A 54,926-nucleotide genomic window follows, 5' to 3' on the forward strand; every position below is an offset into this window, starting at 1 on the left:
CGACCATTCGACCTTCTCCAAGCACCGGCACGGGCGCTTCCGCGACAGCGACGCGTTGCGCCACGTCTTCGAGAACGTGCTGCGGCGCTGCATGAGCGAAGGCCTTGTACGCGGTGAAGGATTTGCGGTGGAGGGGAGCATCATCAAGGCGGACGCCAAGCGCGCTCGCGGTGGCGTGGGGGCCGACACCACCGAGTGGAGCAAGGGCGATGGGCCAAGCCGCGCTGTTCGCGAATACCTTGCAGCCCTGGAAGAGAGCAATCCGCCAGTCGATGATGCGGATGACCCACCGGGACCCCCGACCCCCGAAAAGAACATCTCGTTGACCGACCCTGCAGCGCAATGGACGGCCGCTCCAGGCCGCCCTGCCTTCTACACCTACTCAACCAACTACCTGATCGACTTGCAGGCAGGAATCATCGTGGACGTCGAGGCGACGCCTGCGCACCGTACGTCCGAAGTGGAGTCGACCAAGACGATGATCGATCGCGTTGAGGAACGCTTCGGCATGAAGCCCCAGCGCCTGGTTGGGATACAGCCTATGAACAGGCCCGATGCTCGGGTGGATGGTCGAGGACAAGGGCATCACGCCGCATGTGCCCGTGTTTGGACAAGAGCGAGCGCAAAGACGGCACGCTGTCGAGCAGTGAGTTCGCCAACGAATACCGCTGCCCACAAGGCCACGCGCTACTCAGCGATCGTCGCAAGTTCACCAGGCCACGCGATCGCATCACCAAGGCCGGAACGATCCTCTACAGCGCGAGTGAGCATAACTGCATCGGATGCCCAATCAAGCAACAGTGTTATCCCAATATGCCGAACCGAAGGATCGCGCGCAGCGCGCCCGAGCGATCTCGGGATGTCGCTCGCCGGCTCGCCGCCACGCCTGCGTACAAGCAGTCTCGGCGGGATCGAAAGAAAGTCAAGATCCTCTTTGCGCACCTGGAGCGCATCCTCAAACTGGATCGCCTGCGATTGCGCGGGCCGCCGGTTACGCAAGATGAGTTCCTGTTGGCGGCAACCGCACAGAGCCTGACGCGCACGTCAAAGCAACTGATGCCAGGCGTACAAGCAATGCACTTCAAGACGACGTGAAAACGCCCGCAGAAGCTTCGCGAACGATTCGATCCTGCTGACGAACTCGAAGCCCGAAAAGCCAGTGCCGCGTATCGCGGGCGGCCCAGTGTTCGAGACGAGTTTTTCAACAGAATTGGCCCGGGTGAGGTCAGTCGGACGCAGCGGGTGCTTCTACCCAAACGACCTCATCGGGGTGACGCACGTTGGTGGTATCGGATGATCGCCGCCACGCACGTCTCCGTTTTACGCTTCCCACGCGATCGTGTTGTCTGAAAACGGGTCACTTCACCATGCCGGCCACTTCGCGCAGCAACCCGTAGAGGTCGAACAGCGAGCGCGGTGCGACCCGTAGCCCGGATCGGTCCACGTCCTCGACGATGGACCGCGCACCGCTATGCAGCGGCCCGGCGGCAGGCCATGCCGTCGTCCTGGGTCCGGGCGACATTGCCGAGCAACTCTCGGATATCCCGCGCTGCGCCACGGCCACCGGGTCGCTTCTCCCACGTTCGACCAGATGCACGAGGCTGACGCCGCCCCCGTGCAGCCCAATCATCGCGTCGATCACCTCCGCGAGCAACGGCTGCAAGCCCCTGATAGTGAGCCGCCGTGTCGAGCACTCGTGCAGGCGGCGCAAGCCCGTCGCCTCGCTGGACGAATCCCGCAGCGCCTCCTCACGCTCCATGGCCTCGCGGTCCAGGCGTGCCGCTAGGCAGGGCCTCAGCATTCGGAACAGCCTGTTCAGGCTGGACCCTAGTTCTGTGCAGCTGCCTAAACACGCCGTTCGGGCGGTCGTCGCGCAGCGCTCAGGCCGTCACCGTGCCAGCCTCCGTCCCCGCTTCCGCCTCTGCTTGCACTTTCGTCTTTGTCGCGTCGGCGCGCCGCTTCGGGGCCGTCCCGTCGGACACCTTGTCGATGCGGAGCGCCTTCTGAACCGGGTCGTAGCCGAGCTTCACGCTCTGGCCCGCAGACACTTCGCCCTTGAGCATGGCAGTTGCCAGCCGCGATTCGACCTCCGAGCGCAGCTTGCGCTTGAGCATGCGGGCGCCGAACTCCGGGTCGTAGCCGATCTCCGCGAGGTGGTCGACCAGCGAGTCGTCGAACTCCAGCTGCACGTTCTGCGCGGCCGCCGTGCGCGCCACGCGCTGCAGCTGGAGCCCGACGATGGCATGAATCTCCGGCCTGCCCAGCGCGTGGAAGACCACGACCTCGTCGACTCGGTTCAGGAACTCGGGCCGGAAGTGGTGGCGCAGCAGTTCCATCAACCGGTCGCGCAGCGCCGGGTACTCGAGAACTTCGCGATCTTCGGCCTTGAGGTTGCGCTGGATCACGTCCGACCCGAGGTTGCTGGTGGCGATAACAATGGTGTTGGTGAAGTCGATCACCCGCCCCTTGCCGTCGGTGAGGCGCCCCTCGTCGAACAGCTGCAGCAGGATGTTGTGCACCTCGGAATGCGCCTTCTCGATCTCGTCGAGCAGCACGACGCTGTAGGGCCGGCGCCGCACGCGCTCGGTGAGCTGGCCGCCCTCCTCGTAGCCCACGTAGCCCGGCGGCGCGCCGACCAGCCGGGCGACCGTGTGCCGCTCGGAATACTCGCTCATGTCGATGCGCACCAGCGACTCCTCGCTGCCGAAGACCGTCGCCGCCAGGGCCTTGGCCAGCTCGGTCTTGCCGACGCCGGTGGGCCCGAGGAACAGAAAGGTCGCGGTCGGCTTGCCTGCTTCGCCCAGGCCGGCTCGCGCCAGGCGCACGGCCTCACTGACGGCGTGTACCGCCTCCTCCTGGCCGACCACGCGTTCTCGCAGCCGGTCTTCGAGCTGGAGCAGCTTCTCGCGGTCCTCGGTGGTCAGCTCGGACACCGGCACGCCGGTCAGCGCCGAGACGATTTGCGCCACATCCTCCACGCTCACTTCGGAAGAGCTGGTGCCACGCCGCTTCTTCCAGGCCGCAGTCGCGTCGGCGAGCTTCTTCTCGTCGCCCTTGATGCGGTCGCCCAGGTCCTTGGCCTTGTCGTACTGCTTGGCCGCACCGGCGGCGTCCTGCTCCTGACGCAGCTTGCGGACGTTCGCTTCGATATGCTGCAGCTCGTGCGGCCGGGAGCTGGCATGGATGCGCACCCGTGCCGCACCCTGGTCGATCAGGTCGATCGCCTTGTCAGGCAGGAAGCGCGCGGCAATGTAGCGTGCCGAGAGCTTGGCGGCGGCCTCGATCGCGCCTTCGCTGATCTTCACCTTGTGGTGCGCCTCCAGGCGGTCGCGCAGGCCGCGCAGGATCTCGATCGTGTCCTCGATGCTGGGCTCGGGCACCATCACCGGCTGGAAGCGCCGCTCCAGCGCTGCATCCTTCTCAATGTACTTCTGGTACTCATTGAGCGTGGTCGCGCCGATCAGGTGAAGCTCGCCGCGCGCCAGCGCGGGCTTGAACACGTTGGCGATGTCCAGCCCGCCTTCGCCGCCGCCGGCACCCGCGCCGACGATGGTGTGCAGCTCGTCGATGAAGATGATCAGCTCGTCCTGCCTGTCGATGATCTCGTCGAGCACCTGCTTGACGCGCTCCTCGAATTCGCCGCGGTACTTGGCGCCCGCGACCATGCTGTTGACGTTGAGCTCCATCACGCGCTTGCCGCGCAGCACGTCGGGCACCTGGTCCTGCACGATGCGCTGCGCCAGGCCCTCGACGATCGCGGTCTTCCCGACGCCGGGTTCTCCGATCAGCACCGGGTTGTTTTTCTTGCGGCGCGCCAGCACCTCGATCGTCGTTTCGATCTCCTGGGCGCGGCCGATCACCGGGTCGAGCTTGCCCTGTCGGGCCAGTTCGCTCAGGTCGCGGCCGTACTTGTCGAGCGTCGGCGTGCCGCTGCGCTGCTTGAGCTTGCCTTCCTCGGCACCCTTACCGACGACCTTGACGACCTTCTGGCGCAGCGACTGCGAATTGAGGCCGAGTTTGCGCAGCAGTTCGCCGGCAAAGCCGTCTTCTTCTTCCACGAGGCCGATCAGGATGTGCTCCGGCCCGACATAGCTGTGGCCAAGTTCGCGCGACACGATCATGGCCTGCTCAAGGGCGCTCTTGGCGCGCGGCGACACGCCGATCTGCGGCGTCTCGCCCTTCTCGACCTTGCGCTCGCCGCGGGGCGCGTTCTCTTCGATGTTCGACCGAAAATCCGACTCCGACAGTTTGTAGTCGCGCAGGATCTCCTGAACGATTTCGTTGTCGAGCAGCGCCAGCAGCAGGTGCTCGGTGTCGACCTCGTCCTTGCCGTACTCCAGCGCCTTCTCGGCTGCGACCTGGAGCCGATCCATCGCCGCTTCGTTCAGGAAGCTGCGCAGGTCCACCGCCTCGCGCGAGCGCTGGCGCCGCGGCGCGCCGGCATGTGGCCGCGCCTTGTCGCCGCTTGCGCCGCCGGCGCCTGGCGACTCGCGGAACAGCGAGCCGCGATCGCCGAAGAAGCTCTGGAACTCGTCGAACAGACCGCCGCCGAACAACGACTCGAGCGGCGAGCGCCCGAAGGCGTTGCCCATCGCCTCGGCATAGTGTTCGTCGCAAAGTGCGACCTGGCGGGTCTTGCCGCCTTCGCGCAGGGTCAGTTGGGTGGAGGCGGGGCGTCCGCACACGTCGCACTTGGCCATGACTGCTCCTTCATCAGGCGGTGTATTCGAACTTCGGCAGAGCCTTCAGCTCGTCCTTGCTCGCCTTGGGCAGCACGGCCTTCGGCGCGATGTGCGTGAACTGACGCACCGGAATCGCAACCAGGTGCTTACCCATGCCGAGAAAGCCGCCGACGTTCACGATCGCGGTCGAGAGGTTGCCGTCGGTCGAGACCACGAGGTCGTCAACCTTGCCGATCTTTTCGCCCTTTTCGTTGTAGACATCCTGGTGAAGCAGCTTCGAGGCGCGGTAGCCGGTGGCGACCAGCTGCGTTTCGGCGATGGTCACGCCGATCGTGGCCTTCGCGGCCACAGGTGCCGGGGCCGCCTTGGTGGCCGCTTCCTTCGGCGCTGCGGGGTCAGGGGCCGCTTGGCCGCCGGCGAGTTGCGTCAGGCCGAGGCCGAGCATTGCACAAGCGACGCCGGTGCGAAGATGTTTCGTGTCCATGATGTATTACTCCTTAGGGGTTGAAGAGAATCACTTGATCTCGAGCTTGCGCGAAGCCTTGGTTTTGCCGGCCTTCTTTGGTAGACGCAGCGTCAGCACGCCCTGGTCGAACCGTGCCTCGGCGTGCTCCAGGTCCACGCCATCGTGCAGCGGCAGCACGCGCTGGAAGCTGCCGAAGGCCCGCTCGAGCGGATAGCAGGCGGCCTTCCCGACCTGCTTGGCATCCACGCGCTTCTCGCCGCGCAACACCAGGACGTCGTCTTCGACGTCGATCTCCAGGTCCTTCTTTTCCATGCCGGGCAGCTCCGCGGTGAGACGCAATGCGTCGCCGTCGTCGACGATGTCGATGCGCGGCTCGAACAGGCACGGGCCGAAGTCGCCGAACCAACCGCTTGTGCCGCCGAAGGGGCCGCGCAACGGGCCTGGCAGCATGTTGAAGGGATCCAGCGCCTGCAGCAGCTGCGTCGGTGCGGGCCACTCGGTGGACGAGCGCGCCTGCGACGATGCCTCGGGGGTGGTGCCGCTGTCGGCAGGCCGCGCGGCCGCGCTGCCTCGGTTGAACTTGAAAGGAAACCACTTCTGTGGACCGAGTGTCATGTTCATGCTCCTGGTAGAAACTGAAGACGCTCAATGGCTGCCGGCGGGCAGCGGTGCGTGCGTCGCGGGTTCTTTTGCTGCCCGTCTGATGTGCAAGCCCATGCCGAGCAGCAGCACGCCGGTGAGCACCGCATGCAGGCTGATCAGCCACACGAGGGTCAGCGCGCCAGCCCCGGGCACCGCGATGACCAGCGCGCCGAACACCAGCGAAACGACGCCGCACAGCACCAGTAGCCACTGCCTGCGCAGCACGCGGCGCAGGCGGATCGCAAGCACGATGTCGAGTGCACCAGTCAATACCGCGTTGACGCCCATGACCAGCACGAGCACGAGGGCGGTCAGCGTGGGATAGACCAACGTATAGACGCCGGCCCCAACGCTCACGATGCCCAGCAGCAGAAGCAGCCACCATTGCCGATCGCTGCGCCGCCTCACGAAGGCGGCCGCCACCGAGGCGAAACCGCCCACCAGCGTGTAGGCCGCGAACATCGCCAGGAGCAGGATCAGCGTGAGGCCCGGCCACGCGATCGCGAGCACGCCGAACAGGATCGCGAATGCCCCGCGCAGAATCAGCATCCAGGACGCCGCGCCGTCGGCTTGCGTCTTCGATGACTCGTCATGCGCCCCGGGATCTGCCTTGGTCGACATCTGAATGCTCCTTCGTATAAGTCGGTGGGAGGATCGAGGCTAGGCCGCCGGCGACGACCTGTCTTGCCCGATCCTGCCGTTCGTACCGCAAAGGTGCGCAGCCGGACTCAGAGACCGATCGTGATGCGGTTCTCGACCGCGCTGACGCCGGGCGCCTTCCAGGCCGCGCGCTCCGCCTCCTCGCGCTCGGCCCAGGCGCGCACCCTGCCCTTGAGGGTCACCTTGCCGCCGTCCACCTCGACCGTGATCCGCTCGGCGTCGGTTTGCGCGCTGCGTAGCAGCGCCTCCTCGACCTTCTTCTTGATGTCCGAAGGTTGCGCCTTGGGCTTCACCTCGATCAGGTTGCTGACGCCCTTCACGCCGGCGAGATTGCGCACTACGCGCTCGGCCTGCTGCTTCTTGTATTGCCAGTCGACCGTGCCCTTCAGGGTGACCCAGCCCTTGGAGACGGTGACGTCGATCTTTTCCCGCTCCAGCAGAATGTCCCATTGCAGGGCGCGCGCTGCGGAGGCGGCGATGTCGGAGTCGTTGCGCTCGTAGCTGGTACCCAGCCGGACCTCGATGTCGTTGGCCACGGCCTTCACTCCGCGCACGCGATGCGAAGCCTCTTCCGCCGCCCAGCGCTTGGTGTAGGAATCGACATAGCCGGTCAGCGTGACGACGCCTTCCTTCACGGCCACGCCGATCTCGTTGGATTGCACGCGTGGTTCCCATTTCAGTTCGGCCAGCACCTCGTTCTGAATATCGAGGTCGGTGCGGGCAGCGGTAGCAACAGTCATGGTTGATCCTCTATCTGTTCATCCAGCGCCCGCAGGGGAGAAGCGACTTCCATCCGACAACCACACGCGGGCGCAATGGCGCGAAAGTCGGTTGCTTGAAGAATAGGTCGGCAGACCGGCCCGGTCTTGCTCAGACCTGCGCAGCTATTTCGCGGGGCTGCGCGCAACGAATCAAGCGTCTTCCGCGCTTTCATCCGGAAGCTGCGCGAGCGGCTAAACACGCCGCAGTGATGCCCCTGCGGACTGAAGCCCGCCGGCCGCGACGTCGATCTGCGCCATCTCGCTGTCGCGCGGCAGCGGCCTCGCACGCTCCACGCGTTGCATCACTACCAGGTAGAGACGCGCTCGGTGACCTGCTATGCGGCCTTCGCTCGCGGTGCCATGTGCTTGAAATGCGACGCGCTGTCCTTCGCCAGTATGCGCAGGAATGCGGAAGACGGCTGCGGCCGCTGCGCCTACGCTGACCTGTCGAGAGTCAGTCATTGGAGATCAGGAGCAGGCATGCCGAGCCGACGATTCTCGAATCTGACGAAACCCCCGCTTCGCAGTACTGAATGCGCCGAACCCCACTCAAGGAGAAGCCCGATGAAGCGCCTGTTCCTCTTCCTCGCCACCAACCTCGCGGTGATGCTGGTGATGTCGGTCACGCTGCGGCTGCTGGGCGTGGACCGCTTCCTGACTGCCAATGGGCTGGACGTCGGCGCACTGATGATCTTCTCGCTGGTGATCGGCTTCGGCGGTTCTTTGGTGTCGCTGCTGATGTCCAAGCAGATCGCAAAATGGTCCACCGGCGCGCGGGTCATCGAGCAGCCGCAGAGCACCGACGAGGTCTGGCTGCGCGACACCGTGCACGCGCTGGCGCGGCGCGCGGGCATCGGCGAACCGGAGGTCGCGATCTACCCGGGTGCACCCAACGCCTTCGCGACCGGTGCCTTTCGCAACGCATCGCTCGTGGCCGTGTCGACCGGCCTGATGCAAAGCATGAACCGCGCGGAGATCGAGGCGGTGCTCGGCCACGAGGTGTCACACGTCGCCAACGGTGACATGGTGACCATGAACCTGGTCCAGGGCGTGGTCAACACCTTCGTGGTGTTCTTCGCGCGCATGGTCGGGTACCTGGTCGACAGGCTAGTGTTTCGCCGCGACGATGACGAACACGCCGGCGGCGGGATCGGCTATTACGCAACCGTGTTCGCCTGCGAGATCGTGTTCGGCATCGCCGCTTCGCTGATCGTGGCGTGGTTCTCGCGCCACCGCGAGTTCCGCGCCGACGCGGGGTCGGCACACCTCTTGGGAACACCGGAGCCGATGATCCGCGCGCTCGGCCGCCTGGGCGGCATCGAAGCCGGTGAGCTGCCGCAACCGCTTCGGACGCTTGGCTTCGCCGGCCTGCCGTCGTGGATGCATCTGTTCGCGAGCCATCCGCCGCTGGAGCGACGCATCGCGGCGCTGCAGGTGGGACATGAAAGCCCCGTGCCGTGGGCGAACTGAGGCTCCGATCATGGCCTTCAACGATTTGAGAGCCCCGCCGTCGCCGGCGGGGCCGGCGCTGGTGAAGATCTACGGACGGCTGGGCAATGCCGCCGCCTGGGTTATACGCGACTTCCTGCACCGCAGCGACGTGCCCTTCGAATGGGTCCCTCTGCCGAGCGACGAAAGCGCACGCAGCAAAGCGCAAGTCGACCACCTGCACGATGCGCGCCTGCCGGTCTGCCTCTTCCCCGACGGCACACGCATGGAATGCCCGACGATCCGGCAGATCACCGAGAAGCTCGGCTGGTTCAGGAATCCGTCGCGCTCGGAATACGACCTGGCCATCTACGGCGCCGGGCCGGCCGGCCTGAGCGCCGCGGTGTACGCCGGGGCCGACGGCCTGTCGACCGTTCTGGTCGAGCGCCTGGCGGTCGGCGGCCAGGCCGGCAGCAGTTCGAAGATCGAGAACTACCTGGGATTTCCGCAGGGCATCAGCGGCATGGACCTCGCGGAGCGCGCCCGCGACCAGGCGTGCAAGTTCGGCGTCGAGATCCTGCTCGCCCGCGAAGGCGTGCGCGCAGAACTGGAGCCCGGACGCGGCGTGGGCGTGCTCGAGGACGGCACTCGAATCGTCGCGCGCGCCGCGATCTGTGCCACCGGCGTGGCCTACCGGCGGCTCGGACTGCCCAACGAGGATCAGTTGATGGGCTCCGGCCTCTACTACGGCGCCGGCGCCAGCGAGGCACCGCTGGCGCGCGGTCAGCATGTGTTCATCGTCGGCGGCGGCAACTCGGCCGGCCAGGCGGCGATGCACTTCGCGCCGCACGCGAGTCGCGTCAGCATGGTGATACGGGACGCATCGCTGAAGGGCACCCTGTCGCGCTACCTGATCGACCGCATTGCCACCAGTGCCAACATCGAGGTCCTTGCGCGCACGGAGGTGAGTGCGCTGCACGGCGATGCCGCGCTGCGCGAGATCACGTTGCGCGACCTCGCCACCGGTGCCGAACGCCGCGTCGCGACGCAATGGCTCTTCGTGTGCATCGGCGGCGAGCCGCAAACCCATTGGGCGGAATCGATCGGCATGGAGCGTGACGAGGCAGGCTACGTCCTCACCGGCCCTGATCTGCTGCAAGGTGGCCGGCGCCCGCCGCAGTGGCCGCTGGACCGCGAGCCGTACTTTCTCGAGACGAGCACCCCAGGCGTCTTCGCGGCCGGCGACGTGCGGCACAACGCGGTGCGCCGCGTCGCGTCGGCGGTGGGCGAAGGCGCGATGGCGGTGGCCTTTGTGCACCGCCATCTCGACGCCAGCTGAATGTCGCCTTCTTCACACGTCATCAACTGCCAATAGGCCCGCCGCAGCCGTCACCCCCGCAATTGGACACGAATCGCAGGCCCCAGGAAGACGCGGCGCAGGTGCGATTCCTATGCTCGACCCATCACATCTTTGACCTGCAATCTCAAGGAGACCCGATGAAGACACTTTCCCTCGTCGTCGCGCTGGCTCTCGCCCCGTGCGCACAGCCAGATTCCAGGACCTCATCCATGGATACGGACGATGTGCCCGTCGCGGCAGCGCACCGGGAGCAATGACATGGACGGCTACCAATCCATCCTGGTTCACCTGGATGCCTCGCCGCGCTGCGCGGAGCGGCTCGCGATGGCGCGCAAGATCGCGCCGGCCCACGGCGCGGCGACCCTGATCGCGCTGCTGGCCATCGAGCCGCGCTTGTTGCCCTTGCCGCTGCGCGTCGATGTCGAGGCCCTGGCCGTGCCGATCGTGCCCCAGATCGACCCCGAGCATCGCGACTTCGCCCGCACCCTGTTCAACGGGGCCCTGGCCTCCGGCGATCCGGCCATGACCTGGGCGGAGGTGCCGGGCGATCCGCCCGTATGGGGCACGGCGCAGGCCTCGCTCTATGTCGATCTGATGGTGCTGGGCCAGCATGATCCCGAAGAGCCGCGAACGCGGGACGTTCCGAGGGACTTCGTCGAATCGGTCGTGATGGAAAGCGGTAAGCCGGCCCTGGTGCTTCCGTATGTCGGGCGTTATCCGGCCGTCGGCCAGAACGTGCTCATCGCATGGAAGCCCACGCGCGAATGTGCCCGCGCCGTTGCCGGCGCGCTGCCGCTGATACGGCGCGCCAAGCGCGTGCACGTGGTGTCCTGGGGACCGGACAACTACGGCCCGGCGGAGACCACCTTCGGCATCGTGCGCGCGCTGCGCTGGCATGGCGTCGAGGCGTCCGCGAACCGCTACCCCGACGAGCCGAGTGAGCTGGGCGAGCTGCTGCTGTCCCACGCCGCGGATCAGGCCAGTGACCTGCTGGTGATGGGCTGCTACGGTCACCATCGCATCCACGAACTGCTGCTCGGCGGCGTGACGCGGACCGTGCTGCGCTCGATGACGCTGCCCGTGCTGATGGCGCATTGAAAGAGGGAGGCCACATGTCAGCAGTAATCCATGCAGGCGAACGCGATTTCGAATCGACGCTCGCCGCGCAGCAGAATCCGGTGCTGGTCGATTTTTCGGCCTCCTGGTGCGGACCGTGCCAGGCCATGGCGCCGGCGCTGGAGTCCTTCGCGGAGCGCCGGCGTCAGGAACTGGCCGTCGTCAAGGTCGACATCGACGAGGCGCCGTCCATCGCGGCGAAATATGCGATCCGTTCGGTGCCCACGCTGATGCTGTTCCACCAGAGCCAGAAGCTGGCCATGCAGCCGGGGATGATGAGCGAGTCCCAGCTCGCCGCCTTCGTGGACCGGCACCTGCCGCGCAGACCTGCCGCGGTGCAACAGGATCCGGGGCGCCCGCAGATCGACCTGGACTGGTAACGAGCCTGCTGCGCCGGAAGGCGGGCCGTCAGGACGCTTCCTTGCGCGCACGAAGTTCGGTGATGAATTGGTCCGCAGGTGTGAAGAAGGGGTTCTCGTGCAGCACGCCACCGAGAATAGTGACGGGGTGCGTGCGCAGGACGTCTGCCATCAGCGCCGCACTGGTCTTCGAAAGGTCGTACATGCACACCACGGTATCGCGCCCTTCCGGCACTACGTCGTTGAGGCGGGCTTCGTACTCGAGGAAGTCTTCCACGCCCGGCCAGTCTTCGCCAGCCCATTCGGCGTGACCGGTGATCCGTGAGATCGGGGTCTGCGCACCGCCCGAGATATGCTGCTGGATGAAGCTGAGCATGCGGGAAACGTCGAAGTGCCCGTCCCGCAGGTACATGTCGAACACCGAGTGGACCTCGAGCATCCCTTCGCGCTCCTCCTGCGCGACGTCGATGCCGGCCGCATAGAGCTGCCGCAGATGTTCATCGCGAAGCGACGCGTCAACGATCTGGAAGGCCCGATCGCCTCGCTCGAGCCCATCCTTGATGAAGGGCATCATGATGCGGTTTTCCTCCTCGGCGGTGCGGAAGAAGGCGCAGATGTGGCGGTACTTGCCCAGTGTCGAGCCTGCGATTTCCATGGCGACCTGTTCGCCCTGACCGGACGACAAAGCCACGAGGCCGGTGAAACTCGAATTCATGATATTTCCTCCAGGTTTTCTGCCAACGTACGCCAAACCGCGCGCGGCGCGAGCGGTCGCACGCGGATCCTCAGAATCTTTTAGCACCTTTCTGAAAAAGAAAGTGCACTTTCCGAGGGCGATCCGTGCCACGCTTGCTGGTTGCCCTTGAATCGCAGACCATGGATGAAACCGCCATTGAAATCCGCCGCCTTCAGGACTGCATCAGCGGACTGATGAGTTTGCTCGCTCTGCCGTCCCTGTGGGACAGCCGCGACCCAATGTCCATCCTGCGAACGTTGCTTGAGATGCTGGCGCGCATGCTGGCCCTGGACTTGGCATACGCGCGGCTGGACGGCGAGGCGGCGCCGATGCTCGAGCTGGCACGCAGCGAGCATCTGCCCGACATCGCCCGACGTGCGGACGAGATCGGCGCAGTCATCGAGCCGTGGCTACTGGCACAGCACCCCGGCGTGCCCTATGTGGTGCCGAATCCGTTCCAGCAAGGCGATCTCCGCGTCACGCACCTATGGCTCGGCGTCAAGAAAGAGGTCGGAGTGATGCTGGCTGCCTCCCGGCGCCCCGGATTTCCGAGCGCCACCGAAACGCTGCTGCTGCGGGTGGCCGCGAACCAGGCGGCCGTCGAACTCCAGCGGGCACAGCTGGCCGCCACCCGACAGCGCGCCGAGGCCGCGGAACGGCTCAACGACGAGATCAAGGCGCACAACGCCTACCTGCGCCAGGAAACCGAACAGCCTTGGGGCGAGATCATCGGTCGCAGCAAGTCGCTCGCACAGGCACTGGCGCTGGTGGAGCGCGTTGCGCCGACCAATGCATGCGTCCTCGTCCAGGGCGAGACGGGGACCGGCAAGGAGCTGATCGCGCATGCCATACACCGGCTCAGCCGCCGCCGGCAATACCCCTTTGTCCGGCTCAACTGCGCAGCCATCCCCACCGGGCTGATCGAAGCCGAGTTGTTCGGACACGAGAAAGGCGCCTTCACCGGAGCCGTCGGCAAGCGCATCGGGCGCTTCGAACTGGCCGACAAGGGCACCATCTTCCTCGACGAGGTCGGCGAGATTCCGCTTGAACTGCAGGCCAAGCTGTTGCGCGTGCTGCAGGAGCACGAGTTCGAACGCCTGGGAAGCACCCACACGCAGAAGACCGACGTGCGTCTGATCGCGGCGTCCAATCGCGATCTGGCGCGGATGGTCGCCGCCCGCACCTTTCGCGACGATCTCTACTACCGCCTGAAGGTATTCCCGATCGAGACGCCGCCCTTGCGCCATCGCGCGGACGACATCCCCGTGCTGGCCCAGCACTTTCTGCAGGTTCACGCGCGCGCCAACAACCGGTCAATCACGACCATTGCCCCCGAAAGCCTGGCGGCGCTCTGCCGGTATTCCTGGCCGGGCAACGTGCGTGAACTGTCGAACTTCATTGAGCGCTGCGTAATCCTCACGCAAGGCGCCACGCTGGAAGTCCCGGCCGGCGAATTGAAGCTTCGCCCCAATGCGGAAGATGCCTCGGACGAAAGTCTCGAACGCATGGAGCGCCAGCATATCCTGCGGGCCCTGGAAGAATGCAACTGGGTCATCGCCGGCCCTGCCGGTGCGGCCGCCAAGCTGGGCATGAAGCGCACGTCGCTGCAATCCAAGATGCAGAAGCTCGGCATCACGCGCAATTGACCGCGCTGCCGAAATGCCGGCAGCGGTGACGGAGGGCCGGCAGCCCCGTGCCTCATCAAGCGAGTCGCGAGCGCGGTCCTGCTGGCCCAAACCCTTGTCACGCCTCGTGATTTTGCAAGGCAGCGCGTCATTCGCCCGCGCTCGCGACATCGGCACGTCCCTTGCGAGATGAACAGCATGCCTGTCGTCGGCAGCGCAGGAAACAGTTGAAGAAGGGGGCCCCATGCTTGCAGAAAACCATGCCGCAAACGACGGCTTGTTGAGTGTCCATTTTCCAAAGCGGCCGTCTCCTCCGCCTCCAGGAACTGTGTGCGATCCGGTCATGCGCATTGCGCATCTGGGTGCAGCGGATCTCGGCAGCGTGCGCACACGCAATTCTGTCGACATCCTCGTGCCGAAGGAAACCGCGAATCTGTTCACCACCCATCGCATGGAGGCCGCGCGAGACCGAACCGCTTACGTCCGCGCGCCGCTGGTCGCTGTTGTTCCGCCGGCGCTCCCTCATTCGCTTGCAGACAGACCCGGCTCCAACACGCTCATCCTCAGCATCGCAGAGCCCTTCTTCAGCGAGACGGCCCGTGCCGCGCTGGGCAGCGACGAGTTCAGCTTTGTCCAACCCCATGCGGCGACCGATTCGCTGATCCGCGAAGTCGCCGACGCTGTCGACCGGGAATTCCCGAGCCACCGACTGGCGGCCAGTTTCCTGAACGCATTGGCCGCCCTGCTGGCTGCCCACGTCGCCAGGAACTACGTGGCCGCGGGACCTGCGAAGGCCATGCCCACCGGCGGATTGGCGGCCCACAAGATGCGCTGCGTCCGCACCTTCGTTGCCGAGCATCTCGGCGAGACGATCCGCGTCGAACAGCTGGCCGCCGAAGTGAATCTGAGCCCCTTTCATTTCGCGCGGATGTTCAAGCAATCGACGGAACAGTCGCCGCACCTGTACATCCTTCTGCAGCGCATCCAACGCGCCAAGGAGCTCCTGGCCGGCACCGACTCGCCGATCATCGAAGTGGCCGCTGATGTGGGCTTTCGCACGCAAGGCCACTTCACCGGCGTCTTTCATCGATACACCGGGTTCACGCCGAAGGTATTCCGGACGAGCGCGCGCGAGGCCTCGAGCCGGCCCATTGATCCATCAGGAGGCCACCATGACCGATGAGACATCCATGCACAACGCCGTCGCGTTCGAGCTGCGGTTCCAGTCGCTGTACCAACTGGGCCGGGCGCTCTCGTTTCCCTGTGATTGCCATGGCCATGTCGACCTCGATCATTGCAGCGAACGCGCGAGGAACAACTACCTGTTCGCAAGGGCGATGATGGGGCGAGAGTACGAGTGGCCGCGGGTCACCCCCTGCCCGGGTACGTATGGCGCAGGCGATGACGACAGTGGCAAGGGCAGCGTGCCCTCGCCCTGACCGCCGGAGTTCGTCGAGTCGGCCGAAAGCTCGTGACGGCCTCGTTCGCAGTGTCCCGGCGGGGCTCATCGCGCGATGGGAGAGTACGGCCGACCTTCGCACTGGCAGTCGCGCAGGGCCTCCTTGGCGTGCAGGGCGACTAGCCCGTAGAAGGTCAAGTCGGGCCGAAGCGTCACTGGTACGAGCATGGGAACATCAATGTGAGCCCGATCGGGCGCTCCACCAAGGGTCAGTTTCATCAACGTATTCCAGGTCAGGTAGAGGCATTGCCCGCGCACGCGGCGCGCCTCACGGAGCCGAGCAGGTCGAAATCCAATTGGCCATTAGCAGGCCGAGTCCACAGTGGCCACGTCCTGCGCCCATGCCAACGCCGACAGGTGCGCGGCGTTCACCTTCTCCGCGCTCATGAAGAGCGACTCGGACAAATGCGCCGCCTCGCTGCCGTCGACCTCGCAGGCTTCAGCCAATGCAACGAGGGGGCCGTACACGCCCTCGCGCTTCAAAATCGCGAGCTGAACCGATTCGGAAAGCTGGACCTTTTCCAGGACCTCTTCCAGGGAGACGCCGAGCAAGCGATCGATGAGTGAAAACATGCCGGCTACGAAGAGGTTGTCGGCCTCGTCCCGCGGCACTATCCCCTGGCCCATCAGCTCGACAAACCGGCCGCGGATGATCGCTTTCTTCGTCATGAACGCCGCGCAGCCCTTGTTGCTCGTCGCCAGCAGCACCGAAAGCCATCTAAACAGCGGCGAATAGCCGAGCATGGCCACCGCGTGGCGCAGCGACTGGATCTGGACGCCGATTCCGATACCGGGCGAATTGATGTGGCGCAGCAGGCGGTAGGTCAGCGCGGCGTCATGCTTGAGGGCGGCTTCGATGGTGCGCAAGTCTTCATTGCGTCGGATCGTCTGCATCAGGCGGACGATCAGCATGGATTCCGGCTGCAGGCTAGCCCCCGCTTCCATTGTCGGGACGATCGCTTCCCTGCCCTGCACGAGAACATCCAGGCGGCGCGCGGCGCAAGCGTCGAAGTCCTGCCAGGTTGCCATGTGCGTGGCGATAGGCTGAATGATCGGCGTCCGTAGCGGCTGTTCGCGCCGGATGTTCGTGACGAGTTCGGGATGGCCGTCACCCACGTCCACGTAGGTGATGATGGAGCACAGCTCGAGGTCTTCAGGCAGCACCTCGGCGCCGCACAGCATGAAGCCATAACCCTGCGTGCGAAGGTGCAGCAGCGTCGACCGGATGTCCGCATCCATCAGGTCGTCGAGACCCATGCACAGGACGACGTTCTCCGGTGGCAAGGCCTGCAGCTCGTTCAGGAGCAGGCCCTCGACCGTCATGTCGAAGAAGAGGACAAGCCTGCCCAGGCGCCACCCGGTCTTGGGAGGATTGAGGTTCGTCGCGACGCAGGACAGGAGCGCTCGCAAGCGCTCGCAAGCGTGCGGCTCGTCGTGGGGCAATGCCGAGCGCCATGCCAGCTTGTAGCCCTTGACGCGCTTGTGCGCGTCCAGCAACAGGGCGTACGTCACGAAGCCGCCTGGTTCGACGTGCATGGCCTCGCTGACGGCCGGCTCGTTCGCCTCGACATCGCATGCTGCGGCCGCGCGCGGGCGGCTGAAAAAATTGAATCGCATTGTCTTGGTGTAAAGAACCCGTTCGATCTCCGGCGTTCCGATTGTTTGCAACCCGGCCTGCGCCGAACAGGGTCAGTCGGTGCTAGTTCGACCGGGCCAGTCCATCGGCTGCTCTCCGGTCCCCCGAACTGGACCGCCCGAATGCGTTGGAACTGACCCTGTGCAGCTGGTGCCTGGTCGGCAACACTGCCTTCCTTTGCGAATCGTTGCCGCGCGCTCCTGATTCGGCTTTGGAATATCGGAATGAAAACCCCTGAAGTGATGGACATGGCGATCGCCCGCCAATTGATAGAAGTCATGCTCGACCGGTGCAAGAGTGGCGATGCATTCGAATCGAATGTCACCGTTCAGGACCGGAGGGCGGTTCAGAAGAGCCTCGAGTCATCGAGGATGCTCATGGGCGTTGCGCATCAACTGATGGTCCAGCCCGAATCCTTGACGGCCAGGGATGGCGCAGAGCGTTTGAAGGCGTTGCTCGAGGAAATCAAGATGGCGGCACGCACGGCCTACCAGGCCGGACTACTTTTGACCGGAAGGGATTGAGTGCGATGAAGAATTCTGTCAACACGTCAACCGTGGCGGTTTCAACGATGCAACGGCTCGACGAGCAGACCCGTGCAGCGACTTCGTTTGCACGCGTGGAGGAAGCGATGCACTACGCAGCCAGCGAATTGAAAGCCGGCCGATGCGTCACGGTTTGGCCTATCGACGCAGCGGGCTTCAGGTTGGTCGCATGGGACTTCGAGAAACAGGTCGAAGACGAGCACTTCGCGCCCACCGCGCCACTCGGACTCGACTTTCCGGCCAAACGAGGGGCATCTTTCTGAAGCTGAGTGGCAACGGCCGAGGCACCTCCCTGTGCCTTGAATGGCGGCGCGCGTCGTCACCGGGCAGCTCAGGTTCGACCTGGGAAGTTCGAAGCCAGCTCGCGGCAAGTCGGACCGCCAACTCGGCCAGTCCCTGCGCGCGACCTCGATCCTTGGCGCCTGATCGAGGACCCAGCGATGCCCGAGGATCGCAAGAAAGCGTTGGTCGCTCTGCTCGCGAAGCATGCGATCCCGCTGATCGAGGACGACGCCTATGCCGAGCTCTTCTTCGGCGCGAAGAGGCCGCTGCCGGCCAAGGCCTTCGACAACGAGGGTCTGGTAATGAACTGCGGCTCCTTCTCGAGGTGTCTGGCGCCCGGCTACCGCGTCGGCTGGGTGGCCGGCGGACGCTTTTCAGCGAAGATCGAGCAGATGCTTCTTATGTACACGCTCTCGCCGGCCATCCCTGCGGAGGCCGCCATTGCGGCGTACCTTGACCAGGGCGGCTACGACCGGCACCTGCGGCGTATGCGCAAGGCGCTCGCCGGCTATCTGGCCGGGGCCGTTGAGACCGTGGAGATGCACGACACAGTGCGCGGCGAGTCGTCACGCGCTCGCCACCGGACGGCAATGAAGCAGAAACTTTCGTCGCCGCCGGCACCCTCGCAGACCACGCTCATGCGGACATAGCCAAACCTGTCCGACAGGCTCGGGGCATTTCGATCGAAAACGTTGGCGACATCACTTTTTGGAGTCGAAATGCGAGCTGACGGCCTGGGGGTAGTCACCTATACGTGCCATCATGAATCCCTGCACTGAAGTGAAATTAAAGTGAATTATCAAGAAAGTTATTGCGAGATGGACGCCTTCGACGTAAAGGTGTCGGAGGTCCTCGTTGCCACGCCGGACAGTTCGGACTATCTGATCGACTCGGCGGTGCCCGAAGTTTTGAAGGCGCTGCGCACAAGCTTGCACATGGACGTTGCCTTCGTCTCTGAATTTGTTGACGGTCAGCGCGTATACCGGCGTGTCGACGCCGACGACAAGGCTAAGGTGATCCGCGAAGGCGACGGCGACCCGCTGGAGCGCACTTACTGCAAGAAGGTCGTCGAAGGCCTTTTGCCTGGAATGCTTCACAACGCGGCGAGCCATCCTGCCGCTGCAGCACTGTCATTTCCGTTCCCAGTTGGGGCTTTCCTCAGCGCGCCGATCGTTCTCAACGATGGCAGCGTCTACGGCACCATGTGCTGTTTCAGTTTCGCTTCGAACGAGAACTTGACCGAGCGAGACCTTCAACGCCTGGAAATGGCCAGCAAGTTGATCGGCCGTCGGATCGACGAACTTCGAAAGCATGAGACTGATCGAGCTATACAGGAATGGAAGCTCGAGCCGATCGATGTACGGCATCACTAATCCGCCAGATGCGCGTCCACCTTGGACGGGACTTCGTCGATCGATGGAGGCTCCTCGAAGTCCGTCGACGCGAAATGAGAGGGGAAGTGGATCGAATGCTTATCCCGCCTGACCAGTCCCCCGTTCTCCAGTTCGCGCATTGTCTTGTTCACCTGCTCTCGGGACAGCCCGGAGTAGGACGCAATGACCGACTGAGTGATTCGCTTGTCGAATCCTCCCGCGCCGACTGGCGCGAGTTGGGCTAGCTCGTGAAGGATGCGCCTGATGAGGCGCTCCGAGGGCGACGCCGAGATCCGCCGGAGTTGCCCGCGCAGCGTGGAAATCCGCGTCACGGCGAGCTCGAGCAATCCCATGGCGACATCCGGATACTTGGCACACAAGCTCCGAAGCTTCGACACGGGTACGAGATACACGGAAGAAGGCAACGCCGCAATGAGCGTTGCCCCCGGTTGATAGCTGTCTCGTTGGAGGTTCGGGCTCAGGAAGAATCTGTCTTGCCCAATAAAGTCGGTGGTGACGCCTTCGCTGTCCGTACTGCCTTGCAGGACGACCCGTACGAGACCATTGGCCACGCAGTAGATGCAATCCGTCCACTCGTCCGCGCCTAGCACGACTGCATTGCGGCGGTAGGAACGCAGCTCGACGAACTGGATGAACTCCGCCCGTTCGGCTGCGGGAACGCTGGCGATGAGGGGATGGAGGTACATCGATATGTTCGGGTCAGGGGCATGCATTGTCGAGAGGCCTGACGCCGCCAAACAGCACCAGTTCATACAAATTCGACCGGGCCAGTCGCGGAAAGCGCGAGCAGGTTGAATCCAGGGCTGTGGGTCAGGGGCGGCTACAGCGCCCTGGTCACCGATGTCGGGCTTGGCTTGTCCACCGTGATTGAGATTCTGCAAAGCAGGCATGACCGACGCGCCGGTCTGCCGCTACGGCTCCACGGAGTTGTCGCGCTCAGCGTACATAGGGCTCAGTTCCTTCGGCGCAACTCGCGGGGCGGTCCGAAGCGACGCGGGCCGAAATGAAGGGCCTTGGTGGGACGCGCTCGAGCTCGCCCTGGAACAAGTTACCGAGTGGGCTTGTCTGGCGTTGCGAACCATCACTTTTGACACAGACAACAATTCGATCCCTGGGTGCGACGCCGGCCCGCTATCCGAAGCTCGTGGATCTGTAAGCGAAATCAGATGCAGAAGCTCAAGGCTCCTTCAATTGGCGCGACGCTGGGTGATCTGCCAATCGGACGAAACGATTCGTAGCCATTTCGAGTGCCTCGATAGAGCCACTTTCGATGTCATACACCCAAACATGTAGCGTAAGCGCACCCTGTGCGATCGCGAGGGCAACTGACGGGTGAGTCCGAAGGTTGTTCAACTGAGCGATAACGTTTGCCCGAACCATGCCATCGACACGTGACCGCTCGTCTTCGTGCGGCTGCGCCTCATTGATCATGCGTGCAGCATCGGCATAACGGAGCCAACTCTTTACGAATCCCAAGGACCTTCCGGGCGTTTCCAACGATGGAGCACGATCTCGAGCCCATCACCGGACACAAAGGAGCAGTGCCATGGAACAGGTTGTACGACTCGGAGTGGATCTGGCCAAGCGGGTGATCCAGGTTCACGGCGTGGGCCAGCGAGAACAGGTGGTGCTTCGCCGCGCCATCTCCAGCGAGCGGTTTGCCGAATTCATGGTGAAGATGACACCCTGCATCGTCGCAATGGAGGCGTGCAGCACTTCTCATAGCTGGGCGCGCAAGCTCCGCAGCTTGGGCCATACGGTCAAGCTGATCGCCCCGCAGTTCGTCGCGCCCTATCGCAAAGGGGCATCGGCGGCAAAAACGACGCGGCGGACGCAGAGGCGATCTGCGAAGCGGCCTCCAGGCCGTCGATGCGTTATGTGCCGATCAAGACGATCGAGCAGCAGGGCATCTCTACCCTGCATCGCATGCGCCAAGGCTGGGTCGAAGAGCGAACTGCGCTGGCGAACCGGCTGCGCGGGCTGCTGGCTGAATTCGACTTGCCACTGCCCGCTCGCATACGTGAACTCGCCAGGATCCCGCAGATTCTTGAGGACGCCGACAATCAGTTGCCCGGTGCTGCGCGGCTTGTACTGCATGAAGGGTGGGAACACTTCGTTCTACTGGGCGAGCGGATTTCGAAGGTCGAACGCCAGATCGAAAAACATGCCAGGAGTGATGAGCGGGCCAATCGAATCATGGCGGTGCCCGGCATCGGTCCACTCACTGCAAGCGCCGTGGTGGCCGCGGTGGGGGATGCGCACGAATTCAGAAACGCACGTCAGTTTGCAGCCTGGCTCGGACTGACACCGCGACAGAACAGCTCGGGCGGCAAGACCCAGTTGGGCGCCATCACCAAGCGCGGCGACATGTATATCCGCATGCTGCTGGTGCTAGGCGCGCGCAGCGCGTTGATGAGTGCCGCTCGACGCACAGATCGGATCTCGCGATGGCTGCTTGATCTGGAAGCCCGACTGGGCTGGCGCAAGGCGCTCGTGGCGCTCGCCAACAAGCACGCCCGCATCATCTGGACGATGCTCACCAGAAAGGTCGAATTCAATCCCAGCCATGTGCCGCCGTGCTTCGTGATGGCTGGTTCATAACGACTGGGCATTCAGGTCTTCAACAGAGGATTGCAGTCCGTAAATCGACGACAGGTTGGACCGGCGGCAGGTGAACTCGGAATATGCCAAGGAACGTGATCATCGCGATTCCGCTTTACGGATGGAGCCCTGCCGAGCGGTTGAGATATGGGCCGGAGCCCAAAGTGCTCACAGGCCGGTTGAAGGCACGCAGTCCCATCTCGATCGTCGTTCTGTCTGCGAATCCAAGACGAAGACCAACACTGATAGCCGCTTGACTACGAGGAAGGTCCTTGTAGGCAGGCATAGTGTCGAGGCAAGCACAGGTTGCGATGGCCTTCATGGCGCCGCAGTCGGAGTGGCCGCATATGACAATGTCGTTCACCTTCAGGGCAGACACCGCAAATTCGACTGTTGCCGACACACCTCCAGGCTCTGGACCGAAAGAAGGAACAATGTTTCCAGCGTTGCGAATCACAAAGAGGTCTCCCGGCTCCCTCTGCGTTACCAGCTCGGGCACCATCCGACTGTCCGAACACGAGATGAATAGCGCGCTTGGCGTCTGGCTCGTGGCCAACTCTCTGAACAGGTCTTTGCGGCTTGGAAATACATCCTTCTGAAATTTCACGAAGCCAGCAATGATTTCTTGCATTGTCATTTTCATCTCCACCCTGTCCGGGGATGCCCATAAACAATTTCTACCTCGTCGGCCCATGTCAACTGTTTATGAAGCGTGGATGCCAATTCTGGAAAGTTCGATGTACGTCATGGTTCGGGACCTGGTTCGGAGCCGCAGCAACAGATGAGCCCCGAATAAAACCAATGAGAGTACTGATCGCGACTCTTACATGCGCATTAGTGCTATAGTACGTCTTGTTGCAGTCGCCGCGATTTTCGCAGATAGCTGCAACGCCCTGCTTAAAGGCGGCAATGCCCCATGCAGGACGCGTTTTGCGACCCTGTCGCCCTGTTGGTCTGTAGAGCTGCAGCCAATCGAGTCCCTTGATGCTCAGCGCAGGTTGATCCAAGCCTGCGATCCTGATTGAATTAGATTCCACCCATCTCCATTTCCATGGGCAAGTTCGTCGTTTCGCCCGCGACACACCAGACCGACTGTGGGCGCTTTCGTGCCTCCTTCTCGGTCCATCGTTCCCAGGGTAACGGCAGCTACTGCCGAGTATTCCGTTTCGATAAAGCCTTTGCCTCGCGCGAAGCCGCCCGGCTTTTTGCAGTCACCCAGGGCTGGCTGCAAACGTGCATGCCGCACCCCCCTGCGTGCTGATGATCTGCTGCCGCAGATCCAATTCATGTGTTCTTTACCCTCATTCAGAAAGGCTCTTCCATGAGCAGAAAAATCTACGTGGGCAACCTGCCCTATTCCGTGACTGATTCCAACCTCGAAAGCAACTTTGCCGAGTTTGGCGGCGTCTCCTCGGCCAAGGTCATGACGGACCGTGAAACCGGCCGGTCCAAGGGCTTCGGCTTTGTGGAAATGGCTTCCGCCGAAGTCGCCCAAGCCGCCATCACCGGCCTCAACGGCACGTCCGTCGATGGACGCTCGATTGTCGTGAACCTGGCCCGCCCCCGCGAAGAGGGTAGCGACTCGGGTGGCTACAGTGCGGCTGGCTACAGTGCAGGCAAACGCTCGGACGTTGGCTATGGCACTGGTGGCTACGGCGGCGGTCGCTACTGAGCCGCGTAACTTCCTCTGGAAATCCGGCTCTCCCGAGCCGGATTTTTTTTGTCCCGTCGCAGGGTGACCCGCGAACTTTTGGATCCATCCTGGCCGGGATGCGGCCTATAACGCGGTACGCGACGGAAGAGGCAGTGTCGGTTTCGCTCGTTGGCGTCGACGGCTGCGCCGCTGAGCATCGCGTAGCTGGATCTGGCGTCGCAGATTTCTTTTCCCGAGACCATGAGGCCGTGTCTGCCGCGCAGATTCGGCATCAAGAACATTCGCCCGTTCGGCTCAAGTGTTCCTGCCGGCAGCTTGTTGCGCTGCCCCATCGACGGACCCGGCCAAGCCTGCGTCCTGGCCCAGCAGCATCAGCGCGGCCCGGTGCGCGGATCGCGCCCCGGCGCGGATTTCGTCCACCAGTTCGCGCAGCCGCCGGGCGTGATGCTCGGGCGACCGGTAGACGGGTTCGGTCATGAGGAGCTGCGTCACCGTCAGCAGCCTGGCGGCGGACGTGAGGCAGAAATGAATGGCTGCGCGCTCCTGGGATGCCTTGTTGGCCTCCTCGACCCTGCGGAGGACGACCTGCTGTGCTGGCGGAGGCAGTTCGCCCAGGTTGGTGGGGCCGGACCAGGGCGCAAATTCATGGTCGCCGTAGCGGGCGGCCAGGATCAGTTCGATCGAGTGGAGTGCCCGTTCGAGCTCGAGCATTTCGGTTGTTTTCATCTGACGTATGACTGCCCGCGGCGGCGTGGCGGCTAGATGCCGCGCGAGTGTGTCGCCGCCTCGGGTCAGGCCTTCGATTCTCGGCAATCGAGCGCCCGGCGAACATGATCAGTTTCGCGCAATTCGACCGAGCCAGATGGGCAAGGTGTTGTTCGATGGCGCGCGGCGCGGGCGCTGGGAAGCGCTCGTCGGCATGTGAACGATCGCGTACAGCCAGATCGCGTCGAGCGCGAAGAAGGTTGCCGCGGTGATCAGGTAGGCGATGGCGCTGTGTCGAATGGTCATGGAACCAAGATCGCCGGGCACGCCCATCTACTCCGATCTATACGAAATGCAGTGATCGAAAAACGCTTCGAGCTCACTCGACTTGTCGAAGACCGCGTCGGCACCCAGAGCAAGACATCGTCGACGCATTTCACTGGTAGGGTAGTTGGTCAGTACCACCACGTGCTGCTGGGGAGACCGGCTTTGGCAGGCCCGCAAAACGGTCAGGCCAGAACCCTCTTTAAGGAAAAGGTCGACCACGGCGAGATCCCACTCGCGGCCAAGGTCCTCCAAGGCGGCAAGCGCTTCGGACGCCGTCTGGGCGACGGCTATCACCTCAATATCTGCGAGCTCCGCCATCGCCGGGATCAGGTTCTCGCGAATGGTCTTGCTGTCCTCAACGAGGATGGTGGTGAGTGGCATCGTGCACACGCCTTTCGCGTCCGTTCAATACTGCTCACATACGAAAATCCGGCTCGGGGGGTCGCCGCCGGCCGGTGAGATTTACGCTTTTATTTGGCGCGGACGATGTCAGACGGCAGCCCGACATCCGGCACGGCGCGGCGTGGCACAAGGATGGAATGGCAGGCCAACCGATGAACTGGCTGGCGGCGGGAGTCCGGCTGCGAGGGATGCCTGCGATCCGACCGTCAATTCAGGTGGCGCGGTTCTTGACCTCGGCTTCCAACGTCTTGGTGACGTCTTGCAAGAGTTCGACGGACTTGTCCAATTGTTCCTGCAGCTGATCAGCCTGCGCGAGTGCTTGGTCCACCTCTTCATTCCGCGCCTCCGCGGGCACCTGCACGTCGAGCACCGTATGCACGACCGCGAGATCATCGGCCGCTTCCCGGACCGCCTCGGCGGCCTGATTGCTCTTGTCCAAGGCATCCACCAGGGGCGGAGGCTCTGCTTGCATTGATCGGCCGGACATATCCAATTCTTTTGTAAGGAAGGCCATGGTAGTCAAGGCATCGGTCTGCGGCAAGCTCCAGTCTGTGTCTCTGCGGCGGACGGCCTCAATGCTGCGGCGCGAGCGTGTCGTCGACCTCGGCATCGCTGGGTTCCATCTCGCCGCCAACAGGCTTGTCGCCCTGCGCGTCGGCCAGGGCCGGCAGCACCTCGGCGCCGATCTCCTCGAGCACCTCGGACGCCGGCCGCGCGCCGTACTTGAGGTTGAGGATGACGTGGTTGACGCCGATGACGCGCAGCGAGTCGAGAAAGCGCAGCAGGAAGTGCCGCCCCGTCCTGAACCCGAGATGAATGGGCGTCGGCTGCAAGTGCGGATCGTGAGCGAGGTCGACGTAGAGCGATTGCACGAACGGCTTGAAGGCGCCCGGCCTGGCGGCATGGACCTCGCCGCGCCAGCGCGTCACCGTTTCGGCCTGGCGGTCGATGCCGCGGGGATAGGTGATCCAGCCGTCGGCATGCCCGGCGATCCACGGCAGTGGCTGCCCACTGTTTCCGGTGACGAGCATCGGCAGGCGCCCGAGCGGCTTGGGCACGAGGTCGGCGTTGGCGGTGAGCACGCCGGCCGTCGACTTCAACATCGGGTACTCGCGCTCCAGCACGCGGCGGATCACCTCGAAGTATTCGCGGAACAGGGTGGCGCGCCGTTCGATGTCGACGCCGAAGGCCGGGAACTCCACCGGTCGGTCGCCCGACGCCACACCCAGCAACAGCCGGCCGCCCGACAGCCGGTCGACCGAGGCAGCCGCCTTGGCAACATGCAGAGGGTGCCGTAGCGGCAGCACGATGGAGCCCGTGGCCAGCGCGATCGTTTGCGTGTGTGCCGCTATCCAGCCGAGGTACACCCAGGGATCGTAGATCTGACCGAGGTCGCCGAAGCTCGGATCGCGCAGCGGCACGTCGCGCACCCACAGGGCCGCGTAGCCGAGCGCCTGAGCGCGCTGCGCAAGCCGCTCCTGGTCGTGCATCGACGCCTCATCGCCCGTGTAGGCCTCGATAGGGAAGAAGGCGCCGACCGTGAGGCGGCCCACGCGGAACATGCGACTGAAGCCTGGCGCTTCGTCGACCGTGGCCATCGGATTGACTTTCAGCATGCGTTCTCCTGTTCGATGTCGCAAGGGTACGCAGCCGGCCGGCGCCGGTATTCCCGATTGCTGCGAAAACTGCCCAAGGACGGCGACATGTGCGGGCAGTCGCAACCTGAGGGGTCAGTTCGCGTAACTGTTGTGCGCATCCGAACACGTGGGTGCCTAATGCAGGCGACGCTTTGCGCAAATGGAAGCCCCGTTGGCGAACCCACTTCCGTGAATTCATGAACCTCTACGAACGCTATGCGAACGAAATTGCCGAGCTGATCCGCTCCGGAATGCTGCGCCCGGGCGATCGACTTCCCTCGGTGCGGGCGGCGAGCGCGGCCCGCGGCCTCAGCCGCACGACCATATTTGAAGCCTACTATCTGCTCGAAACGCGCGGCTTGGTCGAGGCGCGCTCCCGCTCCGGCTACTACGTGAAAGGAGACCTTGCCCCGGCGGAAATAACGGCGCCCGACGATTCGAGGCCCAATGGACGAGCCAGGACGGTGGACATAGGCCAACTGATCTTCGAGTTGCTGGGTTCACTGAACCGCCGCGAGTTCGTACCGCTCGGCTCGGCGTTCCCGAGCCCGTCGCTGTTCCCGCTCACGCGACTGGCGCGGCATCTCGGGAGCGAAATGCGTGACTTCGATCCGTGGCGCCTGGTCGAGGACCTCGCGCCGGGCAACGAGGCGCTGCGCCGTCACATCGTATTGCGCTACGCGATGGACGGAATGGTCATCGCTCCCACCGAAGTCGTGCTGACCAATGGCGCGATGGAAGGGCTCAACCTGAGCCTGCAGGCGGTCACGAGGCCAGGGAACGTGGTGGTGGTGGAGTCTCCGACGTTTTACGCCGCGCTGCAGGCGCTCGATCGACTGCAACTGCGCGCGCTCGAGGTCGCGACCTCGCCGGCTTGCGGCATCGACATTGACGCCCTGGCCGCAGCGCTGAAACGTCATCGCGTCGCGGCCTGTTGGCTCATGCCGCACTTCCAGAACCCCCTGGGCAGCTCGATGCCCGATGACCGTAAGAAGGCGCTCGTTGCACTGCTCGCAGAGCATGAGATTCCGCTGATCGAAGACGACGTGTATGCGGAGCTTTACTTCGGCGCAAAGAAGCCGCTGCCGGCCAAGGCCCTGGACGCCAAGGGCCTCGTGATCCATTGCGGCTCCTTCTCCAAGTGCCTGGCGCCCGGCTACCGCGTCGGCTGGGTTTCGGGCGGGCGATTCGCCGCGAAGATTGAGCAGATGCGCCTCATGTACACACTCTCGCCGGCGATTCCTTCGGAGGCGGCCATCGCCGCCTACCTTGACCGTGGCGGCTATGACCGACACCTGCGGCGCTTGCGCGCAGCGCTGGCCCGCTATTTGGCTATCGCCATGGAGGCGGTGCAGACCCACTTTCCCGCCGGAACGCGCATGTCAGCACCGCAGGGTGGCTATTTTCTCTGGCTCGAATTGCCCGAGAGCGTGGACACGACCAAACTGCACGCGCTGGCGCGTGAGCGCGGCATCAGCCTGGCACCGGGGCCGCTGTTCTCCACCGACAGGCGCTCCATGCATTGCCTGCGCCTGAACTATGGCCATTGTGGCGATCGGCGCTTTGCGGCGGCGATGCAAACTGTCGGCCAACTCGCGGCAGCCCTCATGCAAGGGTGACGGGGCGCAGTTCAAAGCCCCGCCAGTCCGGTCGTCCAAAACTTCGATGCTCGCGGGCTCAGCGTTCAAGCTCGACGGGCCCAGTCAAGCCGCACTCCGCACCTCGCCAGCAGCCATGCAGGCGCATCCTGCAGTGCTTGAGGTCGCAGAAAAGCGATCCGTTGCCTCATGGCAGACCGAGGTGGCGAATGGGGCAGTCAAAGAACGGAATGGACCGCAATGATGCTGAAAGAATGCCGCTTCGGTCAACGCGAGCCCCAAGGGCTGCATGTTCTCGATTGCCGATGTAGACGTCACCCTCGGCATCTCCGGGAATCGAGACCTGCTGTTGGCGGCCCTGGTGAACTTGCTTCACAACGCATTCAAGTTCACGCATAAGCACACAGAGGTCTCGCTAAGCGCCTATGCCGAGGGCGACCATGTTCTGCTGGACGTGGAGGACAACTGCGGAGGTCTTCCACCAGGAACGACCACGTCCATCTTTCAGCCGCTTGTGCAGGTTGGTGACAACAGGAGCGGATTGGGCCTCGGCCTATCCATCGCGCGGCGGAACGTAGAGGCCGATGGGGGGGTGTTGACCGGCAGGGATCTGCCGAGCACGGGGTGCATCTTCACCATATCCCCACGGAGCAGTTCTAGGACAGGCTGTCGCGACGCAGCTCTCCTCCGGAGCGCAAGCGGCGCTTCAAAGCTCGATAAAGACACGAACGGGCCCATTGCGCCTGTGTATAGATCACGGCCTGAACGTCCACTGGCGCCGCGAAGGCGCAGTGCTTGGCATCGAGGTGGAGGGCAGCAATGGGCCCATCCGATGCCATCTGCAGCCTGTGTTCCAAACACCCTGTCAAGAACAACTCCCATTCCTCAATCGACGGCGGCGATCGGCGACACCCCCACTGAAATCATGTTGCGGCGCTGCGCCGAACGCAGTAGAAGTACCTCATTGCTCTAAGGGGACAAAGACATGTTGGCAGCTGAGTGTGCATGGGCAGTGTTGCGTGTCGAGCACGCGCGCTTGCGTGAATTGCTCAACCTCGTCGACGACGCCCTGAACGACGGAGCTTGGGCCTGCAGCGGCCCTCAAGCGGAGGCGCTTTCCGCGCTTATCGAACGCTTGCAAGCATTCGACCACACCACGCATCGGCCCAAAGGCGTCGTTCTGGTGCAAACGCTGCGCGGCAGATCGGTGCAGGCCGACGACCTGCTGATCCGCCTCGAATCCACACGCGATTGCTGCGATGACCTGCTTCTGCAGGCCAAGACGAGATTGAAGGCCGCGGCCTCCGGCCCGGCCGGCGTAGGTGACGGCGTTGAAGCGCTGCTGCATGAGCACCGCCGATTGATGCTCGTCCATTTAGACGAAGAAGACTCTCTGCTGCATTCGCAGACAGCGACGCATCTGACGCGCGAGGAATGGGCCGCGGTGGCATCCTCGATCTCGGTGGCTATGGGGCAGGCCAAGGCTTGATCGCAGGTGCTGGTGCCGGTCCCTCGCGTATTTGCGAACCACCCGCTCGCTATGGCCTAGCCCAGAGAACCCGCTGCTCAAATTCTGCATGAGCGCGCGCGACGCTTGCTCTGAGCCTGAACCAGCAGTCAGTGCTCCTCGACGAGGTCCAGGCAAATGGCCGCCGCGGTCCCCGCCGCCTCGCCCATGACAGCGCAGGTGGCCATCACCCGCGTAGCGCCAAGCCTGCATGACTCGCACTGATGTTGCGGCCAGCAAAGAGCAGATTGTCGTGCTTGCCATTCGCACCGATGCCATCGGCATCGAGCCTCCTGCGTGCGGGGAATCCCACGCAGGTCCACGCGTGTGACAACGGGAACGCCGCTCGGCTCGCGTTAGGGCCCGGTGCCCTCGTGCGATCCGCGGTCAGACCTTTCCTGCTCTCCGGATGCGCAGGACATCTGGCGCGCCAATCCGCTCGGCTGAGCCTAACGCCAGCTCTCGTCCACGCAAGCCTTGGGCGCCTCGCCGCGCTCCTGCGCCAGGCTGGGGTAGTCCGTGTAGCCCTTCTGGCCGCCGCCGTAGTACGTGGAGCTGTCGTCCGCATTCAAAGGCGCGTGCGCGCGCAGCCGTGCCGGAAGGTCCGGGTTGGCGATGAACTTGCGGCCGATGGCAATGAGGTCGGCCCGGCCCTCCCTCAACCATTGTTCGGCCGTCTCGGCGTCGAAGCCGCCGGCGAGCATGAGCGGGCCGCTCCAGGCCTCGCGAATGCGCTGCAGCATCTGCATGGCCGCCGCACCGGGAGGTGTCTTGCTCTCCAGCGCGGCCATGGCCGGGTTGACGACGTGCAGGTAGGCCAGCTTGCGGGCGTTCAGCTCGCGCGTGGCATAGGTGAAGGTGGTCAGGGGATCGTCGTCGCGGATGTCGTTTGCCGTTGCCATCGGCGACAGGCGCACCCCGACCGCGTCGGCGTCCCAGATTTGCGTTACCGCGTCGACGACTTCCAGCAGCAGGCGCGCGCGGTTCTCGACCGGACCGCCGTACGCGTCGGTCCGGCGGTTGGTGCCGCTGCACAGGAACTGGTCGAGCAGGTAGCCGTTGGCACCGTGGACCTCCACGCCGTCGAAACCGGCCTTGATCGCGTTGCGCGCCGCGCGCTCGTACTGGCCCACGAGGTAAGGCATTTCCTCGAGCTGCAGCGCTCGCGGCGTCACGAAGGGCGCCAGCTCGCCTTCGCCCTTGTCGTTCTCGATGAAGGCCATCCCCTCCGGCCGGATCGGCGAGGGCGCGACCGGTGGCATGCAGTCGGGTTGCAGCGAGGGATGGGAGATCCGGCCCACATGCCACATCTGCAGGACGATGCGTCCGCCGGCTTCGTGCACCGCATCGGTGACCAGGCGCCACCCCTCTACCTGCTCGCGGCTGTGGATGCCCGGAGTCCAGGCGTACCCCTGGCCCTGCATCGAGATCTGCGTCGCCTCGGAAATGAGCAGCGCGGCCGAGGCGCGCTGCTGGTAGTAGCAGGCGTTCAGCGCCCACGGCACGTTCCCCGGTTGACGTGCACGCGACCGGGTCAGCGGTGCCATGACGATGCGGTGCGGCAACTGGAAGCGACCGGCTCTGATGGGCTGGAACAACAGCCGCTGCTCCGCGTCCTGGGACTCGGCGGCCTGGTTTGTCGCGGCGGGCGACTCGATGGTGGCGGACATAAAGAACTCCTTCTTCCGGGCAGGACGCCGCAGTGTCGACCCTGGGCCGGCGGCGAAACCGGACGCCGCCTGTCCAGGCTCCAAATGTCAGCCGGCCGCCGCCATGGACAGCAGGAAACCGAAATAAATGTGTGCGGCGCGCGGCTAACTTCGGTCCATGAACAAATTCACTGCTCCCATCAACGAGCGCGACCATCTGCGCGGTGCACCGGACGCACCGGTGGTGCTGGTCGAATACGGCGACTTCGAGTGCCCGTACTGCGGTGCGGTCTACGGAGTCGTGAAGAAGCTGGAGCAGGACCTGCCGGACACGCTGGCCGTCGTGTTCCGCCAGTTCCCGCTGGTCAACGTGCACCCGCACGCGCAGCTCGCGGCCGAGGCCGCGGAAGCGGCGGGGGCCCAGGGCCGGTTCTGGAAGATGCACGACCTGCTCTTCGAGCACCAGGACGCACTGGCGCCCGCCGACCTGATGAAGTACGCCGCCGCCCTGCACCTGGACCTGAAGCGGTTCGCCAGCGACCTCTCCGGCCACGTGTTCCTGTCCAAGGTCCAGGACGACATGAAGGGCGGGCTGCAAAGCGGCGTCAAGGGAACGCCGACCTTCTTCATCAACGGCGTGCTCCACCGGGGCGGGTACGACCAGGCTTCCCTGCTCGCCTCGATCATGCTGGTCGGGGCGGGAGCCTCCTGAGGTTCGCCCCCATGGCGCGCCAATGGGATGCCAGGGGCTGGACGTCGGCGCAGGCCTGCGACCTGATGGACCAACCGAGCGGGTGCACCGCCAGTTCTTCCGTCCCGCGGCGGTGCAGCAGGCCCAGGTGGTCTGGGAGCCGCCGGTTCACCTGTTCGAAAACGAGCACGGGCTCATCTTTGTTCGGTCGCCATGTCGGGCGTGAGCGCCGAACGCATCCAGGTGATTGGCGAGCCTGGCGCCATCGTCGTGCGCGGAACGCGCCCGGGGCCGCTGGTGCCGAGCCTGTCGATGCGGCGGCTGGAGATCCCGTACGGCATCTTCGAGCGGCGCATTCTCCTGCCCTCCTCCGGCATGGAGCTCGAGCCGCCCGAAGTGGAGAAAGCCTTCCTGATCGTGCGCCTGCGCAAGGTGGGAGGAACATGAGCGAAGCGCCGCGCCCTGCATGCCCTCCACCTTGCCTCGGCAAGACGGGGCCTGCACTGGCGCCCTACGCCCAGGGCCGGGCTCCAGGCCTAGGATGACCTATGAAGGACCTGCGATATTTCGACCCTCACCGGCGCGCGACGTGGCTGGAGCTGTTCTTCGACCTGATCTTCGTCGTTGCCATTGGCGACGCCGGCGAGATTCTGAGCGAAGCGCATGAGGGCCACATCGGGGCGCATCAGATCCTGCGCTTCGTGCTGGTGTTCCTGCCGCTGTGGTGGATCTGGGCGGGCCACACGATCTACGCCAATCGCTTTGACACCGACAGCCGCCAGCACAGGCTGTCCACCCTGCTGATCATGTTCCTGCTGATCGTGATCTCGGCGCAGATCTCGGCCGGCCTCCAGGAACACTACGCGCTGGCCGTAGCCTGTTACTGCGGGGCGAGGCTGATCATCGCCGTGATGTACTTCGTCTCCAGGCGCAAGCACCACGACCGTGGTGGCTTCGCGTCGACGGTGGGCACCGTGTTCGCCGTCGGCGCCGCGATCAGCCTTTCCTCGGTCATGCTGAAGCCACCGTGGCGCTACCTGGTCTTCTATGCCGGGATCGTGTTCGACATGGCGGCCCTGGTGCTGCTGAGCCGGAGGTTGCATGTCGTGCCGGCGCACGGGGCACACCTGGTCGAACGAGTGGGTTGCCTGACCATCATCCTGCTGGGCGAATCGGTGATCAGCATCTCCGCGGCGCTGGCGGACATCACCTGGATCCGATCCAACGTCATCGCCGCAGTCAGCGGATTCGTCATGGTGTCGGCCATCTGGTGGATCTACTACGACAGCTTCCACTTGCTTGAACACCGCAAGTTGGCGACCGGGCACTCGATCCTCTATTCGCACTTCTTCCTGTTCATCGGCCTGGCGATCCTGGCCTCGCTGATCCGGCATGCGATCCTGGACGATCTCGACCCAGGTGACTTCCGTCAGCTGGCCGCGGTCGGTACGGTGCTGTTCTTCCTGGGCAAGCAATACGGCTACTACATGGAGGTGCCCGAACTGCGGCCTTACCTGCTGTCCAACACCGCGGCCGTGTTCGCCCTGACGGCACTCGTGCTGATGTTGCCGCTCGGGCTCGGCGCCATGCTGGTGGGCCTCACGGCGACCATGATCTGCTACGTGCTGCTCAACCTGCGCTACCGCCATCTAGTGCACGCCAGGCAGGCGGCGGCCTGAGCCACCGCTGCCCGCGCAGCTCGAGGGAGGAGAAGCAGACTTGGCTGGCCGTATTTGTGCTGATTTTGTACTGGTTGCACAGCATCGCTGCAGCGGGCCCTCAAGCGTCCCGGTGTCCGGCCGAAGCGTCGCCGCAGGATCTCGACAGCGTCTGGGGGTTAGTGCATTTCGCCCCTGCATTGCTCCCGATCCCGGCCGACGATCTCATCTAATGGGCCCCGCTCGACGCCTCTCGCGCGTTCAACCGGAATACCTTCGGCGTGAACCCGGTGTAGCGATGAAAGTCGCCGGTGAAGTGGCCTTGGGTGTACGGCATGCTCCGAAGTGGCTATTCGTTGCACATCGAAACGCCCTTCGGCGTGCGTGCTTGCCAAAGTCGGTCTCCGCACCAGCGCGTGGTCGTTCTGACCAACTATCCCACGCCCCAGATGCGCCGTCGGTGTCTTGATTTGGACGCGGATACGGTCTTCGACAAATCTGGCGAGTTGGAGGCGTTCTTCGACTACTGCAATGCGACGCCACGAGCCGGATGACTTGCCGGCACGCGGGCGCTGGGCGCCGGGTCGGGCGCTCCGGACCTGCAGAGGTTGTCGTATCGACGCAAAGGTCGGCTTCGGGGCAAATTGGACCAAGTCTGCGAATGGCGGGTTGCTCCGGTCGACAAGCCCACGCAGATGTCTGCAACGGGCACGAACCGGTAGATCCGCCCTGCCCTCCTCATAGACTGCTCTCGCTGCAGAACGGCATTTCCCCTTCGGCCTTTGGACGGCAATTCCGGGCCGCCCACTGCTGACTTACGAGACGTCGCGATGAATGTCAGAAATGTGCACGGCAGCAGACGACAGACTTTGCAAGCAGTCTTGAGACTTGGGCTCCGTTCGGAACGTCGGCGGGCGCTCCCCGATAGCCGTGGAATACGACCCTCATATCGGCGAGATCGAAATCTCTCGCCTGCTGGAACTTGGAAACGACGAATGGCGCGCGGTTCGCGAGGAACGATTCAAGAGGCTGAGTCCCGCGATGCCATCGTGCTGTCCTAGATGGCTATCTTGTCCGGAAGAAGTCTGTCGTACTCCTTCTTGACCACCGCATAGCACTCGCAGGAGCGCCGCTCCAGACCTTGACGGTCCAGGACCGAGATGTGCCCACGCGCATAGCTGATCAGCCCGGCCCTCTGCAGCTTGAGTGCGCCTTCGGTGACGCCTTCGCGGCGCACACCGAGCATGTTGGCGATCAGTTCCTGCGTCATCACAAGTTCATTGCTGCCCTGCAGCCGGTCCAGGCTCAGCAGCAGCCAGCGACACAGTTGCTGATCCAGCGAGTGGTGCCGGTTGCAGACCGCCGTTTGCGCCATTTGGGTGATTAGCGCCTGGGTGTAGCGCAAGAGAAGGTGAAGAACCGGGGCCCGTTTGAACTCATCCTTGATCGCCTGTGCCTTGAGCCGGAAGCCATGGCCTGCGCTCTGCACAACGGCACGACTGGGCGTCGACTCTCCGCCCATGAACAGCGAGATTCCGACGATGCCTTCATTGCCGACCACGGCGATCTCCGCGGAGGCTCCGTTCTCCATGACGTACAGCAAGGAGACAATGGCAGATGTCGGAAAGTAGACGTGGCTCAGCGTGGTACCCGATTCGTACAGCACCTGGCCCAGCGGCATCTCGACCGCTTGGAGCTGAGGTAGCCAGCGCTGCCATTCGGCGTCGGGCAGTGCGCCCAACAGGTGATTCTTTCTCGGTTCAGGTCGAAGGGCCATCGCTTCCTCCGAAATATGAGCTACGGGGATGACCTTGGGCTTGCTCGCGCGCCCCCCTCTTTCCAGTATATGCACTTGAACCGAAATCCGTGTCCGCTACCGCACAAGCCTTATGGGCAGGCGGATCCTGACCGCTCGTCCGCCCAGGCCGGCCCACGCTGGCACAACCACGCGCGCCGACTCAGACGTACCCAAGGACTAAAAGCGCTCACAGGTGGCCAAAGCAATTTTCGATCTTGCGTCTCCTAGACCGCAGCCTTCCCGCTGTGCTGCCTGGATCGGCCCGCGCTCCGCGTCGTGATGATGGGTCGATGCCGACACTAGGAAAGTAAGCGCGATGGCTCCTAACGCACCCGCCGCCGCGATGGCAATGAAATTCTGCTTCAAGGGGAGGCTTCAACGAGACCAGCACGGCGATCAGCAGCGGTGTAAGGATCGCGTTCGTGCGGCTAATCCCCGCCGTCAGCCTATACCGGTCGATCGAATGGCCATGGGGTAGAACTGCCCGCTCGAACATGCGGTCAACGGTCAACGCCGCGAGCATGAAAGTAGACTCGCTCTTCAACGACCTCCTTCGCGGCCCCGTCCATATGACGGCCGAGGCCAGCCAATGGCTGCGCACGAAGCACGTGCCTATTGCCGAGCGTGTTTCTGCATGTACGCGACGATTCTGTCCATTTCCTGTTCAGTCGGCGTGTTGACGCTCTGCCAGCGGCTGTCCATTTGCATGTGCATGCGCTGGGCCACGCTAGACCATTCCATGGCGGTATGCAGTGTGGGCGTGGGCGCCGCATGGCACTGCGCGCAATAGGTTGAGACCAGCTTCGCGCCTGCGGACTTGGCGTCCGGCAAGGGCCTCGAGACCGCATCGCGCTCGGCGGTGAACTGGCCCAGCGGCTTTTGCAGCGTCTCACTTTCCTTCTGGAGTTCTCGCGCTTGTGCATCTGATCGAGCGGGCGCTGCACTTTGATCTTGAGCCTGGGCTTGAGCGAAGGCGCCGATTGTTACCGCCAGCGATGCGGCAATCGCCGCTGCTCGCTCAAGAAATATGCAGGCTATGGCGTTCACATATGTGCCCCACCACGACGAAAGCACGCGGCGGAGCGTTGAGGTTGACGGAGGTGTCTTGTGAGGACGGCACGTGCCTGGCTCTGGATGCGTCTTCATCATTGAACTCCCGCGTCAAGCGCTTCATCATGGATGCCCACGTCAACGAGCCGCACAACGTCCGGGTTAGTGCCCCGTGACGACATCGACCCCGCTTTGATTCCGTCACGCCACGGCAATGCGCATGCACCCGGCTGGGTGCTTGCAGATTTGATGAGCTCGTCTATGTCGCGTACTGCGCGCTCATCGCTTCCGAGGCTCTTCGAAGCTGAATACAGCGCTCCCGAGCAGCTTTGAGGACCGATTCCACCGACCATGGGGGCGGAGAAGTCGCCGCATCATCCATTGTCTTGCACAGCGGCTCCTCCAGTACCGGTATCAGACCGCCCACGAGCCTTGCTTCGACCGCCTGCACCACGGCGGCGTGCAAGGCGGTCGGCAGCGTGCGTCCATTCAGAAAATCGCGGACCAGGGATTCAGCGGCAAAGAGGGAGAGAGACATGGCATTGCTCGGAGTGCATGGACTCAGCGTATAGCGAAAAAATGCCAAAGTCTGTGCGATGTCGCACTCACGGGCGTCCCGATGCAACGCCTTGACCGGGTACTCCAGGAGATGCTGCGGCGGCAGCCAGGAACAGGACACGGCATGACGCGAAACCATCTCTGCGAATTCGGCCTGGACAAGGACGAGGCCAATTTCGTGGCCCTATCGCCGCTAAGCTTCATCGAACGCACGCCGAGTGCCTACCCCGTTCGCACGGCCATCCTCTACGGTTGGCGTCGTCAGAATTGGGGTGAGACCTATGAGCGATGTGGCCGCTGACGGACGCACTCATGAGACAGCGCGTCGGTGCCGGCGACACTCTGCTGCCCAAGGCCTGCAATGTTCGAAGCGCACTTTGGCCAGCCGACGACGGGCGCCGTGCTGAACACCCTCAACATCCGAATCGATGCCGAGGCGGGAACGCGCTGTAGCGCCATCCCGCAGCGCTAAATGCGGCGGTCGTGGCCAAGCCTGACGCGAAATGGGGCGAAGTCGCCGCCGCGTTCGTCGAACTGCGCGAGGGCGTCAACGTTACGGAGGCCGAGGTGGTCGAGCACTGCCGCGCGGAGATGACACGTTTCAAGGCCCAGCAGGTGATCTTCGGCCGTTTGCCCAAGACCTCTACCCGGCGAGATCTCCAGAAAATTCGTTCTGCGTGAGCAGCTGCATTCGGCCTCGGCAATCGTCTGAGGCGACGCACGTCGAGCACGACCCTAGAGGCGTTCGAATATCGCGGCGATGCCTTGGCCACCCCCAATGCACATCGTCACGAGCGCATAGCGTCCGCCCGTACGGTGCAGCTCGTAGATGGCCTTGGTCGCGAGGAACGCACCGGAGCAGCCGATGGGATGGCCCAGGGCAATTGCGCCGCCGTTCGGATTTACCTTGTTCATGTTGAACTCCAGCCCGCGCGCCACCGCGATGGCTTGGGCAGCAAAGGCCTCATTGCTTTCGATCACGTCCATCTGGTCGAGGGACATGCCGCACTTCTTCAAGGCCAACCGCGTCGCAGGGATCGGTCCCTCGCCCATGATTTCGTTCGAAACACCGGCCACCGCATACGACACCAGCCGGGCCATCGGCTTGTGGCCGGCCGCTGCCGCCACACTCGAATCGGCGAGGACGAAGAACGCGGCGCCATCGTTGATCCCCGACGCGTTCCCTGCCGTCACCGAGCCGTCCTTTTTGAACGCCGGCTTCATCTTCGCCAGGGTGTCCATCGAAGTTGTCGCCTTGACATGCTCGTCCGTGTCGAAGGTGACTTCACCCTTGCGGGTTTGCTTGACGATGGGCACGATCTGCGACTTGAAGCGCCCTTCAGCGATGGCGACAGCGGCGCGTCGATGCGATTCGACGGCAAGTGCGTCCTGCTCCTCGCGGGTGATGCCCCATTTGGCCACCAGGTTTTCAGCCGTGATGCCCATGTGGCCCACGCCGAACGGGTCGGTCAACGTGGCGACCATCATGTCGATCATCGAGGTATCGCCCATTCGCGCTCCCGAACGCATCGAGGCAGACATGTAGCCGCCCCGGCTCATCACTTCGACGCCGCCGCCTACGCCGTAGTCGCAGTCGCCGAGCAGGATGTTCTGCGCGGTGGTCACGATGCCCTGGAGGCCTGACGAGCACAAGCGATTGACGGACATCGCGACCGAATCCAGCGGCAGGCCGGCCTGGATGGCCGCGACCCTCGCAACGTAGGCAAAACGGTTATCAGTGGGAATCGTGTTGCCCACGGTCACGTAGTTGATGGCCTTCGGGTCGACGCCTGAACGCCGGACGGCCTCCTTCATCACGGTTCCCGCCAGTTCCGCGGGCTCCGTGTCGGCCAAGCCACCGCCGAAGGTGCCGATCGCCGAGCGGGCCGCGCCCAGAATCACAACGTCACGTTGGGTCATTTCGTCTCTCTCTCGTTGATAGATGTGGCATCACCTTGTAGACCCGTGCGCGGGACTTGTCGGTGCGCCAGTGCACCGACAGGATGGATGGTGCGGTGCCGCACAGACCATTACGCTCCGCTGAACTACAACGGATTCGATATGACCGCGCGTTGGGCAGACTTCCTGTACGGGCTGGTCGGGAGGCGGCGCACCCAGGCGGCCAATCGCCAGTTGGGCTGCGTGCTTGCCGCCGTTGCGGGCGCCATCAACGCCGGTGGCTTTCTTGCCGTGCACCGCTACACCTCTCACATGACGGGGATCGTGTCGTCGGTCGCCGACGACTTCGCCATCGGCAGCGGGGCACTGGCGCTCGCAGGCGTGGGGGCGCTTGCGACATTCGTGAGCGGGGCGGCCTGCACGGCGCTCCTGATCAACTGGGCACGCCGCCAAAGGTTGCACAGCAAGTATGCGCTGGCCCTGATGGTCGAGGCGGCGCTGTTGCTGTTGTTCGGCCTGGCGGGTGCGAATCTCGCGTCCTTCGCCCACCTGATGGTGCCCTCCACGGTACTGCTGTTGTGCTTCATCATGGGCTTGCAAAACGCGATCATCGCCAAGATTTCAGGTGCCGAAATTCGCACGACGCACATGACCGGTATCGCCACAGACATCGGGATCGAGCTGGGCCGGCTGTTCTACTGGAACCGCAACGCGGCGGCCAATAGCGTGCACTTCGTCAAGGCCAACCGCGACAAGCTCTTCATTCATTGCGCCATCCTGGCGTCGTTCTTCGCGGGGGGCGTGGTCGGCGCTTTGGCATTCAAGGCTGTGGGTTTCTCGGCGACCATTCCAATCGCCTTCACATTGGCCGTGCTGGCGTTGCCGCCGATTCTGGTCGACCTTCACTTGCGTCGCTTCGGCCATCGGTCAGCGCATGGACGGTGAAGCGCGCCCACGGGATGGCGGCGGCCGAATGCAGTTGCGGGCATCGGCGCGGACCGGACTGGTGCTTGACGTCACCGGCGGATCCTCCGATGGTTCATGCTTAGCGCCCCACTTGTCGGAGGGATGACATGGCCGATACAAGCTTTGAGCACCATGGGAATCAAGTCGAGATCAAGGCCTGGCAGGCAGAAAACCGTTGGGCATCGTCGTTCCAGTTTGATGATCGGTTGCCGGTCAAGAATGTTCAAACCGGCGCGCGCTCCGAGGAACAGGCGCTGATCGAGGCGAGGCACGAAGCCATCGCGACGATCAAGGCGGTGCGCAACGGGCCGTAGCCTGAAGGAGAGGAGGCAGGCGCATGTTCAACCTGCCGCCGGCAAGCGACGTCGCATTTGTCAGGCAGTAAGGCAACGACTCTGCGGCGTCGCCGCTCAGAATTTCTCGAGGCCGCACCGGCACCGCGATCCGAGAACATTCGCCGGCTTTGCGCGGCCCATTTCGTGGACTATCACCGCGATGACCGGCGGAGAACGGGTGATGCAGTCGCCGAAGGGAGCGGCATGCCCCAAGTTCACGGAGAGCGTCAGGCGTTCGTGATCTCGGTCTGTCATACGGTGTGTCATCCTTACGCTGTAGTCTCGCTTAGACCCGACGCCAATGCGCCATTGGGCCAACGACCCCGCAATCAGGTTCGGGACTGACTGCCCCGCTGCGTCCAATTCCAGCCGGCGATCTCCGGCATGTCCTGGCCATGGCGAACGATGTACGCCCTGTGCTCGAGCAATCGGTCCCGCAGATGCTGCTGCACGTGGCCCGCGCGATCGTGGACGCGCGGCACCTGGTCGATCGCGTCTGCCGCGAGGTGGAAGCGGTCGAGCCTGTTGAGCACCGTCATGTCGAACGGTGTGGTGGTCGTGCCTTCTTCCTGGTAGCCGTGCACGTGAAAGTTGTCGTGGTTGGTGCGCTTGTATGTGAGCCGGTGGATCAGCCACGGATAGCCGTGAAAGGCGAAGATGACCGGCTTGTCCGCCGTGAAAATCGAATCGAATGCCCCGTCCGACAGGCCATGCGGATGCGCCGAGGGCGATTGCAGGGTCATCAGGTCGACCACATTGACGACGCGGACCTTCAGATCAGGCAGATGCTGCCGTAGCAGATCGACGGCGGCAAGCGTCTCCAGAGTCGGCACGTCGCCCGCGCAGGCCATCACCACGTCCGGCGCTTCACCCTCGTCATTGCTGGCCCAAGTCCAGATGCTCATGCCGACGCTGCAGTGGCGCATCGCGGCGTCCATGTCCAGCCACTGTGATTCCGGCGCCTTGCCGGCCACGATCACGTTGACATAGTCGCGGCTGCGCAAGCAGTGATCGACCACTGACAGCAGCGTGTTCGCGTCTGGCGGCAGATAGACGCGCACCACTTCGGCCTTCTTGCTGACGACGTGGTCGATGAAGCCCGGATCCTGGTGGCTGAAGCCGTTGTGATCTTGCTGCCAAACGTGGCTGGTCAGCAGGTAGTTAAGGGACGCGATCGGACGGCGCCAGGGGATCTGTCGCGAGACCTTCAACCACTTCGCGTGCTGGTTGAACATCGAGTCGATGATGTGGATGAAGGCCTCGTAGCATGAGAAGAAACCGTGCCGGCCGGTCAGCAGGTAGCCCTCGAGCCATCCCTGGCAGAGATGCTCGCTAAGCACTTCCATCACGCGTCCGTTGGCCCCGACATGGTCATCGCCAGGAAGGATCTCAGCTGTCGAGATCCGGTTGGTCACCTCGAAGAGCGCCCCCAGGCGGTTGGATGCTGTCTCATCCGGCCCCATCACACGGAAGTTGCGCTCGCCGTCATTGAGTCGCATCACCTCCCTCAGGAATTCGCCTGTCACGCGCATCGCCTCGGCTTTGACCGCACCGGGCGCTGGCACGGCAACGGCGAAGTCGCGGAAGTCCGGCAGCCTGAGATCCTTGACCAGCAAGCCACCATTGGCATGGGGATTGGCACTCATCCGGCGACCGCCACGGGGCGCGAGCGCTGCGATGTTGGCTCGCAGCGCGCCGTCTTCGTCGAACAGTTCCTGCGGTCGGTAACTACGCATCCAGTCGTCCAGCAGCGCGACGTGGGACGGCTTGTCCGCGAACCCTGCCAGAGGCACCTGGTGCGCGCGTTGCGTGCCTTCGATGGCTATGCCTTCGACCGTCTCGGGCCCGGTCCAGCCCTTGGGAGAACGCAGCACGATCATCGGCCAACTGCGGCGCCGGCTGAAGCCATCGGCGCGGGCTTCCACCTGGATGGCGCGGATCACGTCGAGCACCGTGTCGAGCGCGGTGGCCATCATCCGGTGCATGGCCTCAGGCTCGTGGCCCGAGACGAAGTGCGGCTCGTAGCCGTAGCCGCGCATCAACGCCGAAAGTTCTTCGTCGCCGATGCGCGCCAGCACCGTCGGCCCAGCGATCTTGTAGCCGTTGAGATGGAGGATCGGCAGCACTGCGCCGTCGTGCGCGGGATTCAGGAACTTGTTCGAATGCCAGCTTGCGGCCAGGGCGCCGGTCTCCGCCTCCCCGTCGCCGATCACGCAACAGGCCAGCAGGTCCGGGTTGTCGAACACCGCGCCATAGGCGTGCAGCAGCGAGTAGCCGAGTTCACCGCCTTCGTGGATGGATCCCGGTGTTTCGGCTGAGACATGGCTGGGGATGCCACCGGGGAAGGAGAACTGCCTGAACAGCCGCTGGAGGCCTTCGACGTCATGTCCGATGTGCGGATACACCTCGCTGTAGGTGCCTTCGAGATAGGTGTTTGCCACCACCCCGGGGCCGCCGTGACCCGGTCCCGCGATGAAGATCGCATCGAGCTCGCGGGCGTTGATGGCCCGGTTCATGTGCGCGTAGATGAAATTCAGGCCCGGCGTGGTGCCCCAATGACCCAGCAGGCGCGGCTTGATGTGCTCGAGGGCGAGCGGCACGCGCAGCATCGGGTTGCTCATCAGGTAGATCTGGCCGACCGAGAGGAAGTTGGCGGCGCGCCACCAAGCGTCGACGCCGGCGAGATCGTCGGGCGACGGCGATGCGTTGTGCTTTGACATAGGATCAACTCCAGTCTGGAGAGTTAAAGAGAATCTGACAGGCTTCGTCGGCGATCACCTGCTCCTCGTTGGTGGCCATGACGAGCAGGGCCAGCTTGCTGTCGGTCGAATCAATGCGCGGCGCATGCGCTGCATTGACTGTTGAGTCGATGCGCGCGCCGAGCCACGCCAGGTGGCGGCAGATTGCCGCGCGAACTTCCAGTCGGTGCTGGCGGATGCCAGCGGTGAACACCAGCGAGTCGATACCGCCGAGCGTGGTTGCGATGGCGGCGACTTCGCGCGATATCCGCAGGGCGAACAGCTCAATCGCACTTCGCCTGCCTCCGGGGCGCTGCTGGCGGCGAGTTCACGAACGGCTGCAGAGATGCCCGAGACGCCAAGTGGGCCCGAGCGGTGATAGAGGATGTCCTGCACCTCGTCGAGCGTCATCCCACAAACCTTCAGCAGGTGCAGCAGCACACCGGGGTCGAGGGCGCCGGGCGGCGTTGCCATCGGGATGCCGTCGAGCGTCGAGAACGCTATGCTGGTGTCCCTGCTCCCACCGGCCTCGAGCCCGCACAGGCTGGCGCCACTGCCCAGGTGCGCCACCACGGTGCGGCCGGAGGCCAGCGCGGGATGCGCGTGCCGCATCTGCCCGGCGATGAACTTGTCGGACTGCCCATGGAATCCGTAGCGTTTGATGCCTTGCTCGAACAGTTCACGCGGCAGCGCGAACCGGCGCACCAAGTCGCTCTGCGTCCGATGGAAGGCGGTATCGAAGGAGGCGGTCTGAGCCATCTGCGGGCGCAGTTGTCGAACAGCGCGAATCAGGCTCAGGCTCTGCGGCTGGTGCATCGGCGCGAGCTGCGCGAGGGAGTCGATGTCAGCCAGCGGTTCATCCGTGATTCGTGTTGCACCTGGGAATTGGTCGCTGCCGTGGACGACCCGATGGGCCACGCCCTCAAGACCATCTGGCGACGCATGCGGCACGAGCCGGTCGAGCAGTTCCTCGACGACGTCTTGCGGGCCGGACGCGATCCTGACGCTCAGATCCTCTTCGCTGATCGTGCTGCGCACATCGAGCCACAGGGTCACGGGTTCGCGGCGCAGGTCGATCGCGCCGCGGCCGAATGCGTCGGCTCGTCCCGACTTCACCGAAAAGAGGCCGATCTTGATCGTCGAGGACCCGGGATTCAAGGTGAGGAGAACGCAGTCTCGGCCGTCGACAATTGCAGACCGGGCCATCAGTGGTGTCCCGGGCTATTCCATCGCCAGCGCGCCTGCAGACAGACTCATGTGCTCAGGCGCCGGATGCACCGCTGTGGTCGTCGCAACGATCTCGGGCGCGCGCACGAGCAGAACAGGCACGGTCGCGTAACGAAGGATGTTCTCCGCGCTGCTTCCGAGCACCATGCGCCCGACGCCGCGGCGGCCATGTGTTCCGAGCACGATCAGATCCGCTGGCCATCGGCTGGCCTCGGCCGTTACCAGCACATGCACGAGGCCCGAGAAGGTGTCGTTCAGGATCGTCTCGACCTCTATGCCCGCAGCGGCGACAGTGAACCTCGCCTGCTCAAGGATGCGAGCGCCGTTCTCGCGCAGGATGCCCAGGAGATCTCCACCATAGCCCGCATAGGCTTCCATGCCGAAGGAAAACGAAAGCTCGTCCACGACGTGGATGAGTCGCAGGCGGCCATGCGTGATCTGGGCGATGCAGATGGCCTCTTCCAGGCCGCGGTTGGACGTAGTGCTGCCGTCGACGGGGACGAGAATTCGCTGGTACATGGCGCTCCTTTCAGGAGGCTGGGGCATTGATTCGGGCAAACGGGTGCGTGAATCTCTTCTAGACGCTTCGGCGCCGCGCAGTCTGTGCGGCATCGCACGAAGCACAGTCAAGGCAGGAAATTTGAATCACACGCAGCATTGAACAGAGAAATAGGTATATTCGCGCGCGCTCGAGGCATGACGACCGACGCCTTGCCGATCAGCCCGAAAGCAGGCCGACGCCAGGACTTGAAGGTGGAGAACCTGGCTGGGCTGAAACGCGGCGAAGACGGACCATGAGAGTTCGAAACCCGACACGAAGAAGGCCCGCGCAGGCTTGGTGGCCAGGGCGGTTTCGAAGCGGGCCACGATGAAGGTGGTCCACATCTGCGCCCCAGGCCCACGATCAACCACGGCAGCCGGTGGCGCGCTGCGCATCGGCGGCTACTGCAGCGCTTTGCGCGCGTCGTTTGATCCCCGCGTCACGCAGCGATCCGGTGCGGGTCGACGGGTTCCTGGAACACAAGTCAAATCACCAAGGGTAAGTGAAGCACTGGAATCCATGGTCAGGAGCATCTGCGTCAAAGCCCAGGCTCTGATGGCGGTAAGCATATCTGCAGTGTCAATCCGGATTCGGGCCGCGCGGGGAAATACCGCCGAAGAGCGAGGCGATGTCCCACAGGTGAAAGACATACAGGCCATACGATGATTCATGACCGATCCACGCAATGTCGCGCACGACAAAAAAGTGCACCAAGAGAAAAAGCATCGCGGCGAAGAAATCGCGCCTGGCGCAGAGCACGTGCCTCAACCGGGACAGAAGCCCGCCTTGAAACATGAAGAAGGCAATGCCGGTGCGCCAGACGATACCGCGGCAGGTTGATCATTGTCAGCGCGGCGCTGTGCTTTCAAACTCACCGCGATGGCGAAAGCGACTGTCTGCTCGATCGAAGACCTGTAGGGTAGCGAACATCCCGCCCACGGTATGTCGTAGTCCAATCTGACGCTGGGCAATCCGATTGTTCCCTTTCCAGACGCCCGCGCTGTTCTCCATCACCATCGAAGCGTCGGAGCTGGTTGTTCTCCGTTCTCACAAGAGCCCCGCGCAGCCAAGAGCCGGTTTGGGTGCAGCAGGTGCGGCATCGATGCGGAGGGAGCGTCCGGCCACTGAGGTTACCCGACTCAGGCATCTGGCGGCTCTGCAGCGTCGCGATTCACAGTGCGGTCATCGTTGAGTAGGCCAACGCACAGACTCCGCGCAGCATTGCGAGCAAGGTAGGAGCAATTCCGCCCAACTCATTCGAAAGCAACCCCATGATCGCTCCCCGAACCTCTGCGAACTCGATGACCGAGTCGTTGCCCGTCGCTCCTGGCAAGGCCGGCGCGGTTGAACCTGAAGCCAGTTGGACGGAGGTGTTGCGAGGCGGTGATCGCATACGCATTCGTCCGATTCACGAAGAGGATGCAGCGATGGAGCGCCGATTCATCGAGGAACTCTCGCCGGCTTCCCGTCGATTTCGATTCCTGGACACGATGCGCTCGCCCAGTGACGCGCTTCTCAAGCAACTCACGGTCATCGATCCGGCGACTGATGTCGCTTACGTCGCCGTCGTCGACGATGAATCCCAGGATCACCAGATCGGCGTCGCGCGTTTCAGTGCGGAGCCGGGCGGCGGGGATTGCGAGTTCGCGGTGGCCGTCAGCGACAAGTGGCAGAACAAGGGGCTTGGGATGCACCTGATGCACCATCTGATGGAGGCCGCGAGGCAGAGAGGCATAGCCGAGATGCACTCCAGCGACGCGTCGGACAACGACCTTATGAGGCGGTTCGCAGAACAGTTGCACCTCGACCACAGGCCTGACCCAGATGACGCGACTCAAGTGTTGTACAGCATGAAGCTGGGCCCCCGGCGCCAGCGCTGATACTTGAGCCGGCCCGCTTTCGTCCAACGAAGATTTCGTAAACGTCCGGCAGCAATACAGGCTGTCGCCAGAATGCGACCGGACCAGACCATCCTCTTGCCACCTCGATCGCCGCTCAGCTGCCTAGCCGACGCGCGCTTGGCTGGCGGCGGCGGCTTGTCTGGCACTTTGCAAGCGCAGTCTGTGCACCATTGCACCTATGTCAGAAGGTGCGCTACCGTACAGACCGGAAGTTATAGTGGCCCGCACGCTCGTTACCTCTACAAGGAGATGACGGGCCAATGACGTACACGCTAAACCCTCGCGCACTCGGCGATCCGTCCGTGCAGCCAATCGCTAGCCCGAACTTTTCACCAGTGGTCTGACGCGATGTTGATCGAGGCTGTGCGCCGTCATTGAGCGCGATGTCGCGTCGGATGCGAGGTACTGGACGGGATGGTGGCCGATTTTGGACATACGACCCCCTTACCCCCATTCTTTGTCAACGTGCCGGGGACAGCACTGGATGAGGTTCATAGGGCCAGGGCCTGGGCAGCATGGAGGAACACGCTGCGCAGCGGGTGATGCGAGGCCAGCAGCACTCGCACGCGGCGCGTATTGCGCACGATGGCCGCGCCGATCTTGATGAGCCGCACGCGGATCGTGGCCGCGGTGGCGCGCTCCAGCTCACTGCCCTTCAAGGCGAGTTCTCGAAGGCGCTGCATCAGGGTGTAGGCCAATGCTGCCAGCAGCAAGCGCAGCTGGTTGGCCGCAAAGCGGTGGCAACTTGCTCGTGTGCCGAACAGGTCGAGCTGCGCCTCCTTGATGCGGTTCTCGGCTTCGCCGCGGGCACAGTACAAGCGCTCATACAGCTGTGCAGCGTCGCCCTTGAGATCGGTCACCACGAAGCGCGGGTTGTTGCCCTGGGTACCGTGCTCCAGCCGCGTGATCACCCGTCGTTCGATGGCCCAGCTGTCGGCCGCGTAGACGAACTCGTCAATCAGGCGCTGCTTGGTGCCGGTGCGTTCGTACTCGTGCGCGAGCATCGCCTCGGCGTATTGCACGATGGCTTCCAGCCGAGCATTGCGCGCAAGACTCACGATGTAGTTCACGCCCGAGCGCTCGCACCAGCGCAGCAGGCGCTGGCGACAAAAGCCCGAGTCACCGCGCACGATGATGCGCACCTCGGGCCACGCTTGGCGCAGCCGCTGCACCAGCAGCTTGATGAGGGCCGCGGCGTTCTTCGCGCCGTCAATGCGGCTGCGCCGCAAGACACACGCGAGCATCGCCTGGCCGCAGAACACGTACAGCGGCAGATAGCAGTGGTGGTCGTAGTAGGCGTGGAACTCGCTGAGCTCCTGGGCGCCGTGCAACGGCACGTCCGAGGCGTCGATGTCCAGCACCAGTTCTGCGGGCGCGCTCTTGTGGCTGGTGATGAATTGCTCGATGAGCACTCCATGCAAAGCCACCGCCTGTGCTCGCGTGGCGCGTGTCTCCAGGCGACTCAGCGTGGGTGAGCTGGCCAGCGCATCGACCCTTCCCACGGCCGTTTGCATCAGCAAGTCGCCGCGCAACACGTCGTGATCGTTGAGGTCTTCGTAGCCGCAGCACAGCCCGTAGATGCGCTGCGCGAGCAGATCGCGAAGGCTGTGCGTGATGCGTGCCGGGTCGCGTGGATCGCTGAGCACGGCCGCAGCCGCTCGACTCAAACCAATGCGTTCATCCACACGCCGCAGCAGCAAGACGCCACCGTCCGAGCCGAGATCGCCGCCCTCGAAGTTGGCCTCGATGACACGCCGGCCAAGCCGTCCCAAATCGATCGTCCCGTCCGTACAATTTGGCATCGGCAGCCCTCGGTTGAAATTGGCGTCAGATACCAATGTCAACGCGCTCCGGCACGAGGATGCCGACCCTCTACTGGTGAAATTTCCGGGCTAGGGTGCTGCATGCGGTTGACGGCGATGCCGAGCTCGGACTCACATCGCAAGAGGCCGCAAGGCGCCTTGTCGAGCAGGGCCGCAACGAGCTGCGCGCCGCGCCGACCGTGGCAACGTGGCGCCGCGTTCTGTCGCATTTTCAGGATCCGCTGGTGTACCTGCTGCTGGCGGCCGTCGGCATTTCGCTCGGCGCCTGGGCGATCGAGGGATTTTCCGGCTGGCCGCTGGATGCGCTGGTGATCGCGGCGATCGTGCTGCTCAACGGCATACTTGGCATCATCCAGCAGACGAAGGCGGCGGACGCGGTCGCCGCGCTGGCCCGCATCACGGCAGTTAGCTCGGCCGTCGTACGGGATGGCCAAGCACTACGCGTTCCGAGCGCCGAACTGGTGCCGGGCGACTTGTTGGTACTTGGCGAAGGTGACGCGGTCGGTGCCGATGCCCGACTGCTGCAAGCCGCGTCGCTGCGCGTGCTTGAGGCGTCCCTGACCGGCGAGAGCGAGGCCGTGCTCAAAGACGCTTCCACGCTTCCTGCAGCGGTTGCTCTGGGTGACAGGTTCGACATGGTTTTCAAGGGAACGGCCATCGCCCAGGGCACTGGCAGTGCGGTGGTCACCGCCACCGGCATGCGTACGGAGGTGGGCGCGATCGCGGGAATGCTGGAGGCAACTGCGGAAGCGCCGACGCCGCTGAGCATCGAAGTGGCGCGCATTGGTCGCATCCTTGGCGTCGCCGTGGTGGCCATTGCCACGGTGGTGGTGGCAACGATCCTGCTCGTCACTGATGTCCACAACGCGGCGGATGTGGTCGGTGTACTGCTGCTCGGCGTGTCGCTGGCGGTGGCGGCGGTGCCCGAAGGCCTGCCGGCCATCCTGTCGGTGGTGCTGGCCATGGGCGTGCAACGCATGGCCAGGCAGAACGCAATCGTCAAGAACCTGTCGTCGGTCGAAACGCTGGGTTCGGCGTCCTTCATCTGCACCGACAAGACCGGCACGCTCACGCGCGCGGAGATGACGATCGAGCGCGTGGTGACAGCCTCCGGCAGCACCAGCATCACCGGTGCGGGCTACTCGCCGACTGGGCGGGTCGAGCACAACGGCGTCGAACTGGGATCGGGGCCGTTGCGCGACGAACAGACGGTGGTGCTTTCTGGCGGAAGCCTTGCCGGCGACGCCCGACTACGCGAGGATGCGGATGGCACGTGGTTGATTCCATGGCGATCCCACTGAAGCGGCGTTCCTCGTGGCCGAACGCAAGATGGGGCTGACCGAGCGGCGGCTGAAACGCTTCGAGCGCATTGCGGAGATCCCTTTCACCTCTGAGCGCAAGATGATGTCGACACTCGAGTGCGATCATGAGCACGATGACCGTGTCGTGGTCATCACCAAGGGCGCGCCCGATGTGCTCCTGGCGCGTTGTACCCAGGTGCGGGTGGGCATGGAGGTGATAGCGCTCGACACGGCGATGCGCTCGCGGATTGTCGCCGAGGTCGATGCACTGTCAGACGCAGCGCTGCGCACGCTGGCCGTCGCCTACCGGCCGTTGACCGCGCAGGAGGGTGCCTTGGCGACGGAGGCGTTAGAAGGGCTTGAACGCGATCTCATTTTCGTCGGCACGGTGGGCATCATCGATCCGCCTCGGGCCGAAGCGGCCGTGGCCATTCGGGAGGCACGGCGCGCCGGCATTCGGGTGATCATGATCACCGGCGACCACCCGCGCACGGCCGCACGCATTGCGCATGACCTTGGGATCGTCGCGGCAGGCGCTGCGGTTCTTACCGGGCTTCAGTTGGACGCGATGGACGAAGCAGGCTTTGCGCAAGCGGTGCGCCTCACCTCGGTCTTCGCGCGCGTGGCACCGGCGCACAAGATGCGAATCGTCGCCGCGTTGCAGGCCGATGGCAGCGTGGTCGCCATGACGGGCGACGGCGTCAACGACGCGCCGGCGCTGAAGGCGGCGGACATCGGCATTGCAATGGGCGTGACCGGCACAGAGGTGAGTCGCGAAGCGGCTCGGATGATCCTGGTGGACGACAACTTTGCGACCATAGTAGAGGCCGTTCGAGAGGGGCGCGGTATCTTCGACAGCATTCGCAAATTCCTGCGCTACCTGCTTTCGTCCAACTTGGGCGAGGTGCTCACCGTGTTCCTGGGCGTCGTCGGCGCCAGCGTACTGGGACTGGTCGGCCCCAGTGGCGCAGTCGTGGTGCCTCTTCTCGCGACGCAGATCCTCTGGGATCAACCTCGTCACCGACTCTGGGCCTGCGCTGGCCATGGGCGTCGACCCGCCGGGTGACGATGTGATGGCCCGCAAGCCGCGCGGTCGCGGCGAACGCGTGATCGACGCGCAAATGTGGTCGGGGGTGATCCAGATTGGCCTGGTGATGGCACTGACGACGTTGCTGAGCATCGACCTCTTTCTGCCGGGCGGCATGATCGAAGGCGACAACGACCTGGCGACGGCCCGGACTGCTGGCTTCACCGTGCTGGTGCTCGCGCAGCTTTTTAATTGCTTCAACGCGCGCTCCGACCACCGGAGTGCCTTCTCGCACCTGTTCGTCAACCGTTGGCTCTGGGGTGCCGTCGCGCTGTCCGTTGTGTTGCAGATCGCAGTCGTGCACCTCGGCGTTCTCAATCTCGCGTTTGGAACCGCGCCGCTTGCGCTCGACGAGTGGCTGTTGTGCGTCGCGATGGCCAGCACGGTGCTCTGGTACAGCGAATTGCGCAAGTGGATGATGCGCTTCCATTGACTGCCAGCTTCGGCGCCGCAGAGTGGTGCGGCAGCGCACAGACGGATTCACCTGGTGCGCCTATGTTGGAACGGTTAGGCGCCTGAAGCGGCGCCGAAGAACGGAAATCACCATGAACAGAACCCATCCCTACGAATACGGCCTCGACAAGAACGACGCCAACTTCGTGTCCTTGTCGCCCCTGAGCTTCCTGGAGCGATCAGCCAGCGTCTACCCGGGGCACATCGCGCTCATCTACGGAACATTACGGCAAACCTGGCGTGACACACATTCGCGTTGTCGCCGACTGGCCAGCGCTCTTGTGCAACGTGGGATTGGCGCGGGCGACACCGTCGCGGTGATGCTGCCCAACGTACCGGCGATGTTTGAAGCTCATTTCGGCGTGCCGATGACAGGCGCCGTGGTCAACACGCTCAATACGCGGCTCGATGGAGAGGCCATCGCGTTCATGCTGCAACACGGTGAAGCGAAGGTCCTTTTGACCGACCGGGAGTTCGCCGGCGTGATCGAGAAAGCACTCGCGATGGTTGGCGACAGGCGGCCATTCGTGATCGAGGTTGAGGACGACGATGCGCCGGCCGGCAATTCGCTCGGCGACGTTTCATACGAGTCCTTTCTTTCGCATGGCGACCCCGACGTTCGCTGGAAGCTTCCTTCCGACGAGTGGAATGCCATTGCGCTGAACTACACCTCCGGCACCACCGGCAACCCCAAGGGCGTGGTGACGCATCACCGGGGCGCTTACCTCAACGCGGTGTCGAATGTTGTGACGTGGGAGATGCCGCGCCTCCCCGTCTACCTGTGGACGCTGCCGATGTTCCATTGCAACGGCTGGTGCTTCCCGTGGACGTTGGCCTTGCAAGCTGGCGCCAGCGTCTGCCTGCGCAAGTTCGAGCCAGAGATAGTGTTTGACCTGATCCGCGAGCACAAGGTCACCCACCTCTGCGGTGCACCCATTGTCTACGGCATGTTGATCAACGCGCCCGAAGCGCAGCGCGCTGGCATTCGCCACCCAGTCAAGGGTTTGATCGCCGGTTCGGCGCCGCCCGCCGCGATCATCGAAGGCTGTGAGCAGATCGGAATCGCGATCACCCACGTCTACGGGCTGACGGAGGTCTACGGCCCAGCGGCCGTATGCGCCCAGCAGATCGAGTGGGCTGCGCTTCCGGTGGGCGAGCGCGCCCGCCTGAACGCGCGCCAAGGCGTGGCCTATCCCATGCAAGAGGCCGTCGTCGTGCTGAACCCCGAGACGATGGAACCTGTGCCGGCCGATGGGGAAACGATCGGCGAGATCTTCTTCCGCGGCAATCTGGTGATGAAGGGCTACCTGAAGAACGCACAGGCCACGGAAGAAGCATTTGCGGGGGGCTGGTTTCACACGGGCGACCTCGGGGTCACGCAGTCCGATGGCTATGTGAAGATCAAAGACCGCAGCAAGGATGTAATCATCTCCGGCGGCGAGAACATCTCCAGTGTTGAAGTCGAGGAGGTGCTGTACCGCCATGCATCGGTGCTCGCGGCGGCGGTCGTGGCCAAGCCCGATGAGAAATGGGGCGAGGTAGCCGCGGCCTTCGTTGAACTACGCGTCGGCGCCATTGCAACGGAGGCGGAGATCATCGCGCATTGCCGCGCGGAAATGGCTCGGTTCAAAGTTCCCAAGCAGGTCATCTTCGGGGTGTTGCCCAAGACCTCCACCGGCAAGATCCAGAAGTTCGTGTTGCGCGAGCAGTTGCATTCGGCCGCAGCCATCGTGTGAGTGTCGTCATGAACTTCTATTCACCCCCGCTCCACGAGATGCTGTTCGCCATGAAAGAGCATGGTGGCCTGGATGCGGTGCTCGCTCAGGTCGGCAACGAAGAAGTCACCGGTGACCTGGTCGAGGCGATCCTCGAGGAAGCGTCGCGATTTGCGAGCGACGTGCTGGCGCCAATCAATGCTCAGGGAGACACCCAGGGCTGCCAATGGAGCAACGGCGTCGTGACCACCGCCGACGGGTTCAGGCACGCGTACACCGGCTTTTGCGAGAGCGGATGGAACGGCATGCCCTCGGGCACCGAGTTCGGCGGGCAGGGCATGCCTACGCTGGTGTCGACCGCGGTGCTCGAGATGTGGAAGGCCTCCAACATGGCGTTCTCGCTGTGCCAGATGCTCACGCTGGGCGCCGTGGAGGCCATCACGCATCACGGCAGTGAGGAACTGAGGCAGCGTTATCTGCCGGCAATGATCGAAGGCCGCTGGACCGGCACGATGAACATCACCGAGCCCCAAGCCGGCTCCGACCTCGCAGCCATTCGCACCAAGGCCGTTCCGGATGGAGACCACTACCGCATCAGCGGCACGAAGATTTTCATCACCTGGGGCGAGCACGACATGGCGGACAACATCATCCATCTCGTACTGGCGCGCCTGCCAGATGCGCCGCCTGGCGTGAAGGGTATCTCACTGTTCGTCTGCCCCAAGTTCCTCGTGAACGCCGACGGCTCGCTTGGCGAGCGCAACGACCTCGTATGCGCCTCGATCGAACACAAGATCGGCATCCACGGCAGCGCCACGGCTGTGATGTCGTTCGGCGAGGGGCCGGGCGCGCTCGGCTGGCTGGTCGGTGAGCCCAACAACGGACTCGCCTGCATGTTCACAATGATGAATCACGCACGCCTGAACGTGGGCCTCGAAGGCGTGGCGATCTCCGACCGCGCCTACCAGAAGGCACGGCAGTTTGCGCTCGACCGCGTTCAAGGCAAGACGTTGGGCCGCGAAGGCGGCGCCAGCGCGACCATCATCGGTCACCCGGACGTACGCCGCATGCTGATGGACATGAAGGCACGCGTCGAGGCGATGCGGGCGCTCGCCTACTACACGGCCGGCCAGATGGACCGTGCTCATGGCCACGACGACCCCTCCACTCGGCAAAAGGCGCAGGCGCTGGTCGACCTGCTGATACCCGTCGTCAAGGGCTGGTGTACCGACAACGCGTTGGGTATCACGTCGGACGGCGTGCAGATTCACGGCGGCATGGGGTTCATCGAAGAGACCGGCGCCTCGCAGCACATGCGCGATGCACGAATCACCACCATCTACGAGGGAACAACGGGCATCCAGGCGAACGACCTGATCGGGCGCAAGCTGACGCGCGACGGCGGCGCGGCCATGAAGGAGCTCATCGCGGTGATGCAGGCCGACGTCGACTCGCTTCATGCGCCGGGCGCAACCGATGACGCGGTGCTCGCGGGCGTGGCCCTGGCACTAGGAAGCGGGTTGCGTGCGCTCGCCGAAGCCACTGACTGGTTGCTGGCCGCTTCGCCGCGCGATGCGGCGGCCGGGGCTGTGCCCTACCTGCGGCTCTGCGGCACGGTGATCGCCGGCTGGTTGACTGCGCGCGCTGCGCAAGTGGCCACGCTGCGATTGGCGCGCGGCGACGAGGATGCCGACTTCCTGAACGCGAAACGGATCACTTCGCACCACTATGCGATCCACGTATTGCCCGGGGCCGGCGCATTGCGTGACACGGTCCTGCACGGAGCGTCGACGACCCTGGGCCTGACGGATGCCCAGTTCTAGCTGGGTAGAAAACATGAACGAAATGAACGGCTACGACGTCGAAGACCTGAAGGTTGGCATGCGCGCAACCTTCTCGAAGACCATCACAGAGGCCGACATCGTCCTGTTCGCTGGCGTATCGGGTGACAACA

Annotated in this window: 56 protein-coding genes and 5 pseudogenes (1 of these 61 running past the window's edge); 34 read left to right on the plus strand and 27 right to left on the minus strand. The window is 63.9% G+C overall.

Features of this window, described 5'->3' with window-relative positions:
- A pseudogene (locus tag QTH97_RS31785) lies at positions 1-1,095 on the plus strand (transposase); the annotation flags it as partial.
- A 262-nt stretch (positions 1,096-1,357) separates the two neighbouring features.
- Here the strand turns inward: QTH97_RS31785 and QTH97_RS31790 are convergent.
- The 6 genes from QTH97_RS31790 to QTH97_RS31815 form a co-directional block, all read right to left on the minus strand.
- Positions 1,358-1,801: a hypothetical protein gene (locus QTH97_RS31790; RefSeq protein ID WP_286572583.1), complete on the minus strand. Its 444-nt coding sequence runs from the start codon at positions 1,799-1,801 to the stop codon at positions 1,358-1,360.
- Positions 1,802-1,880: 79 nt separating this feature from the next.
- On the minus strand, positions 1,881-4,700 hold the full coding sequence (locus QTH97_RS31795; RefSeq protein WP_286572584.1) for an ATP-dependent Clp protease ATP-binding subunit: 2,820 nt from the start codon (positions 4,698-4,700) through the stop codon (positions 1,881-1,883).
- 13 nt (positions 4,701-4,713) lie between these two features.
- Positions 4,714-5,166 carry a PRC-barrel domain-containing protein gene (locus QTH97_RS31800; RefSeq protein WP_286572585.1) on the minus strand — a complete coding sequence of 151 codons (453 nt, stop codon included), beginning with the start codon at positions 5,164-5,166 and terminating at the stop codon, positions 4,714-4,716.
- 30 nt (positions 5,167-5,196) lie between these two features.
- Positions 5,197-5,763, minus strand: a complete 567-nt coding sequence (locus QTH97_RS31805; RefSeq protein ID WP_286572586.1) for an Hsp20/alpha crystallin family protein — start codon at positions 5,761-5,763, stop codon at positions 5,197-5,199.
- 30 nt (positions 5,764-5,793) lie between these two features.
- Entirely contained in the window at positions 5,794-6,411 is a 618-nt protein-coding gene (locus QTH97_RS31810; protein ID WP_286572587.1) for an HdeD family acid-resistance protein, read from the minus strand.
- Between the two features lie 107 nt (positions 6,412-6,518).
- Complete coding sequence (locus QTH97_RS31815) at positions 6,519-7,190, minus strand: BON domain-containing protein (protein WP_286572588.1); 672 nt, start codon at positions 7,188-7,190, stop codon at positions 6,519-6,521.
- Between the two features lie 585 nt (positions 7,191-7,775).
- Between QTH97_RS31815 and htpX the strand changes: the two genes are divergently transcribed.
- From htpX to trxA, 4 genes are all read left to right on the plus strand, one after another.
- Positions 7,776-8,681 carry a protease HtpX gene (htpX, locus tag QTH97_RS31820; protein WP_286572589.1) on the plus strand — a complete coding sequence of 302 codons (906 nt, stop codon included), beginning with the start codon at positions 7,776-7,778 and terminating at the stop codon, positions 8,679-8,681.
- Between the two features lie 10 nt (positions 8,682-8,691).
- On the plus strand, positions 8,692-9,978 hold the full coding sequence (locus QTH97_RS31825; protein WP_286572590.1) for an NAD(P)/FAD-dependent oxidoreductase: 1,287 nt from the start codon (positions 8,692-8,694) through the stop codon (positions 9,976-9,978).
- A 279-nt stretch (positions 9,979-10,257) separates the two neighbouring features.
- Positions 10,258-11,097: a universal stress protein gene (locus QTH97_RS31830; RefSeq protein WP_286572591.1), complete on the plus strand. Its 840-nt coding sequence runs from the start codon at positions 10,258-10,260 to the stop codon at positions 11,095-11,097.
- A 14-nt stretch (positions 11,098-11,111) separates the two neighbouring features.
- A complete protein-coding gene (gene trxA, locus QTH97_RS31835; protein ID WP_286572592.1) occupies positions 11,112-11,495 on the plus strand; it encodes a thioredoxin in 384 nt (127 codons plus the stop codon).
- A gap of 28 nt (positions 11,496-11,523) precedes the next feature.
- Here the strand turns inward: trxA and QTH97_RS31840 are convergent, their stop codons facing one another.
- The gene (locus tag QTH97_RS31840; protein WP_286572593.1) at positions 11,524-12,321 is read right to left on the minus strand and encodes an MEDS domain-containing protein; all 798 of its coding nucleotides are present in this window, start codon (positions 12,319-12,321) and stop codon (positions 11,524-11,526) included.
- 29 nt (positions 12,322-12,350) lie between these two features.
- Between QTH97_RS31840 and QTH97_RS31845 the strand changes: the two genes are divergently transcribed.
- The 3 genes from QTH97_RS31845 (at position 12,351) to QTH97_RS31855 (ending at position 15,274) form a co-directional block, all read left to right on the plus strand.
- Positions 12,351-13,856 carry a sigma-54 interaction domain-containing protein gene (locus QTH97_RS31845; RefSeq protein WP_286572594.1) on the plus strand — a complete coding sequence of 502 codons (1,506 nt, stop codon included), beginning with the start codon at positions 12,351-12,353 and terminating at the stop codon, positions 13,854-13,856.
- 322 nt (positions 13,857-14,178) lie between these two features.
- Positions 14,179-15,018 carry a helix-turn-helix transcriptional regulator gene (locus QTH97_RS31850; RefSeq protein ID WP_286572595.1) on the plus strand — a complete coding sequence of 280 codons (840 nt, stop codon included), beginning with the start codon at positions 14,179-14,181 and terminating at the stop codon, positions 15,016-15,018.
- Positions 15,008-15,274 carry a hypothetical protein gene (locus QTH97_RS31855; protein WP_286572596.1) on the plus strand — a complete coding sequence of 89 codons (267 nt, stop codon included), beginning with the start codon at positions 15,008-15,010 and terminating at the stop codon, positions 15,272-15,274. Before QTH97_RS31850 ends, QTH97_RS31855 begins: the two co-directional genes overlap by 11 nt.
- Positions 15,275-15,597: 323 nt before the next feature.
- Here the strand turns inward: QTH97_RS31855 and QTH97_RS31860 are convergent, their stop codons facing one another.
- Entirely contained in the window at positions 15,598-16,830 is a 1,233-nt protein-coding gene (locus QTH97_RS31860; RefSeq protein ID WP_286572597.1) for an EAL and HDOD domain-containing protein, read from the minus strand.
- A 324-nt stretch (positions 16,831-17,154) separates the two neighbouring features.
- Here QTH97_RS31860 and QTH97_RS31865 point away from each other — a divergent pair, with 324 nt between their 5' ends.
- The 4 genes from QTH97_RS31865 to QTH97_RS31880 all read left to right on the plus strand — a co-directional run bounded on the left by QTH97_RS31865 (position 17,155) and on the right by QTH97_RS31880 (position 19,130).
- Positions 17,155-17,454 (plus strand): hypothetical protein, encoded by a 300-nt coding sequence (locus QTH97_RS31865; protein ID WP_286572598.1) that lies wholly within the window; start codon positions 17,155-17,157, stop codon positions 17,452-17,454.
- 5 nt (positions 17,455-17,459) lie between these two features.
- Complete coding sequence (locus tag QTH97_RS31870) at positions 17,460-17,738, plus strand: hypothetical protein (RefSeq protein ID WP_286572599.1); 279 nt, start codon at positions 17,460-17,462, stop codon at positions 17,736-17,738.
- Positions 17,739-17,915: 177 nt separating this feature from the next.
- Complete coding sequence (locus QTH97_RS31875; protein ID WP_444813502.1) at positions 17,916-18,407, plus strand: aminotransferase class I/II-fold pyridoxal phosphate-dependent enzyme; 492 nt, start codon at positions 17,916-17,918, stop codon at positions 18,405-18,407.
- Between the two features lie 168 nt (positions 18,408-18,575).
- Positions 18,576-19,130, plus strand: a complete 555-nt coding sequence (locus QTH97_RS31880) for a GAF domain-containing protein (RefSeq protein ID WP_286572600.1) — start codon at positions 18,576-18,578, stop codon at positions 19,128-19,130.
- Here the strand turns inward: QTH97_RS31880 and QTH97_RS31885 are convergent.
- A complete protein-coding gene (locus QTH97_RS31885; RefSeq protein ID WP_286572601.1) occupies positions 19,127-19,837 on the minus strand; it encodes a Crp/Fnr family transcriptional regulator in 711 nt (236 codons plus the stop codon). The genes QTH97_RS31880 and QTH97_RS31885 overlap by 4 nt on opposite strands.
- Positions 19,838-20,327: 490 nt before the next feature.
- Entirely contained in the window at positions 20,328-20,648 is a 321-nt protein-coding gene (locus QTH97_RS31890; RefSeq protein ID WP_286572602.1) for a carbonic anhydrase, read from the minus strand.
- A gap of 49 nt (positions 20,649-20,697) precedes the next feature.
- Between QTH97_RS31890 and QTH97_RS31895 the strand changes: the two are divergent.
- Positions 20,698-21,752, plus strand: a pseudogene (locus tag QTH97_RS31895) (IS110 family RNA-guided transposase).
- 115 nt (positions 21,753-21,867) lie between these two features.
- Here the strand turns inward: QTH97_RS31895 and QTH97_RS31900 are convergent.
- A complete protein-coding gene (locus QTH97_RS31900; RefSeq protein WP_286572638.1) occupies positions 21,868-22,383 on the minus strand; it encodes a carbonic anhydrase in 516 nt (171 codons plus the stop codon).
- Between the two features lie 420 nt (positions 22,384-22,803).
- On the opposite strand from QTH97_RS31900, the gene QTH97_RS31905 reads away from it, so the two are divergent.
- Positions 22,804-23,013 carry a hypothetical protein gene (locus QTH97_RS31905; RefSeq protein ID WP_286572603.1) on the plus strand — a complete coding sequence of 70 codons (210 nt, stop codon included), beginning with the start codon at positions 22,804-22,806 and terminating at the stop codon, positions 23,011-23,013.
- Positions 23,014-23,073: 60 nt separating this feature from the next.
- Entirely contained in the window at positions 23,074-23,424 is a 351-nt protein-coding gene (rbp, locus tag QTH97_RS31910; RefSeq protein WP_286572604.1) for an RNA-binding regulator, read from the plus strand.
- Between the two features lie 276 nt (positions 23,425-23,700).
- Here rbp and QTH97_RS31915 read toward each other — a convergent pair whose 3' ends face one another.
- The 5 genes from QTH97_RS31915 to QTH97_RS31935 form a co-directional block, all read right to left on the minus strand.
- A complete protein-coding gene (locus QTH97_RS31915) occupies positions 23,701-24,132 on the minus strand; it encodes a hypothetical protein (protein ID WP_286572605.1) in 432 nt (143 codons plus the stop codon).
- 108 nt (positions 24,133-24,240) lie between these two features.
- Positions 24,241-24,417 carry a hypothetical protein gene (locus tag QTH97_RS31920; protein ID WP_286572606.1) on the minus strand — a complete coding sequence of 59 codons (177 nt, stop codon included), beginning with the start codon at positions 24,415-24,417 and terminating at the stop codon, positions 24,241-24,243.
- 27 nt (positions 24,418-24,444) lie between these two features.
- Positions 24,445-24,819 carry a response regulator gene (locus tag QTH97_RS31925; RefSeq protein ID WP_286572607.1) on the minus strand — a complete coding sequence of 125 codons (375 nt, stop codon included), beginning with the start codon at positions 24,817-24,819 and terminating at the stop codon, positions 24,445-24,447.
- Positions 24,820-25,051: 232 nt separating this feature from the next.
- A complete protein-coding gene (locus QTH97_RS31930; RefSeq protein WP_286572608.1) occupies positions 25,052-25,279 on the minus strand; it encodes a hypothetical protein in 228 nt (75 codons plus the stop codon).
- Positions 25,280-25,412: 133 nt separating this feature from the next.
- On the minus strand, positions 25,413-26,456 hold the full coding sequence (locus tag QTH97_RS31935; protein WP_286572609.1) for an LLM class oxidoreductase: 1,044 nt from the start codon (positions 26,454-26,456) through the stop codon (positions 25,413-25,415).
- 218 nt (positions 26,457-26,674) lie between these two features.
- On the opposite strand from QTH97_RS31935, the gene QTH97_RS31940 reads away from it, so the two are divergent.
- The 3 genes from QTH97_RS31940 (at position 26,675) to QTH97_RS31950 (ending at position 29,564) form a co-directional block, all read left to right on the plus strand.
- Positions 26,675-28,096, plus strand: a complete 1,422-nt coding sequence (locus QTH97_RS31940) for an aminotransferase-like domain-containing protein (protein ID WP_286572610.1) — start codon at positions 26,675-26,677, stop codon at positions 28,094-28,096.
- A 268-nt stretch (positions 28,097-28,364) separates the two neighbouring features.
- Positions 28,365-29,048 (plus strand): sensor histidine kinase, encoded by a 684-nt coding sequence (locus QTH97_RS31945; protein ID WP_286572611.1) that lies wholly within the window; start codon positions 28,365-28,367, stop codon positions 29,046-29,048.
- A gap of 12 nt (positions 29,049-29,060) precedes the next feature.
- Positions 29,061-29,564 (plus strand): hemerythrin domain-containing protein, encoded by a 504-nt coding sequence (locus QTH97_RS31950; protein ID WP_286572612.1) that lies wholly within the window; start codon positions 29,061-29,063, stop codon positions 29,562-29,564.
- 128 nt (positions 29,565-29,692) lie between these two features.
- Here the strand turns inward: QTH97_RS31950 and QTH97_RS37095 are convergent, their stop codons facing one another.
- The gene (locus QTH97_RS37095; RefSeq protein WP_353655686.1) at positions 29,693-29,905 is read right to left on the minus strand and encodes an FAD-dependent oxidoreductase; all 213 of its coding nucleotides are present in this window, start codon (positions 29,903-29,905) and stop codon (positions 29,693-29,695) included.
- Between the two features lie 126 nt (positions 29,906-30,031).
- Positions 30,032-31,252, minus strand: coding sequence for an alkene reductase (locus QTH97_RS31955; protein WP_286572613.1), 1,221 nt, complete (start codon positions 31,250-31,252; stop codon positions 30,032-30,034).
- 157 nt (positions 31,253-31,409) lie between these two features.
- On the opposite strand from QTH97_RS31955, the gene QTH97_RS31960 reads away from it, so the two are divergent.
- From QTH97_RS31960 to QTH97_RS31970, 3 genes are all read left to right on the plus strand, one after another.
- Positions 31,410-31,943, plus strand: a complete 534-nt coding sequence (locus tag QTH97_RS31960; protein WP_286572614.1) for a DsbA family protein — start codon at positions 31,410-31,412, stop codon at positions 31,941-31,943.
- A 201-nt stretch (positions 31,944-32,144) separates the two neighbouring features.
- The gene (locus tag QTH97_RS31965; protein WP_286572615.1) at positions 32,145-32,369 is read left to right on the plus strand and encodes an Hsp20/alpha crystallin family protein; all 225 of its coding nucleotides are present in this window, start codon (positions 32,145-32,147) and stop codon (positions 32,367-32,369) included.
- Positions 32,370-32,470: 101 nt separating this feature from the next.
- Positions 32,471-33,601 (plus strand): low temperature requirement protein A, encoded by a 1,131-nt coding sequence (locus tag QTH97_RS31970; protein WP_286572616.1) that lies wholly within the window; start codon positions 32,471-32,473, stop codon positions 33,599-33,601.
- Positions 33,602-34,637: 1,036 nt separating this feature from the next.
- Here QTH97_RS31970 and QTH97_RS31975 read toward each other — a convergent pair.
- The 3 genes from QTH97_RS31975 to QTH97_RS31985 all read right to left on the minus strand — a co-directional run bounded on the left by QTH97_RS31975 (position 34,638) and on the right by QTH97_RS31985 (position 36,966).
- The gene (locus QTH97_RS31975) at positions 34,638-35,357 is read right to left on the minus strand and encodes a Crp/Fnr family transcriptional regulator (protein ID WP_286572639.1); all 720 of its coding nucleotides are present in this window, start codon (positions 35,355-35,357) and stop codon (positions 34,638-34,640) included.
- Positions 35,358-35,990: 633 nt separating this feature from the next.
- Positions 35,991-36,425: a cytochrome c family protein gene (locus QTH97_RS31980; RefSeq protein WP_286572617.1), complete on the minus strand. Its 435-nt coding sequence runs from the start codon at positions 36,423-36,425 to the stop codon at positions 35,991-35,993.
- Positions 36,426-36,687: 262 nt separating this feature from the next.
- Positions 36,688-36,966, minus strand: a complete 279-nt coding sequence (locus tag QTH97_RS31985; protein WP_286572618.1) for a hypothetical protein — start codon at positions 36,964-36,966, stop codon at positions 36,688-36,690.
- Positions 36,967-37,110: 144 nt separating this feature from the next.
- Here QTH97_RS31985 and QTH97_RS31990 point away from each other — a divergent pair, with 144 nt between their 5' ends.
- Positions 37,111-37,287: a hypothetical protein gene (locus tag QTH97_RS31990; protein WP_286572619.1), complete on the plus strand. Its 177-nt coding sequence runs from the start codon at positions 37,111-37,113 to the stop codon at positions 37,285-37,287.
- Positions 37,288-37,439: 152 nt separating this feature from the next.
- Positions 37,440-37,698, plus strand: a pseudogene (locus tag QTH97_RS31995) (AMP-binding enzyme); the annotation flags it as partial.
- A gap of 23 nt (positions 37,699-37,721) precedes the next feature.
- Here QTH97_RS31995 and QTH97_RS32000 read toward each other — a convergent pair.
- Positions 37,722-38,906 carry an acetyl-CoA C-acyltransferase family protein gene (locus QTH97_RS32000; RefSeq protein WP_286572621.1) on the minus strand — a complete coding sequence of 395 codons (1,185 nt, stop codon included), beginning with the start codon at positions 38,904-38,906 and terminating at the stop codon, positions 37,722-37,724.
- A 141-nt stretch (positions 38,907-39,047) separates the two neighbouring features.
- Here QTH97_RS32000 and QTH97_RS32005 point away from each other — a divergent pair, with 141 nt between their 5' ends.
- Together QTH97_RS32005 and QTH97_RS32010 are read left to right on the plus strand one after the other, a co-directional pair.
- Positions 39,048-39,830 carry a YoaK family protein gene (locus QTH97_RS32005; protein WP_286572622.1) on the plus strand — a complete coding sequence of 261 codons (783 nt, stop codon included), beginning with the start codon at positions 39,048-39,050 and terminating at the stop codon, positions 39,828-39,830.
- A gap of 128 nt (positions 39,831-39,958) precedes the next feature.
- Positions 39,959-40,165: a hypothetical protein gene (locus QTH97_RS32010; protein ID WP_286572623.1), complete on the plus strand. Its 207-nt coding sequence runs from the start codon at positions 39,959-39,961 to the stop codon at positions 40,163-40,165.
- Positions 40,166-40,515: 350 nt separating this feature from the next.
- On the opposite strand, the gene QTH97_RS32015 is transcribed toward QTH97_RS32010, so the two are convergent.
- The 4 genes and pseudogenes from QTH97_RS32015 to QTH97_RS32030 all read right to left on the minus strand — a co-directional run bounded on the left by QTH97_RS32015 (position 40,516) and on the right by QTH97_RS32030 (position 45,036).
- Complete coding sequence (locus QTH97_RS32015) at positions 40,516-42,906, minus strand: phosphoketolase family protein (RefSeq protein WP_286572624.1); 2,391 nt, start codon at positions 42,904-42,906, stop codon at positions 40,516-40,518.
- A gap of 4 nt (positions 42,907-42,910) precedes the next feature.
- Positions 42,911-44,130 (minus strand): annotated as a pseudogene (locus QTH97_RS32020) (acetate/propionate family kinase).
- Between the two features lie 15 nt (positions 44,131-44,145).
- Entirely contained in the window at positions 44,146-44,670 is a 525-nt protein-coding gene (locus QTH97_RS32025; protein WP_286572625.1) for a universal stress protein, read from the minus strand.
- A gap of 126 nt (positions 44,671-44,796) precedes the next feature.
- On the minus strand, positions 44,797-45,036 hold the full coding sequence (locus QTH97_RS32030) for a hypothetical protein (RefSeq protein ID WP_286572626.1): 240 nt from the start codon (positions 45,034-45,036) through the stop codon (positions 44,797-44,799).
- Between the two features lie 325 nt (positions 45,037-45,361).
- On the opposite strand from QTH97_RS32030, the gene QTH97_RS32035 reads away from it, so the two are divergent.
- Together QTH97_RS32035 and QTH97_RS32040 are read left to right on the plus strand one after the other, a co-directional pair.
- On the plus strand, positions 45,362-45,532 hold the full coding sequence (locus QTH97_RS32035) for a hypothetical protein (protein ID WP_286572627.1): 171 nt from the start codon (positions 45,362-45,364) through the stop codon (positions 45,530-45,532).
- A gap of 461 nt (positions 45,533-45,993) precedes the next feature.
- Complete coding sequence (locus tag QTH97_RS32040; protein ID WP_286572628.1) at positions 45,994-46,572, plus strand: GNAT family N-acetyltransferase; 579 nt, start codon at positions 45,994-45,996, stop codon at positions 46,570-46,572.
- A gap of 512 nt (positions 46,573-47,084) precedes the next feature.
- On the opposite strand, the gene QTH97_RS32045 is transcribed toward QTH97_RS32040, so the two are convergent.
- Positions 47,085-48,395 carry an IS1380 family transposase gene (locus QTH97_RS32045; RefSeq protein WP_286572629.1) on the minus strand — a complete coding sequence of 437 codons (1,311 nt, stop codon included), beginning with the start codon at positions 48,393-48,395 and terminating at the stop codon, positions 47,085-47,087.
- 95 nt (positions 48,396-48,490) lie between these two features.
- On the opposite strand from QTH97_RS32045, the pseudogene QTH97_RS32050 reads away from it, so the two are divergent.
- The 7 genes and pseudogenes from QTH97_RS32050 to QTH97_RS32080 form a co-directional block, all read left to right on the plus strand.
- A pseudogene (locus QTH97_RS32050) lies at positions 48,491-48,613 on the plus strand (cation-transporting P-type ATPase); the annotation flags it as partial.
- A 27-nt stretch (positions 48,614-48,640) separates the two neighbouring features.
- Positions 48,641-49,717, plus strand: a complete 1,077-nt coding sequence (locus QTH97_RS32055) for an HAD-IC family P-type ATPase (protein ID WP_286572640.1) — start codon at positions 48,641-48,643, stop codon at positions 49,715-49,717.
- A gap of 13 nt (positions 49,718-49,730) precedes the next feature.
- Positions 49,731-50,783, plus strand: a complete 1,053-nt coding sequence (locus QTH97_RS32060) for an HAD-IC family P-type ATPase (RefSeq protein ID WP_286572630.1) — start codon at positions 49,731-49,733, stop codon at positions 50,781-50,783.
- A complete protein-coding gene (locus tag QTH97_RS32065; RefSeq protein ID WP_286572631.1) occupies positions 50,761-51,237 on the plus strand; it encodes a cation transporting ATPase C-terminal domain-containing protein in 477 nt (158 codons plus the stop codon). The genes QTH97_RS32060 and QTH97_RS32065 overlap by 23 nt, the downstream gene beginning before the upstream one ends.
- 112 nt (positions 51,238-51,349) lie before the next feature.
- Complete coding sequence (locus tag QTH97_RS32070; protein ID WP_286572641.1) at positions 51,350-52,993, plus strand: acyl-CoA synthetase; 1,644 nt, start codon at positions 51,350-51,352, stop codon at positions 52,991-52,993.
- A gap of 8 nt (positions 52,994-53,001) precedes the next feature.
- A complete protein-coding gene (locus QTH97_RS32075) occupies positions 53,002-54,795 on the plus strand; it encodes an acyl-CoA dehydrogenase family protein (protein ID WP_286572632.1) in 1,794 nt (597 codons plus the stop codon).
- A gap of 13 nt (positions 54,796-54,808) precedes the next feature.
- Positions 54,809-54,926: the 5' portion of a MaoC family dehydratase gene (locus tag QTH97_RS32080; protein WP_286572633.1), read on the plus strand. Its footprint extends 371 nt past the window's final position; only the first 118 of its 489 coding nucleotides appear in the window; it begins with the start codon at positions 54,809-54,811; its stop codon lies beyond the right edge, outside the window.

It is taken from the genome of Variovorax gracilis (assembly GCF_030317115.1).
GTDB classification, from domain to species: Bacteria; Pseudomonadota; Gammaproteobacteria; order Burkholderiales; family Burkholderiaceae_C; genus Variovorax; species Variovorax gracilis.

What these genes read in the sequence shown, in the direction of transcription:
- QTH97_RS31850 (WP_286572595.1), top strand. Translation starts at nt 14,179, where the DNA reads ATGCGCATTGCGCATCTGGGTGCAGCGGATCTCGGCAGCGTGCGCACA.
- QTH97_RS32075 (WP_286572632.1), top strand. Translation starts at nt 53,002, where the DNA reads ATGAACTTCTATTCACCCCCGCTCCACGAGATGCTGTTCGCCATGAAA.
- QTH97_RS31925 (WP_286572607.1), bottom strand. Translation starts at nt 24,819, where the DNA reads ATGCCACTCACCACCATCCTCGTTGAGGACAGCAAGACCATTCGCGAG.
- QTH97_RS32045 (WP_286572629.1), bottom strand. Translation starts at nt 48,395, where the DNA reads ATGCCAAATTGTACGGACGGGACGATCGATTTGGGACGGCTTGGCCGG.
- QTH97_RS32025 (WP_286572625.1), bottom strand. Translation starts at nt 44,670, where the DNA reads ATGTACCAGCGAATTCTCGTCCCCGTCGACGGCAGCACTACGTCCAAC.
- QTH97_RS31825 (WP_286572590.1), top strand. Translation starts at nt 8,692, where the DNA reads ATGGCCTTCAACGATTTGAGAGCCCCGCCGTCGCCGGCGGGGCCGGCG.
- QTH97_RS31880 (WP_286572600.1), top strand. Translation starts at nt 18,576, where the DNA reads ATGGACGCCTTCGACGTAAAGGTGTCGGAGGTCCTCGTTGCCACGCCG.
- htpX (WP_286572589.1), top strand. Translation starts at nt 7,776, where the DNA reads ATGAAGCGCCTGTTCCTCTTCCTCGCCACCAACCTCGCGGTGATGCTG.
- trxA (WP_286572592.1), top strand. Translation starts at nt 11,112, where the DNA reads ATGTCAGCAGTAATCCATGCAGGCGAACGCGATTTCGAATCGACGCTC.
- QTH97_RS31830 (WP_286572591.1), top strand. Translation starts at nt 10,258, where the DNA reads ATGGACGGCTACCAATCCATCCTGGTTCACCTGGATGCCTCGCCGCGC.
- QTH97_RS32030 (WP_286572626.1), bottom strand. Translation starts at nt 45,036, where the DNA reads ATGTGGACCACCTTCATCGTGGCCCGCTTCGAAACCGCCCTGGCCACC.
- QTH97_RS31885 (WP_286572601.1), bottom strand. Translation starts at nt 19,837, where the DNA reads ATGTACCTCCATCCCCTCATCGCCAGCGTTCCCGCAGCCGAACGGGCG.
- QTH97_RS31900 (WP_286572638.1), bottom strand. Translation starts at nt 22,383, where the DNA reads ATGCAAGAAATCATTGCTGGCTTCGTGAAATTTCAGAAGGATGTATTT.
- QTH97_RS31990 (WP_286572619.1), top strand. Translation starts at nt 37,111, where the DNA reads ATGACGCGAAACCATCTCTGCGAATTCGGCCTGGACAAGGACGAGGCC.
- QTH97_RS31940 (WP_286572610.1), top strand. Translation starts at nt 26,675, where the DNA reads ATGAACCTCTACGAACGCTATGCGAACGAAATTGCCGAGCTGATCCGC.
- QTH97_RS31815 (WP_286572588.1), bottom strand. Translation starts at nt 7,190, where the DNA reads ATGACTGTTGCTACCGCTGCCCGCACCGACCTCGATATTCAGAACGAG.
- QTH97_RS31860 (WP_286572597.1), bottom strand. Translation starts at nt 16,830, where the DNA reads ATGCACGTCGAACCAGGCGGCTTCGTGACGTACGCCCTGTTGCTGGAC.
- QTH97_RS31915 (WP_286572605.1), bottom strand. Translation starts at nt 24,132, where the DNA reads ATGAAAACAACCGAAATGCTCGAGCTCGAACGGGCACTCCACTCGATC.
- QTH97_RS31985 (WP_286572618.1), bottom strand. Translation starts at nt 36,966, where the DNA reads ATGTCTCTCTCCCTCTTTGCCGCTGAATCCCTGGTCCGCGATTTTCTG.
- QTH97_RS31795 (WP_286572584.1), bottom strand. Translation starts at nt 4,700, where the DNA reads ATGGCCAAGTGCGACGTGTGCGGACGCCCCGCCTCCACCCAACTGACC.
- QTH97_RS31905 (WP_286572603.1), top strand. Translation starts at nt 22,804, where the DNA reads ATGGGCAAGTTCGTCGTTTCGCCCGCGACACACCAGACCGACTGTGGG.
- QTH97_RS31945 (WP_286572611.1), top strand. Translation starts at nt 28,365, where the DNA reads ATGTTCTCGATTGCCGATGTAGACGTCACCCTCGGCATCTCCGGGAAT.
- QTH97_RS31790 (WP_286572583.1), bottom strand. Translation starts at nt 1,801, where the DNA reads ATGCTGAGGCCCTGCCTAGCGGCACGCCTGGACCGCGAGGCCATGGAG.
- QTH97_RS32015 (WP_286572624.1), bottom strand. Translation starts at nt 42,906, where the DNA reads ATGTCAAAGCACAACGCATCGCCGTCGCCCGACGATCTCGCCGGCGTC.
- QTH97_RS32000 (WP_286572621.1), bottom strand. Translation starts at nt 38,906, where the DNA reads ATGACCCAACGTGACGTTGTGATTCTGGGCGCGGCCCGCTCGGCGATC.
- QTH97_RS32065 (WP_286572631.1), top strand. Translation starts at nt 50,761, where the DNA reads ATGGGCGTCGACCCGCCGGGTGACGATGTGATGGCCCGCAAGCCGCGC.
- QTH97_RS31800 (WP_286572585.1), bottom strand. Translation starts at nt 5,166, where the DNA reads ATGGACACGAAACATCTTCGCACCGGCGTCGCTTGTGCAATGCTCGGC.
- rbp (WP_286572604.1), top strand. Translation starts at nt 23,074, where the DNA reads ATGAGCAGAAAAATCTACGTGGGCAACCTGCCCTATTCCGTGACTGAT.
- QTH97_RS31950 (WP_286572612.1), top strand. Translation starts at nt 29,061, where the DNA reads ATGTTGGCAGCTGAGTGTGCATGGGCAGTGTTGCGTGTCGAGCACGCG.
- QTH97_RS31805 (WP_286572586.1), bottom strand. Translation starts at nt 5,763, where the DNA reads ATGACACTCGGTCCACAGAAGTGGTTTCCTTTCAAGTTCAACCGAGGC.
- QTH97_RS31875 (WP_444813502.1), top strand. Translation starts at nt 17,916, where the DNA reads ATGCCCGAGGATCGCAAGAAAGCGTTGGTCGCTCTGCTCGCGAAGCAT.
- QTH97_RS31920 (WP_286572606.1), bottom strand. Translation starts at nt 24,417, where the DNA reads ATGACCATTCGACACAGCGCCATCGCCTACCTGATCACCGCGGCAACC.
- QTH97_RS31855 (WP_286572596.1), top strand. Translation starts at nt 15,008, where the DNA reads ATGACCGATGAGACATCCATGCACAACGCCGTCGCGTTCGAGCTGCGG.
- QTH97_RS32005 (WP_286572622.1), top strand. Translation starts at nt 39,048, where the DNA reads ATGACCGCGCGTTGGGCAGACTTCCTGTACGGGCTGGTCGGGAGGCGG.
- QTH97_RS31955 (WP_286572613.1), bottom strand. Translation starts at nt 31,252, where the DNA reads ATGTCCGCCACCATCGAGTCGCCCGCCGCGACAAACCAGGCCGCCGAG.
- QTH97_RS32035 (WP_286572627.1), top strand. Translation starts at nt 45,362, where the DNA reads ATGACCGATCCACGCAATGTCGCGCACGACAAAAAAGTGCACCAAGAG.
- QTH97_RS31870 (WP_286572599.1), top strand. Translation starts at nt 17,460, where the DNA reads ATGAAGAATTCTGTCAACACGTCAACCGTGGCGGTTTCAACGATGCAA.
- QTH97_RS31970 (WP_286572616.1), top strand. Translation starts at nt 32,471, where the DNA reads ATGAAGGACCTGCGATATTTCGACCCTCACCGGCGCGCGACGTGGCTG.
- QTH97_RS32040 (WP_286572628.1), top strand. Translation starts at nt 45,994, where the DNA reads ATGACCGAGTCGTTGCCCGTCGCTCCTGGCAAGGCCGGCGCGGTTGAA.
- QTH97_RS31960 (WP_286572614.1), top strand. Translation starts at nt 31,410, where the DNA reads ATGAACAAATTCACTGCTCCCATCAACGAGCGCGACCATCTGCGCGGT.
- QTH97_RS31845 (WP_286572594.1), top strand. Translation starts at nt 12,351, where the DNA reads ATGGATGAAACCGCCATTGAAATCCGCCGCCTTCAGGACTGCATCAGC.
- QTH97_RS31975 (WP_286572639.1), bottom strand. Translation starts at nt 35,357, where the DNA reads ATGGCCCTTCGACCTGAACCGAGAAAGAATCACCTGTTGGGCGCACTG.
- QTH97_RS31865 (WP_286572598.1), top strand. Translation starts at nt 17,155, where the DNA reads ATGAAAACCCCTGAAGTGATGGACATGGCGATCGCCCGCCAATTGATA.
- QTH97_RS32070 (WP_286572641.1), top strand. Translation starts at nt 51,350, where the DNA reads ATGAACAGAACCCATCCCTACGAATACGGCCTCGACAAGAACGACGCC.
- QTH97_RS31810 (WP_286572587.1), bottom strand. Translation starts at nt 6,411, where the DNA reads ATGTCGACCAAGGCAGATCCCGGGGCGCATGACGAGTCATCGAAGACG.
- QTH97_RS32010 (WP_286572623.1), top strand. Translation starts at nt 39,959, where the DNA reads ATGGCCGATACAAGCTTTGAGCACCATGGGAATCAAGTCGAGATCAAG.
- QTH97_RS31935 (WP_286572609.1), bottom strand. Translation starts at nt 26,456, where the DNA reads ATGCTGAAAGTCAATCCGATGGCCACGGTCGACGAAGCGCCAGGCTTC.